Source organism: Mesorhizobium sp. P2_D1 (genome assembly GCF_056404455.1).
The window spans coordinates 1-56,429 of the sequence record NZ_JBFUDZ010000038.1 but is presented as its reverse complement, the minus strand read 5'-3'; the positions used below and the strand labels follow the sequence as shown (position 1 = coordinate 56,429).

At 62.0% G+C, this 56,429-nt stretch carries 54 protein-coding genes and 1 tRNA gene; 21 read left to right on the top strand and 34 right to left on the bottom strand.

Annotation, left to right across the window (positions count from 1 at the left end):
• Positions 1-778: 778 nt before the first annotated feature.
• Complete coding sequence (locus AC1D0I_RS23755; protein WP_477344503.1) at positions 779-1,081, top strand: hypothetical protein; 303 nt, start codon at positions 779-781, stop codon at positions 1,079-1,081.
• Positions 1,082-1,378: 297 nt separating this feature from the next.
• Here the strand turns inward: AC1D0I_RS23755 and AC1D0I_RS23750 are convergent, their stop codons facing one another.
• On the bottom strand, positions 1,379-1,513 hold the full coding sequence (locus tag AC1D0I_RS23750; protein WP_477344501.1) for a hypothetical protein: 135 nt from the start codon (positions 1,511-1,513) through the stop codon (positions 1,379-1,381).
• 62 nt (positions 1,514-1,575) lie between these two features.
• Positions 1,576-2,538, bottom strand: coding sequence for a LysR substrate-binding domain-containing protein (locus AC1D0I_RS23745; RefSeq protein ID WP_477398132.1), 963 nt, complete (start codon positions 2,536-2,538; stop codon positions 1,576-1,578).
• A 163-nt stretch (positions 2,539-2,701) separates the two neighbouring features.
• On the opposite strand from AC1D0I_RS23745, the gene AC1D0I_RS23740 reads away from it, so the two are divergent.
• Together AC1D0I_RS23740 and AC1D0I_RS23735 are read left to right on the top strand one after the other, a co-directional pair.
• Positions 2,702-3,070 (top strand): nuclear transport factor 2 family protein, encoded by a 369-nt coding sequence (locus AC1D0I_RS23740; RefSeq protein ID WP_477304106.1) that lies wholly within the window; start codon positions 2,702-2,704, stop codon positions 3,068-3,070.
• 55 nt (positions 3,071-3,125) lie between these two features.
• Positions 3,126-3,935: an MBL fold metallo-hydrolase gene (locus tag AC1D0I_RS23735; RefSeq protein ID WP_477398130.1), complete on the top strand. Its 810-nt coding sequence runs from the start codon at positions 3,126-3,128 to the stop codon at positions 3,933-3,935.
• A 91-nt stretch (positions 3,936-4,026) separates the two neighbouring features.
• On the opposite strand, the gene AC1D0I_RS23730 is transcribed toward AC1D0I_RS23735, so the two are convergent.
• Positions 4,027-4,103 (bottom strand) — tRNA-Ala (locus AC1D0I_RS23730).
• Between the two features lie 82 nt (positions 4,104-4,185).
• Here AC1D0I_RS23730 and AC1D0I_RS23725 point away from each other — a divergent pair.
• Positions 4,186-4,545 carry a YybH family protein gene (locus AC1D0I_RS23725; protein ID WP_477398128.1) on the top strand — a complete coding sequence of 120 codons (360 nt, stop codon included), beginning with the start codon at positions 4,186-4,188 and terminating at the stop codon, positions 4,543-4,545.
• A gap of 124 nt (positions 4,546-4,669) precedes the next feature.
• Here the strand turns inward: AC1D0I_RS23725 and AC1D0I_RS23720 are convergent, their stop codons facing one another.
• Positions 4,670-4,972 (bottom strand): DUF982 domain-containing protein, encoded by a 303-nt coding sequence (locus AC1D0I_RS23720; RefSeq protein ID WP_477288674.1) that lies wholly within the window; start codon positions 4,970-4,972, stop codon positions 4,670-4,672.
• A 292-nt stretch (positions 4,973-5,264) separates the two neighbouring features.
• Between AC1D0I_RS23720 and AC1D0I_RS23715 the strand changes: the two genes are divergently transcribed.
• Positions 5,265-6,722: an NCS1 family nucleobase:cation symporter-1 gene (locus AC1D0I_RS23715; protein WP_477398126.1), complete on the top strand. Its 1,458-nt coding sequence runs from the start codon at positions 5,265-5,267 to the stop codon at positions 6,720-6,722.
• 38 nt (positions 6,723-6,760) lie between these two features.
• Here the strand turns inward: AC1D0I_RS23715 and AC1D0I_RS23710 are convergent, their stop codons facing one another.
• The 5 genes from AC1D0I_RS23710 to tpiA all read right to left on the bottom strand — a co-directional run bounded on the left by AC1D0I_RS23710 (position 6,761) and on the right by tpiA (position 12,035).
• Positions 6,761-7,300, bottom strand: coding sequence for a DUF1697 domain-containing protein (locus tag AC1D0I_RS23710; protein ID WP_477398124.1), 540 nt, complete (start codon positions 7,298-7,300; stop codon positions 6,761-6,763).
• A 134-nt stretch (positions 7,301-7,434) separates the two neighbouring features.
• Complete coding sequence (locus tag AC1D0I_RS23705) at positions 7,435-9,072, bottom strand: CTP synthase (protein WP_111546553.1); 1,638 nt, start codon at positions 9,070-9,072, stop codon at positions 7,435-7,437.
• A gap of 240 nt (positions 9,073-9,312) precedes the next feature.
• Positions 9,313-10,431 carry a L,D-transpeptidase gene (locus AC1D0I_RS23700; RefSeq protein ID WP_095081393.1) on the bottom strand — a complete coding sequence of 373 codons (1,119 nt, stop codon included), beginning with the start codon at positions 10,429-10,431 and terminating at the stop codon, positions 9,313-9,315.
• A gap of 211 nt (positions 10,432-10,642) precedes the next feature.
• On the bottom strand, positions 10,643-11,119 hold the full coding sequence (secG, locus tag AC1D0I_RS23695) for a preprotein translocase subunit SecG (protein ID WP_457152008.1): 477 nt from the start codon (positions 11,117-11,119) through the stop codon (positions 10,643-10,645).
• Positions 11,120-11,267: 148 nt separating this feature from the next.
• Complete coding sequence (gene tpiA, locus AC1D0I_RS23690; RefSeq protein WP_457152009.1) at positions 11,268-12,035, bottom strand: triose-phosphate isomerase; 768 nt, start codon at positions 12,033-12,035, stop codon at positions 11,268-11,270.
• A gap of 143 nt (positions 12,036-12,178) precedes the next feature.
• On the opposite strand from tpiA, the gene AC1D0I_RS23685 reads away from it, so the two are divergent.
• Genes AC1D0I_RS23685 through AC1D0I_RS23665 form a run of 5 tightly spaced genes read left to right on the top strand, consistent with a single transcriptional unit; the run spans position 12,179 to position 17,584 of the window.
• Positions 12,179-14,071 carry a SurA N-terminal domain-containing protein gene (locus tag AC1D0I_RS23685; protein WP_477398122.1) on the top strand — a complete coding sequence of 631 codons (1,893 nt, stop codon included), beginning with the start codon at positions 12,179-12,181 and terminating at the stop codon, positions 14,069-14,071.
• The gene (trpD, locus tag AC1D0I_RS23680; RefSeq protein ID WP_457152011.1) at positions 14,068-15,078 is read left to right on the top strand and encodes an anthranilate phosphoribosyltransferase; all 1,011 of its coding nucleotides are present in this window, start codon (positions 14,068-14,070) and stop codon (positions 15,076-15,078) included. Before AC1D0I_RS23685 ends, trpD begins: the two co-directional genes overlap by 4 nt.
• A 3-nt stretch (positions 15,079-15,081) precedes the next feature.
• On the top strand, positions 15,082-15,894 hold the full coding sequence (trpC, locus tag AC1D0I_RS23675) for an indole-3-glycerol phosphate synthase TrpC (RefSeq protein ID WP_477398120.1): 813 nt from the start codon (positions 15,082-15,084) through the stop codon (positions 15,892-15,894).
• A gap of 2 nt (positions 15,895-15,896) precedes the next feature.
• On the top strand, positions 15,897-16,379 hold the full coding sequence (gene moaC, locus AC1D0I_RS23670) for a cyclic pyranopterin monophosphate synthase MoaC (protein ID WP_477398118.1): 483 nt from the start codon (positions 15,897-15,899) through the stop codon (positions 16,377-16,379).
• Entirely contained in the window at positions 16,379-17,584 is a 1,206-nt protein-coding gene (locus tag AC1D0I_RS23665) for a molybdopterin molybdotransferase MoeA (protein WP_477398117.1), read from the top strand. The genes moaC and AC1D0I_RS23665 overlap by 1 nt, the downstream gene beginning before the upstream one ends.
• 48 nt (positions 17,585-17,632) lie before the next feature.
• Here AC1D0I_RS23665 and AC1D0I_RS23660 read toward each other — a convergent pair whose 3' ends face one another.
• Positions 17,633-18,463, bottom strand: a complete 831-nt coding sequence (locus tag AC1D0I_RS23660) for an alpha/beta hydrolase (RefSeq protein WP_477398115.1) — start codon at positions 18,461-18,463, stop codon at positions 17,633-17,635.
• Positions 18,464-18,775: 312 nt separating this feature from the next.
• On the opposite strand from AC1D0I_RS23660, the gene AC1D0I_RS23655 reads away from it, so the two are divergent.
• Together AC1D0I_RS23655 and kynA are read left to right on the top strand one after the other, a co-directional pair.
• Positions 18,776-20,401 (top strand): AMP-binding protein, encoded by a 1,626-nt coding sequence (locus AC1D0I_RS23655; protein ID WP_477398113.1) that lies wholly within the window; start codon positions 18,776-18,778, stop codon positions 20,399-20,401.
• Entirely contained in the window at positions 20,398-21,234 is an 837-nt protein-coding gene (gene kynA, locus AC1D0I_RS23650; RefSeq protein ID WP_477398111.1) for a tryptophan 2,3-dioxygenase, read from the top strand. The genes AC1D0I_RS23655 and kynA overlap by 4 nt, the downstream gene beginning before the upstream one ends.
• Before the next feature lie 4 nt (positions 21,235-21,238).
• On the opposite strand, the gene kynU is transcribed toward kynA, so the two are convergent.
• Positions 21,239-22,486, bottom strand: a complete 1,248-nt coding sequence (kynU, locus tag AC1D0I_RS23645) for a kynureninase (RefSeq protein ID WP_477398109.1) — start codon at positions 22,484-22,486, stop codon at positions 21,239-21,241.
• Positions 22,487-22,648: 162 nt separating this feature from the next.
• Between kynU and AC1D0I_RS23640 the strand changes: the two genes are divergently transcribed.
• Positions 22,649-23,386 (top strand): GntR family transcriptional regulator, encoded by a 738-nt coding sequence (locus AC1D0I_RS23640; protein ID WP_477398107.1) that lies wholly within the window; start codon positions 22,649-22,651, stop codon positions 23,384-23,386.
• Between the two features lie 360 nt (positions 23,387-23,746).
• On the top strand, positions 23,747-24,484 hold the full coding sequence (gene lexA / locus AC1D0I_RS23635) for a transcriptional repressor LexA (RefSeq protein WP_095081425.1): 738 nt from the start codon (positions 23,747-23,749) through the stop codon (positions 24,482-24,484).
• Here the strand turns inward: lexA and AC1D0I_RS23630 are convergent.
• Complete coding sequence (locus AC1D0I_RS23630) at positions 24,478-26,940, bottom strand: ComEC/Rec2 family competence protein (RefSeq protein WP_477398105.1); 2,463 nt, start codon at positions 26,938-26,940, stop codon at positions 24,478-24,480. The genes lexA and AC1D0I_RS23630 overlap by 7 nt on opposite strands.
• A gap of 102 nt (positions 26,941-27,042) precedes the next feature.
• On the opposite strand from AC1D0I_RS23630, the gene gltX reads away from it, so the two are divergent.
• Positions 27,043-28,467, top strand: coding sequence for a glutamate--tRNA ligase (gene gltX / locus AC1D0I_RS23625; protein WP_477398104.1), 1,425 nt, complete (start codon positions 27,043-27,045; stop codon positions 28,465-28,467).
• A gap of 184 nt (positions 28,468-28,651) precedes the next feature.
• Positions 28,652-29,980 carry a citrate synthase gene (gene gltA, locus AC1D0I_RS23620; protein ID WP_095081430.1) on the top strand — a complete coding sequence of 443 codons (1,329 nt, stop codon included), beginning with the start codon at positions 28,652-28,654 and terminating at the stop codon, positions 29,978-29,980.
• A 31-nt stretch (positions 29,981-30,011) separates the two neighbouring features.
• On the opposite strand, the gene lpxB is transcribed toward gltA, so the two are convergent.
• The 13 genes from lpxB to AC1D0I_RS23555 all read right to left on the bottom strand — a co-directional run bounded on the left by lpxB (position 30,012) and on the right by AC1D0I_RS23555 (position 43,136).
• Positions 30,012-31,187 (bottom strand): lipid-A-disaccharide synthase, encoded by a 1,176-nt coding sequence (lpxB, locus tag AC1D0I_RS23615; RefSeq protein WP_477398102.1) that lies wholly within the window; start codon positions 31,185-31,187, stop codon positions 30,012-30,014.
• The gene (locus AC1D0I_RS23610; protein ID WP_477398100.1) at positions 31,180-32,082 is read right to left on the bottom strand and encodes an LpxI family protein; all 903 of its coding nucleotides are present in this window, start codon (positions 32,080-32,082) and stop codon (positions 31,180-31,182) included. Before AC1D0I_RS23610 ends, lpxB begins: the two co-directional genes overlap by 8 nt.
• Complete coding sequence (lpxA, locus tag AC1D0I_RS23605) at positions 32,069-32,902, bottom strand: acyl-ACP--UDP-N-acetylglucosamine O-acyltransferase (RefSeq protein WP_477398098.1); 834 nt, start codon at positions 32,900-32,902, stop codon at positions 32,069-32,071. Before lpxA ends, AC1D0I_RS23610 begins: the two co-directional genes overlap by 14 nt.
• A 13-nt stretch (positions 32,903-32,915) precedes the next feature.
• Positions 32,916-33,383, bottom strand: coding sequence for a 3-hydroxyacyl-ACP dehydratase FabZ (gene fabZ / locus AC1D0I_RS23600; protein WP_095081436.1), 468 nt, complete (start codon positions 33,381-33,383; stop codon positions 32,916-32,918).
• Entirely contained in the window at positions 33,376-34,434 is a 1,059-nt protein-coding gene (gene lpxD / locus AC1D0I_RS23595; RefSeq protein WP_184874162.1) for a UDP-3-O-(3-hydroxymyristoyl)glucosamine N-acyltransferase, read from the bottom strand. Before lpxD ends, fabZ begins: the two co-directional genes overlap by 8 nt.
• Before the next feature lie 75 nt (positions 34,435-34,509).
• Entirely contained in the window at positions 34,510-36,879 is a 2,370-nt protein-coding gene (gene bamA / locus AC1D0I_RS23590) for an outer membrane protein assembly factor BamA (RefSeq protein WP_477304147.1), read from the bottom strand.
• Positions 36,880-37,096: 217 nt separating this feature from the next.
• Complete coding sequence (gene rseP, locus AC1D0I_RS23585; RefSeq protein WP_477227264.1) at positions 37,097-38,239, bottom strand: RIP metalloprotease RseP; 1,143 nt, start codon at positions 38,237-38,239, stop codon at positions 37,097-37,099.
• 104 nt (positions 38,240-38,343) lie between these two features.
• Entirely contained in the window at positions 38,344-39,159 is an 816-nt protein-coding gene (locus AC1D0I_RS23580) for a phosphatidate cytidylyltransferase (protein WP_477398096.1), read from the bottom strand.
• The gene (locus tag AC1D0I_RS23575; protein ID WP_477398094.1) at positions 39,156-39,890 is read right to left on the bottom strand and encodes an isoprenyl transferase; all 735 of its coding nucleotides are present in this window, start codon (positions 39,888-39,890) and stop codon (positions 39,156-39,158) included. The genes AC1D0I_RS23580 and AC1D0I_RS23575 overlap by 4 nt, the downstream gene beginning before the upstream one ends.
• A 33-nt stretch (positions 39,891-39,923) precedes the next feature.
• Positions 39,924-40,478: a ribosome recycling factor gene (gene frr, locus AC1D0I_RS23570; protein ID WP_477398092.1), complete on the bottom strand. Its 555-nt coding sequence runs from the start codon at positions 40,476-40,478 to the stop codon at positions 39,924-39,926.
• A 110-nt stretch (positions 40,479-40,588) separates the two neighbouring features.
• On the bottom strand, positions 40,589-41,311 hold the full coding sequence (pyrH, locus tag AC1D0I_RS23565; RefSeq protein ID WP_013895365.1) for a UMP kinase: 723 nt from the start codon (positions 41,309-41,311) through the stop codon (positions 40,589-40,591).
• 161 nt (positions 41,312-41,472) lie between these two features.
• Positions 41,473-42,579 carry an aldo/keto reductase gene (locus AC1D0I_RS23560; RefSeq protein WP_477398090.1) on the bottom strand — a complete coding sequence of 369 codons (1,107 nt, stop codon included), beginning with the start codon at positions 42,577-42,579 and terminating at the stop codon, positions 41,473-41,475.
• Positions 42,580-42,647: 68 nt separating this feature from the next.
• Positions 42,648-43,136 carry a nuclear transport factor 2 family protein gene (locus AC1D0I_RS23555; protein WP_477398089.1) on the bottom strand — a complete coding sequence of 163 codons (489 nt, stop codon included), beginning with the start codon at positions 43,134-43,136 and terminating at the stop codon, positions 42,648-42,650.
• Positions 43,137-43,251: 115 nt separating this feature from the next.
• Between AC1D0I_RS23555 and AC1D0I_RS23550 the strand changes: the two genes are divergently transcribed.
• Positions 43,252-44,172, top strand: a complete 921-nt coding sequence (locus tag AC1D0I_RS23550; RefSeq protein ID WP_477398087.1) for a LysR family transcriptional regulator — start codon at positions 43,252-43,254, stop codon at positions 44,170-44,172.
• Positions 44,173-44,203: 31 nt separating this feature from the next.
• Here the strand turns inward: AC1D0I_RS23550 and tsf are convergent, their stop codons facing one another.
• The 6 genes from tsf to AC1D0I_RS23520 form a co-directional block, all read right to left on the bottom strand.
• A complete protein-coding gene (gene tsf / locus AC1D0I_RS23545; RefSeq protein WP_457152196.1) occupies positions 44,204-45,127 on the bottom strand; it encodes a translation elongation factor Ts in 924 nt (307 codons plus the stop codon).
• Positions 45,128-45,238: 111 nt separating this feature from the next.
• Positions 45,239-46,021, bottom strand: coding sequence for a 30S ribosomal protein S2 (gene rpsB, locus AC1D0I_RS23540; RefSeq protein WP_477398086.1), 783 nt, complete (start codon positions 46,019-46,021; stop codon positions 45,239-45,241).
• 176 nt (positions 46,022-46,197) lie between these two features.
• Positions 46,198-46,809, bottom strand: a complete 612-nt coding sequence (locus tag AC1D0I_RS23535; RefSeq protein WP_477398084.1) for a LysE family translocator — start codon at positions 46,807-46,809, stop codon at positions 46,198-46,200.
• Positions 46,806-47,084: a DUF4031 domain-containing protein gene (locus AC1D0I_RS23530; RefSeq protein WP_095081470.1), complete on the bottom strand. Its 279-nt coding sequence runs from the start codon at positions 47,082-47,084 to the stop codon at positions 46,806-46,808. Before AC1D0I_RS23530 ends, AC1D0I_RS23535 begins: the two co-directional genes overlap by 4 nt.
• 66 nt (positions 47,085-47,150) lie before the next feature.
• On the bottom strand, positions 47,151-48,467 hold the full coding sequence (locus AC1D0I_RS23525; RefSeq protein WP_477398082.1) for a lysophospholipid acyltransferase family protein: 1,317 nt from the start codon (positions 48,465-48,467) through the stop codon (positions 47,151-47,153).
• A 117-nt stretch (positions 48,468-48,584) separates the two neighbouring features.
• Complete coding sequence (locus AC1D0I_RS23520) at positions 48,585-49,412, bottom strand: cell envelope integrity EipB family protein (RefSeq protein WP_477398080.1); 828 nt, start codon at positions 49,410-49,412, stop codon at positions 48,585-48,587.
• A 139-nt stretch (positions 49,413-49,551) separates the two neighbouring features.
• Here AC1D0I_RS23520 and AC1D0I_RS23515 point away from each other — a divergent pair, with 139 nt between their 5' ends.
• The 4 genes from AC1D0I_RS23515 to AC1D0I_RS23500 all read left to right on the top strand — a co-directional run bounded on the left by AC1D0I_RS23515 (position 49,552) and on the right by AC1D0I_RS23500 (position 52,559).
• The gene (locus AC1D0I_RS23515; protein ID WP_477227270.1) at positions 49,552-50,016 is read left to right on the top strand and encodes a RidA family protein; all 465 of its coding nucleotides are present in this window, start codon (positions 49,552-49,554) and stop codon (positions 50,014-50,016) included.
• 14 nt (positions 50,017-50,030) lie between these two features.
• Positions 50,031-50,759, top strand: coding sequence for a glycerophosphodiester phosphodiesterase (locus tag AC1D0I_RS23510; protein WP_477398078.1), 729 nt, complete (start codon positions 50,031-50,033; stop codon positions 50,757-50,759).
• Positions 50,760-50,814: 55 nt separating this feature from the next.
• Positions 50,815-52,029 (top strand): GNAT family N-acetyltransferase, encoded by a 1,215-nt coding sequence (locus AC1D0I_RS23505; protein ID WP_477398076.1) that lies wholly within the window; start codon positions 50,815-50,817, stop codon positions 52,027-52,029.
• Between the two features lie 98 nt (positions 52,030-52,127).
• A complete protein-coding gene (locus AC1D0I_RS23500) occupies positions 52,128-52,559 on the top strand; it encodes an HIT family protein (RefSeq protein WP_477398074.1) in 432 nt (143 codons plus the stop codon).
• A gap of 30 nt (positions 52,560-52,589) precedes the next feature.
• Here AC1D0I_RS23500 and AC1D0I_RS23495 read toward each other — a convergent pair whose 3' ends face one another.
• From AC1D0I_RS23495 to clpS, 3 genes are all read right to left on the bottom strand, one after another.
• On the bottom strand, positions 52,590-53,216 hold the full coding sequence (locus tag AC1D0I_RS23495) for a chloramphenicol phosphotransferase CPT family protein (protein WP_477398072.1): 627 nt from the start codon (positions 53,214-53,216) through the stop codon (positions 52,590-52,592).
• Between the two features lie 165 nt (positions 53,217-53,381).
• A complete protein-coding gene (gene clpA, locus AC1D0I_RS23490) occupies positions 53,382-55,850 on the bottom strand; it encodes an ATP-dependent Clp protease ATP-binding subunit ClpA (protein ID WP_095091822.1) in 2,469 nt (822 codons plus the stop codon).
• A 6-nt stretch (positions 55,851-55,856) separates the two neighbouring features.
• Positions 55,857-56,186: an ATP-dependent Clp protease adapter ClpS gene (gene clpS, locus AC1D0I_RS23485; protein WP_010909565.1), complete on the bottom strand. Its 330-nt coding sequence runs from the start codon at positions 56,184-56,186 to the stop codon at positions 55,857-55,859.
• Positions 56,187-56,429: the final 243 nt, after the last annotated feature.

Genomic DNA, 56,429 nt, shown 5'->3' with positions numbered 1-56,429 from the left:
GCTCGCGGGCTTGCGTTTCCGTAATGCCAGTTTCATTGACCAGGCGACGCACGACATCGTCCGGCTTGCTAGGCGCTTTGCCCTTAGTCAGTCATCATCGTGTCCCTTGACGACCCAACGACAGGGCAGAGGCAAATGGTTCCTTCGCCGGAATGACTCGCTAATCCTGTCCGGAAGCGTATACTTCACAAGTCGCCCACACCTTGCTCGGCAAACGGGCGCTTGGAAGTCAACTCAGGTGCTCCCGCCTCAACAGATTGACGCGGGAGGCTCCTGTGGCCCAAGCCTTAATCAATTCCGATTCCAATCCCATATCCGCCTTTGATTGCGATGTAATTCGCGAGGCGTTCCGAAAATCGATAGTGGAAGAGAACGTACCGGAAGATCGGCAGCGCGATCACGCCGCGGCTTTCGTGCGTGCATGGACTGGGACAGAGGTCACAGACCAGAGCATTTTGGATTGGATTGTGCGCAAATAGGCAGCGCTACCCGGCCGCAGAATCTCCGCGTGATCGCGAAATGGCGACCGAGGCGGTATATTATTCCCGCAAGTTCGGCCTCACCAAAGAGGAAGCCTTGCGAATGCTCAAGGACGCCCGAACCCTGATACCTCTCGCTGATATGGCAGACGCGACCAAGCGCTAGGGCCTACCCATGTTCCGTACGCACCGTGTCCATGTTCCGTAAGGAACACTCACATCCTGCGGACCCTGCTAGCCTTTGCAAACCACCGCCGGCCGTAAGCTATCGGTCCGCCATGAGTGGGAAGGAGAGCGTCATGCCCTTCACAAAATTCAGCAGCATATTCGCGCCTGCCGATTTGGAAATTATCCAGCGGGTATTCAACCAACTGTGCCAAGAGCGCTGTTTGGCCCTGAAGGATGGGGAGCAGAGAAGTCTGCTTGCCGCCGAAGTCATTGATGCCTTCGAGAGTGGGTTCATCGAGGAAGCGAACCTGTGGCAGTCGCTCTCGAAGCGACGCATGGCCAAGGCTCGAAGCTTATTCCGGGGAGCCAGGCTCGTACTGTACGATGGCATCGAGGATCGCTGTCGACTTCCCCGTCGATCTCTTCCCGCCTGATCCCGATCACCTTGGCGTCAGCAATCAGCTTGTGGACATTGGCCTTCGTCATCTCAGGGACATTGTTGCTCAGCCATTGGTCTAGGAAGTAGACGCCGCGTGTGCTCATCCTCAAAGAAGCTGCTTACCGATATTAGGTTCCCCTAACCTTTAAGAACCCGCCGCACGGCAGCGGCGGGCCGTCCCTAGGGATCACAGGGACTTGCCGGGGAAATGTTGGCTGCCCCTGCTGACTAAACAACTATTAGAATGCTCTAAACGTTCCCTTCCTCTCTGCCATAGGTAGGAGCTAAGCAGTTAGCGCAACCCTTGCATGATGAATTCGTAGATCGTGCGAATCTCTTCATCGATCTCTCGGCCGGGAATGCCTTGGGTTTCGGCCGCCCGTTTCGCGTCGACAGTCATATCGATCACCAGCAGAACCGGGTGCATAATCGGATGATCCGGTAAATGCTCCGATATCCAATGGTAGAGAAAATCACTTCCGCGCTTGCTTATTCTTCCCGGAAATCCTGCAAAGAGGCGTGCCGCATGCCCGGCTTGACCCATAGCGTCGCCGGACGCTTCATCCCCTTCGGCGCCATGCCGGCGTGCTGCTGAACGCGCTCCCAAAGGCGTTCGCGCATCTCGCGGTTGGGGTAGTACATGAAGAAGCCGGGAATGGGGGGCGTCCAGTTCTCAAGCACTCGAATGAGGCGGTGCTCAGCAACATGCCCCGCAACCTGCTCTTCATAAGCGAGCCCAAGGCCGGCTCCGGTGAGCGCCGCCTGAATCACCAGGTTGGTATCGTCGATTACGAGCGGGCCGTTCACACCGATTGTGATCGCCTTGCGTCCCTGCTCGAACTGCCACCGATACGGACCGTTCGGAAGACGCAGGTTTAGACATCGATGATCATTTAGATCCTTGGGCTTCCGAGGAATGCTTCGTGACGCAAAATAGCCGGGCGATCCCACTACCGCCAAACGCAACTCCTGCGAGACGCGCACCGCGATCATGTCCTTTTGAATATACTCGCCGAGTTGAATACCGGCATCGAACTCGCCCGCGACGATGTCGACGGGACCAGTGACAGTGACAACGTCAAGAACGACGTCAGGGTAAGCCTCGGCGAATGCTGTGAGCCTCGGCAACAACACCATCGTCGCAGCCGACCGTGACATCACAATTCTAAGACGTCCCGCAGGTCGGTGGCGAACGCTTCGGGCTTTGTCTAGCGCACGAGTAATTTGCTCAAGCGCCGGAGACAGCTCCTTCAAAAGAGCTGCGCCCGCAGCGGTTGGCGCTACACTCTTGGTGGTCCGAGCAAGAAGCTGGAGCTCCAGCCGCTGCTCAAGTCTCCGGATGGTGTGGCTCAGGGCGGACTGGGAGACGCCCAGCTTCGCGGCAGCATGTGTAAAGCTTCGCTCGCTGGCGACGATTGCAAACGCGGCGAGTTCATTCAGCTCATTTCCCATGATTTATGAATCTCACTCATGACACCATCCTGTGCAGCATATCTAGTCTCATAAGTGCCCTTGTCCTAGGTTTGACCGACAGAAAGTCGACTCCGGCTTGCCTGATGCTCGTCACGCGATTGCCGCGTGTATGGAATGGTTGGACGTAACAACGAGGTGACCCATGGATACCGATGTTCGCGCTTTGCGCACCCTGGCACAGACCTATTTTGACGCCGCCTATGAAATGGATGCTGGGAAATTTGCATCCGTATTTCATCCCTCGAGCTCCGTGACGAAGGTCGCCGACGACGGCGACGTGGGCGTGACGCCGGTTGCGATATGGCTTGCAGTTGTCCGCAACACAAAAGCTCCAAAACAACAAGGCGTGGAGCGTGACGACGAGATCCTATCAATTGACGTCGAGAGAGACCTCGCGCTTCTGAAGGTAAGATTGCGGGTACCGCCACACCACTTCACGGACCTCCTGTCATGCTTGAAGGTCAACGGAACCTGGAAGATCGTTCAGAAGGTGGTGACCTCGAAAACGTAACGGCTTCAAGTCCCGTACTAGAAGATTAAATTCCCCCCGCATGACAGGTTGCCCCGTGAAATTGCTGTCTCAAAGCGCCAACACCATGGCCTGTGCTTCGGGATCATCGAAGGTTTGGTCGCTCTCCGACGGATATGTCGACCTGCCGGCCCAATTGCTCAGAGATCCGAACGACAAGATATATACGCAGACAGCATCGCCTCAACGGGAAGAGGGGCTCGTTCGACTTTCGGTCAACTGCTTCTTGCTCGATCGCTCCGGCATCGACCGCATCTTGATAGATTGTGGGGCGGGGGGAAGTTGGGAGCCGTCCATGGGCCACCTCGAGGAGGCCATGTTCGAGGCAGGCATCGACACATCATCCATCACGATGGTCRCCCTCACCCATGCCCATGGCGACCACATCAACGGTCTTCTTGCGCCTGACGGGCGGCGAGCATTCAGAAACTTGAGCAAGATCGTGATTGGGGAGGACGCCGTTGAGGATTTCCTCGCCGAGCCACGACTAGCGGATTTTCGGCCACTCCTGGCCCCAATCAGTGGAGGAGACCGGCTGGACGAGCATTTGCTGGCGGTGACGATACCCGGACATGCTCCGGGCCATATGGGTTATCTCCTCAGCACTGGCGAGGACGATATCTTATTCTGCGGCGACCTGATCCACGTTCCTGCTGCACAGTTTGCTCGTCCCGAGCTTACTTGGGCCTATGACGCTGACGAGTCCATGGCGAGGGCTAGCCGGATCGAGCTGCTCCAAGACGCAGCGGGGGCAAATACTTGGCTAGCCGGCGCCCACCTAGGACGACCAGGCATCGGCAGAATAGTCAAAGAGGGGCACGGATATGCATTTGTTTCGGCCGTGTAGCCGCCAGTTGCAGAACGAAGATGGAAAGTACTGGCGAGACCATTTGCATGCGCTCGCGCAACGCGTCGAGGTTCCCAGTTTTATACCGAAGTGGCGCACCCGACACGATTCGAACGTTTGGCCTCCACCTTGCAAGGGCAGCGCTTTGTCCAACTGAGCTACGGGTGCAACCTGCTTACTCTAGTCCCTGGTCCGACACGCCTAGAGCTTTTGCGATAAGGTTCCGACTGGATGACGTGCGGAGGCCAGAGTGGACGACACAGCCGACAGAAAGCCTGTCTACGATCCCCAGCAACTGGAGCCCCTGTTGGTTTCGCGGCAGCATGCGGGCGATGTCGACGGCATGACGGCCTTATTCGAACCCGATGCGGTGATCGACTGCGGCGGCGGAAATTTGCTGCGCGGCAAGGACGCCATTCGCAGCTATTATGCGGAGATCGTCGCGTCCGGACGGAAATTTGCCGTGGGCGAGCAGCGGCCGGCGCTCGTTTGCGGCGACCTTGCCCTGACCTCGACCCGACTTCCCGACGGCGACGTGACCAGCGAGGTTGCCCGGAGGCAAGGCGATGGCAGCTGGTTATGGGTGATCGACCGTTATTCCGTCACCTGAGCCACCTGAGGCAAGCGCCTGATCCGGAGGAGCTTTCGACCAGTGATTTTCGGAGCACATCTCAAACCAAAACCCGCGCCGTCACGGCGCGAGACCCTCGCATGACCGTCAAGACAACAGGCCCTTACCGCCGCAGCGCGTACACCTTTGCCATGCTTTCGCTGGCTGCGGGCAACGCCATGTCATCGTCGAGAAGGCGCGTGATGCGGGCAAAGCCTGTGAACGCTTTCCTTGCTTCCTCGGGCGACATCTGGCCCGACAGGGCGGCCGAGCAGCAATTGAGCGCGCACTGATAGACTGGACCGCGCCGTCCTGTCGGCCATTTCCTCAAGAACACCATGGCCTCGGCAACACTATCGATTTCCTCAGCAGGATACCCCTGCCCGCGCGAAATCCGCACAGGCGAAAAGAAGTGCAGATAATCCATTATTTCCTCCCGGTTGACCGCGATGCACGCGATCGAACCTTACGAAACGTACCATCCACGGTTTGGTTCCGTGTAAAGAAGCGGAATCATAAAAAATCGCCATATGCCGAATTTCGAATCATTCGACCGGCAAACGCGGCCCACCATTGCGCCCCGTCGATAATCGCAGTTCTCATTGAATATCTTTAAGGCCAAAGCCGGCAAATAGGTTGCTTGTCCGTTCCCCAGCGTCAAGCTTACCCTGCGTGCGGCCAACGCGTGAGGGCGCGTGCTGCAAAAGGGGAACTTTGCAATGACAATACAGGGTGCTTCACCTGATCTGTACAACGAGGATCTGGCTCCGGCCAAAATTCGAAACTGGGGACCATTCTCGATCTTCAACGTCTGGACGTCGGACGTTCACAGCCTCTGGGGCTACTACCTGGCTGCCAGCCTGTTCCTGTTCTGTGGTGGCTTCGTCAACTTCATAATCGCCATCGGCATCGGTTCGCTGATCATCTACGCGCTGATGAACATGGTCGGTTATGCCGGCGTGAAGACTGGCGTGCCCTATCCCGTGCTCGCCCGCGCCTCATTCGGCATCTGGGGCGCCAACATACCGGCGCTGGTGCGCGCCATCGTCGCCTGCTTCTGGTACGGCGCGCAGACGTCGGCAGCCTCCGGCGCCATCGTGGCACTCTTGATTCGCTCGCAATGGTTCGCCGATCTCAACGCCAACTCGCATTTCCTCGGTCATTCCGGCCTGCAAGTGATCTGCTTCGTCGTTATCTGGGCGCTGCAGCTTCTGATCATCCAGCGCGGCATGGAGACGGTGCGCCGCTTCCAGGATTGGGCGGGTCCGGCGGTCTGGGTGATGATGCTGATCCTGGCGGTTTACCTGTGCGTCAAATCCGGAACCTTCGCCTTCACCAGCGACATCCCGATGGACGTGTTGTTGGAGAAGACCAAGGATGCGGGCGTGCCGGGCACGCCGGGCTCGTGGACCGCGCTGTTTGCGGTGGCCGCGATCTGGGTGACCTATTTTTCGGCGCTCTATCTCAACTTCTGCGATTTCGCCCGCTATGCGCCCGATCAGGCGTCGCTGCGCAAGGGCAACATCTGGGGCCTGCCGGTCAACCTCATCCTGTTCTCGCTTGTCGCCGGCGTCACCACCATTGCCGCCTACGACGTCTATCACGAAGTGCTGCTGCACCCCGACCAGATCTCGGCGAAATTCGACAGCTGGTACCTGGCAGCCCTTGCGGCCCTGACCTTCGCCGTGGCGACGCTTGGCATCAACGTCGTCGCCAACTTCGTGTCGCCGGCCTTCGACTTCTCAAACGTCTTTCCCAGGCAGATCGACTTCAAGAAGGGCGGCTATATCGCGGCGCTGATCGCGCTGGTGCTCTATCCCTTCGCGCCGTGGGAAGGCAGTGCCGCCTCCTTCGTCAACATCATCGGCGCGACGATGGGACCGATCTTCGGGGTGATGATGGTCGACTACTATCTGATCCGCAAAGGTGAGGTCGACGTCGAAGCACTCTATCGCGAGGACGGCGAGTTCCGCTTCCAGGGCGGCTGGCACGTCAATGCCTTCATCGCCGCCGGCATCGGCGCCATCTTCTCGTCGATCCTGCCCAACTTCACCAACTGGCTGCCGTCCTGGTGGGGTGTCTATGGCTGGTTCTTCGGCGTTGGGATCGCCGGCACCATCTACTACGTGCTGCGCACTGCGGCTTTGGGCGCTGGCGCCAAGACCGCGAAGGCCTGACAGGCATCGTCCGGGGCGGTGCAAGGCCGCCCCGGATCCTATGCGCCAACCATCTCGGCCAGTTTGCGCACCGTGTTCCAGTTGCGCGACGTGCCGATGCCCAGACGCTTGTGGTTGGTCGCCGAAAGCAGTCGCGAACTCGGCCTCTCGCGCGAGAAGACGACCCAGATATCGCCACCGACCGACAGCACCTTCTCGTCCGCGGCGGCATAGGCCTGGAGCGCTGCTACAGCATCGACTGGCGCTGGTTTGCGCATCACGCGCACCGCCACCTGGTCGCCGGCTTCGGTGGACTCACGCGGGAACGGATTGCCGGCGGCAAGCGTCCGCCAGTCCTCAGCACCGCGCACGATGATATCGACATGCCTGCCGAAGGTTTTTTCGAAGGCTGCTTCCAGCCGTTGCTCCAGATCAGCGACTGCCGTTGCCGGCGTCTCGAAGACCAGGTTGCCGGTCGCAACCAAGGTGCGAGCCTTCTTAAGGCCGAGCTCTTCCGCCATCGCCTTCAGGTCGGCCATGACGAGCCGCCGTCCCTCGCCCAGGATGATGCTGTAGAGGAGCGCGACGTAAGTCTGCATCGCTAGAGCCGGACGATTTCAGGTCGAATCGACCTGAAATTTGAATCCGCATCTAAATCAAAGAGATAGGGCATGATGTCGTCCGAAAACCGCTTCACACTTTTCGGCATCATGTTCTAGCCAGCCAGAAGTCGTTATACCAGCCGGCTCTGTTCCACTGCCGCCTCGATGAAGCTGGCGAACAGCGGATGCGGGTCTAGCGGCCGGCTTTTCAGTTCCGGATGATACTGAACGCCGATGAACCAGGGATGGTCGGGGTATTCGACCGTCTCCGGCAACACGCCATCGGGCGACATGCCGGCAAACACCAGGCCGCAATCCTCAAGCCGCTCCTTGTAATCGACATTGACTTCGTAACGGTGGCGATGGCGCTCGGAAATCTGTGTATCGCCGTAGATCTCGGCGATCTTGGAGCCCTTGGCGAGATCGGCCTGATAGGCGCCGAGCCGCATCGTGCCGCCGAGATCACCGGTTTCCCGGCGCTTTTCCAGCATGTTGCCTTTCAGCCATTCGGTCATCAACCCGACCACCGGTTCGTCGGTTGGGCCGAATTCGGTCGATGAGGCATGCTCGACACCGGCCAGCGACCGCGCGGCCTCGATACAAGCCATCTGCATGCCGAAACAGATGCCGAAATACGGCACCTTGCGTTCACGCGCGAACTTCGCCGCCAGGATCTTGCCTTCGGAGCCACGCTCGCCAAAGCCGCCGGGAACCAGGATGCCGTGCACCTTTTCCAGCCAGGGCGTCGGATCTTCCTTTTCGAAGATCTCCGATTCGATCCAGTCGAGCTTGACCTTGACGTGGTTGGCCAGGCCGCCATGCGAAAGCGCCTCGATCAACGATTTGTAGGCATCCTTGAGGCCGGTGTATTTGCCGACCACGGCGATGGTGACCTCGCCTTCCGGATTGTGGATGCGGTTGGATACTGCCTGCCAGGGCTCCATGCGCGGCTTCGGCGCCGGATCGATGCCGAACGCGGCCAGCACTTCCGAATCAAGCCCTTCCTTGTGATAGGCCATCGGCACATCGTAGATATGCGGCACGTCGAGCGCCTGGATCACAGCACTTTCGCGCACATTGCAGAACAGCGACAGTTTTCTGCGTTCTTCCTTCGGAATGGCGCGGTCGGCGCGAACCAGCAGAATGTCGGGCGCGATGCCGATGCCGCGCAGTTCCTTGACCGAATGCTGGGTCGGTTTGGTTTTCAGCTCACCCGCCGTCGGAATGTAGGGCATCAGCGTCAGATGCACGTAGACGGCGTTGTTGCGCGGCAGGTCGTTGCCAAGCTGACGGATCGCCTCGAGGAACGGCATCGCCTCGATGTCGCCGACCGTGCCACCGATCTCGCACAGCACGAAATCATAGTCGTCATTGCCGTTGAGGACGAAATTCTTGATCTCGTCGGTAACGTGCGGAATGACCTGCACGGTGGCACCGAGATAGTCGCCGCGCCGTTCGCGCTCGATGATGTTCTTGTAGATGCGGCCGGTTGTGATGTTGTCCTGCTGGTTGGCCGAGCGGCCGGTGAAGCGCTCATAGTGGCCAAGATCGAGATCGGTCTCCGCACCGTCATCGGTGACGAAAACCTCGCCATGCTGGTACGGCGACATCGTGCCTGGATCGACATTGAGGTAGGGGTCGAGTTTTTTGATGCGTGCGCGATAGCCTCGCGCCTGCAAGAGAGCCCCAAGGGCCGCTGCGGCAATGCCTTTTCCAAGTGAGGAAACCACGCCGCCTGTGATGAATACATATCGCGCCATGGGAGTCATCGCTTAACGCGGCCGGATTGATTCCGCCAGAGAAAAAACCGCCGCGAAGGTTTTTTCCCAAGAAGGCGCGATACCCCTATGCATGTCGCCCAAAGCGCGAAGCAGTTTTTGGGACAACGACATGCACAAAACAAAGAACTAAAGCGCGTCGATTGAATCCGTTTCAACGCAACGCGCTTGGGGCAAGTCAAAACAAAAGGGCCGGCAAAGGCCGGCCCTTCGGCATGATGGATGCTGGCGTCAGATGATGACGACCTTGGTGCCTACCCTGACGCGGCTGTAAAGGTCCATGACGTGCTCGTTGATCATGCGGAAGCAGCCGTTGGAGGCGCTCGTTCCGATCGACTGCGGCGCGATGGTGCCGTGGATTCGCAGATGCGTGTCTTTCTTGCCGTCATAGAGATAGATGGCGCGGGCGCCCAGCGGGTTCTGGCCACCGCCGGGCATGCCGTCCTTGTACTGCCCATAGTGCTTCGGCTCGCGCTTCTGCATGTCCAGCGTCGGGATCCAGCGCGGCCATTCCTGCTTGTCGCCGACCGCGACCGTGCCCTTGAACTGCAAGCCTTCGCGGCCGACCGCAATGGCGTAGCGGCGAGCGGTGGAAGACGATTCGACGAGGTAGAGGCGGCGAGCGCTGGTGTCGATGACAATGGTGCCGGCGTCGTAGCCGGTGAATTCCACGTCCTGCGGCACAAACTCCGGCTTCACCTTGAACTGCTTCTTGGCTTCCTTCTTGGCGAGAGCCTGGTCCAGCGCACGTGTCTCGGGGAGATATGAGACCGAAGACGAGGAGCTGCCGCCGAAGAGGCCGGCGAACAGGCCGCCGCTCGACTGCTTCTTGCCGATGACTTCGCTGCGCAGCTCGCCATTGTTTCCGGTCAAAGCGACGTTCATCGCTTCGGCGGGGAGTGGCTCAGCCGACTGGATCGGTTCGATCGGCGCAATCGGCTCGATGATGTTGACGGTCTTCTTGGCAGGCTTGGCGTCGGCCACTTCGGTTGCCGAAGCGGTCTTGCCCCTCTTGGCGAGGAACGCTTGCCGTTCCGCCTCGGCCTTGGCCTTGGCCGCTTCGCGCATCGCCAGCTTCCTGGCTTCCAGCGCCTTGGCCTTGGCCGCTTCCTTGTCGGCAACGATCTTGGCCTCGATCTTCTTGATCTGGGCGAGATCGTCCGGTGTCGGGCTTTTCTTCTTCTTGAGAAGCTTCAATTGCGCCGCATCACTCTTGACGGCGACGTTGATGGCACTGGTTGTTTCAGCCGATTGATTTGCGGCCATATTGGCCGGCATGCCGGCGAAAGCCGGGGAACTCATGCCGAGTACGGCGCAGAGTCCCATGAAAATGAAGCTGCGAAGCTGCATGGCGAAGATCCGATCGTTCTATGCTTGTTGCCCACGGCGTCGCTCAGCGCCCCCCAAGGGCGCCGGAAATGCCGCGCGCAATCTATAGTCGAATAAGCGCGGACGCCTCAAGGGTAACGCCACATTGCAAGCACTCGATTCTTCGTGATCGTGCTGCATTTGCCGCGACTGTGTTCAAACGACAACAGATCGCGGCTTCAGGCGCTGGAGACTACTGGTTCGGGACCTGCGGGGTGGCCGGTGCAGCGGGCGTGGTGCCGTTGGTCGCGGGCTGAGTCGAGCCGGCGGCGGGCGCCATGGCCGGGGCAGTCGCCGGAGGCGTTGCCGCGGCATCGTTGCCGGACGGCGGCTTCGGCGCGGTGTTGCCGGCGGGCGCCGGAGTGGTCGTGCCGGGCAATTGGTTGAGCACACCCTTGCCGGCGCCGTCAGATGTCGCGGGCACGCGGTCGAGGATGTCGATCGGCTTCTCGCCGTAGCGGGCGACGATCGACAGTGTCAGCGACGTGGCGAAGAAGGCGGCGGCCAGGATCGCCGTCGCACGCGTCAGCGCGTTGGCCGCACCGCGCGCGGTCATGAAGCCGGACCCGCCGCCGATGCCAAGACCGCCGCCTTCGGAGCGCTGCAGCAGCACCACGCCGACAAGGGCGAGCACGACCATGAGATGGATGACGATCAGTACGGTTTCCATAGTTTATCCTGGCAAGGCCTTGCCCGGTCGCGGACCGACCGGTGAATTGGAGGCGGCTCAATACAATGCTTTGATGGCATTTCCAAGCCCGTGGCCGGAATATGGGAAGCAACGCTCCCTTTGCAACGATTTCCGGCGCTGTCCACCCCTAGGCGATGCTGCGATAAGCCTCGGCGATGGCAAGGAAGTCCGCCGCTTTCAGGCTGGCGCCACCGACCAGCGCGCCGTCGACATTCCTGACGCCGAGCAGTTCGACCGCGTTGGAAGGCTTGACCGAGCCGCCATAGAGAATGCGCATCTTGGCCGCGACGCTGTCGAGTTTTTCCGACAGCTTTTCGCGGATATGTGCATGTGCTTCGGCCACGTCGGCGGCGGTCGGCGTCAGGCCGGTGCCGATCGCCCACACTGGCTCATAGGCAATGATGGTGTTGGACGGGGTGGCGCTTGGCGGTACCGAGCCGGCGACCTGCCGCGACAGCACATCGAGCGTGGCGCCCGCTTCACGCTGCTGCTGCGTTTCGCCAATGCAAATGATGGCCACAAGCCCGGCGCGCCAGGCGGCTGAAGCCTTGGCCTGGACCGTCGCGTCATCCTCACCGCGTTGCTCGCGGCACTCGGAATGGCCGACGATGACATGGCTCGCGCCGGCATCCTTCAGCATTTCCGCCGAGATGCAGCCGGTGTAGGCGCCGCTTTCCTTGGTGTGGCAATCCTCGCCGCCGGCGTGGACCGGCGTGCGTGACAGAATCTCGGCTGCGTGGGCAAGCAGGGTTGCGGGAACGCAAACCAGCGCTTCGGTCTCCGCATCGAGCCCACTCATGAAACCGTTGCCGATCATCCTGAGCTCGTTGAGCGAGGCAGTGGTGCCGTTCATTTTCCAGTTGCCGGCGACGAGCGGGCGAATTCCTGGCGTCATGGGTTGCTTCTCCGGGCGATATCAGGCTCTGGCCCTCACTACCAAAATCAGGCCACAAAGCAATCGACAGTGGACCGGAAGGGCGCTATTGCGCTTGTTTCAGACTCGGCGCATGCGAAAATGCGCATAAATCGGAAGTAACGATGCTTGGTGTATTGAGAAGCGCGGCGGGTACCTGGGTCGCGAAGGGTCTACTAGTGTTGCTGGTGCTCAGCTTTTTGGTCTGGGGCATTTCCGGACGGCTGATGGGCGGTTTCGCCGGCCACGATTCGGTTATTTTCGCCGGCGGCACCAAGGTGTCGATCAACGAATACCGTCTCACCTATGACCGCCAGCTCGCCGTCATGTCGCAGCAATTCGGCCAGCGTCTCACCCACGAACAGGCAAAGGCGCTCGGTATCGACAACCAGGTACTGGCGCAGCTCGTCTCGGGAGCCGTTCTCGACGAACAGGCCCGCAAGCTGGGCCTCGGCCTCTCCAAGGACCGGCTGGCCGAGCTGACACGCGAAGATCCGGCCTTCAAGGGTCCTGGCGGCCAGTTCGACAGGCGAACCTTCGAATATATGTTGCAGCAGATTGGCATGCGGCCTGCCGATTATCTGAAGAACCGTGCCCAGGTGGCGGTGCGCCAGCAGATCGTCGAGGCGGTCTCGGATGGCCTCAAGGCGCCGGATACTTTCTTCAAGGCGGTCGCGCTCTATCGCGGCGAAGACCGCACCATCGACTATTTGACGCTGCCCAAGGCCTTGGTCGAGCCGATCCGGGCGCCGTCCGACAGCGTGCTCTCGGCCTATTTCGACGCCAACAAGAAGACGTACGCGGCACCAGAATACCGCAAATTCTCGTATGTCCGCCTCGAACCGGTCGACATCATGGATACGACCGCCGTCACCGACCAACAGGTCAGCGACGACTACAACAAGAACAAGGCGCGCTACACGACGCCGGAGCTGCGCACCATCGAGCAGCTTGTGTTCAAGACGCCTGACGCGGCCAAGGCCGCGCTCGATTCGCTCAAGGCCGGCGCCACCTTCGACAAGCTTGTCACGGCGGAAGGCAAGACCCCGGCCGATACGTTGCTCGGCACGCTGGCCAAGGACAAGATCGCCGACAAGGCGGTCGCCGACGCGGCCTTCGCACTCAATGCGAATGAAGTCAGCCCGGTCGTGCAGGGCGCCTTCGGTCCGGTGCTGCTGCGCGTCACCGAAATCAAGCCCCAGGTGGTGAAGCCGCTGACCGAAGTGTCCGACCAGATCCGCAAGGATCTGGCGCTGGGCGAGGCAAGTCGCATCCTTCTGGACGTGCGCGACAATTACGAAGACACCCGGGCCGCTGGCGGCTCGCTGGCCGACGCCGCCACCAAGTTGAAGCTGAAGATCGTCACCATCGACGCCATCGATCGCAGTGGCCTGAGACCTGACGCAAGCATCGTCAAGGACCTGCCGCAATCGCCGGAATTGATCAAGGCTGTCTTCGACGCTGAACCCAACACGGAAAACGACGCTTTGACCACGGCGGACAACGGTTTCGTTTTCTACGAAGTGGCTTCCATAACACCGGCTCGCGACCGCACACTGGACGAGGCTCGCCAGAAAGTCGTCGCCGACTGGACCGCCGCCGAAACAACCAAGCGCCTCACCGCCAAGGCAGGCGAACTCGAAAAGCGGCTCAAGGCCGGCGCAACGCTCGACGTTATCGCCGGCGAACTGAAGCTGGAAAAGCAGACCAAACGCGGCGTCAAGCGCGAGGCCGACGATGTCGACTTCGGCAAGGAGGGCGCCGCAGCGATGTTCGGCGTCGGCGAAGGCGGCACCGGGCTGATCCCCTCGCCCACCGGAGACGGACAGATCCTGTACAAGGTCGCCGAAGTGTTCGAGCCTGCCGGAGCTGACGCCAGCTCCGTGCCGGAAGACGCACAGAAATCCTTCACCTCCGGCATGTCGGACGATCTGCTCGACCAGTTGGTGGCGCAGTTGCAGACGCAATTCGACGTTCGCATCGACCAGGCCGCCGTCGCCCAAGCCTCGACAAGATGAGCGCGCTGAAAACCCATATCGCCAAGGTCGCGACCGGAAGCGCGCTTTCCTTCGAGGAAGCGCGCGAGGCCTTCGACATCATCATGTCGGGCGACGCAACGCCCGGCCAGATCGGTGGCTTCCTGATGGCGCTGCGCGTGCGCGGCGAGACAGTGAGCGAGATTTCCGGCGCCGTCGCCACCATGCGCGCCAAGATGCTGCGCGTCGAGGCGCCCGCCGGCGCCATCGATATCGTCGGCACCGGCGGTGACAATTCCCACAGCGTGAACATCTCGACGGGATCGGCGTTTGTTATCGCCGGCAGCGGCGTGCCGGTTGCCAAGCACGGCAATCGCGGGCTGTCGTCGCTGACAGGGGCCGCCGACGTGCTGGTCGCGCTCGGGGTCAAGATCGATATCTCGCCCGAATTCATCGGCCGCTGCATCCACGAGGCGGGCGTCGGCTTCATGTTTGCGCCCGCACACCATCCGGCGATGAAGCATGTCGGTCCGACCCGCGTCGAACTCGGCACCCGCACCATCTTCAACCTGCTTGGGCCCCTCTCCAACCCGGCTGGCGTCAAGCGGCAGATGGTCGGTGTGTTCCTGCCGGAATGGATCCTGCCGGTGGCCGAGACGCTGAAAGCGCTGGGTGCCGAGCATGCCTGGGTTGCCCATGGCGATGGCTATGACGAGATCACCACCACCGGCGAGACCCATGTCGCCGAACTGATCGGCGGTGAGATCCGCAGCTTCACGTTGACCCCCGAAGCTGTCGGGCTGGAGCGCCACACCAAGGATGAATTGCGTGGCGGCGACGCAGCCTACAACGCCGACGCATTGCGCGATATGCTGAGCGGCGCTGCCGGCGCCTATCGCGACACCGTGCTGATGAATGCCGGCGCCGGGCTTGTGGTTGCCGGCAAGGCGACGACACTTGGCGACGGCATCGCGCTCGCCGCGCAAGCCATCGACAGTGGCCGCGCGCTGCAGGTGCTTGACCGGCTGATCGAGATTTCGAACGGGTAGAGCGTGTCTGACATTCTTCGCAAGATCGAGGCCTACAAGCGCGACGAGATCGCGGCGGCAAAGGCACGTGTACCGCTGGCCGAGATCAAGGCGCGGGCTAAAGATGCCGAGGCGCCGCGCGGCTTTCTTGCCGCGCTCGAGACCAAGCGCAAATCCGGCGCCTTCGCGCTGATCGCCGAGATCAAGAAGGCAAGCCCCTCCAAGGGCCTGATCCGCGCCGATTTCGACCCGCCGGCATTGGCGCAGGCCTATGCGAAAGGCGACGCCGCCTGTCTTTCGGTGCTGACCGACACGCCGTCATTCCAGGGCGCGCCTGAATTTCTCACCAGGGCGCGAGCCGCCGTCGCCCTGCCCGCTTTGCGCAAGGATTTTCTGTTCGACCCATACCAGGTCTACGAAGCCCGCGCCTGGGGCGCGGACGCCATCCTGATCATCATGGCCAGCGTCGACGATGCTTTGGCCCGCGACCTTGAATCGACGGCGTTTGAACTCGGCATGGATGCGCTGATCGAAGTGCACGACGAAGCCGAGACGCAGCGCGCGCTAAAACTGTCGTCGCGGCTGATCGGCATCAACAACCGCAATCTCAGGACATTCGAGACCAGTCTCGAAACCTCCGAGCGGCTGGCGTCGATGGTACCGGCCGACCGCCTGCTGGTCAGCGAAAGCGGTATTTTCTCGCATGACGATTGCCTCAGAATGCAAAAGAGCGGCATCGGCACCTTCCTTGTCGGCGAAAGCCTGATGCGGCAACAGGACGTCACCACGGCGACGCGCCTGCTTCTGACGGGCAAGGCGCCGGCCGAGGCCATCTGACGATGGCGGCCGCCCTCACCCATCTCGGCGCGCAGGGCGAGGCCAACATGGTCGATGTCGGCGACAAGGCAGAGACGACGCGTACCGCAATCGCCGAGGGTTTTGTCGCGATGCAGCCCGAGACGCTGACCATGATTCTCGAAGGCAACGCCAAGAAGGGCGATGTGCTTGGCACTGCGCGCATCGCCGGCATCATGGCGGCGAAGAAAGCGCATGAGCTGATCCCGCTCTGCCATCCGCTGCTCCTGACGAAGGTTTCCGTCGACATCGAGCCCGACCATGCTTTGCCCGGCCTGAAGGTCACTGCACTCGCGCGTGTCACCGGCAAGACGGGCGTCGAGATGGAAGCGTTGACCGCCGCTTCGGTAGCCTGCCTCACCATCTACGACATGGCCAAGGCGGTGGATCGCGCCATGATCATCTCCGGCATCCGATTGGTCGAAAAGACCGGCGGCAAGTCGGGCGACTACAAAGTGGACGCCTGATGGCGCTGGTTCCGGTCGCCGAGGCGCTCGAACGCCTGCTTGAGGGTGCAGCACCTTTAGCGGGCGAAAGCGTTCCGTTGTTCGAGGCTGTTGATCGCGTGCTGGCCGAACCGGTCGCAGCGCTGCGCACCCAGCCGCCATTCAACGCTTCCGCCATGGACGGCTACGCGGCGCGTGCCGTCGACGTGGCATCGGTGCCGTCGAGACTTTCCGTGATCGGCATGGCACCTGCCGGGCGCGGCTTTGATGGCACGGTCGGCAAGGCACAGGCTGTGCGCATCTTCACCGGTGCGCCGCTGCCCGAAGGCGCCGACACTATCGTTATCCAGGAGAATGTCCGCGACCTCGGTGGTGGTGACGTCGAAGTCATCGAACGGACGGCGGAGTGGCGCAACATCCGCCGCGTCGGCCTCGATTTCTCGAAAGGCGACGTCGTGCTGGAAAAAGGCCGCGTGCTCGATCCGGCGGCATTGTCGCTGGCGGCGTCGGCCAACCATCCACGGGTCAACGTGGTGAAACGGCCGCTGGTCGCCATCATCGCCACCGGCGACGAATTGTTGCCGCCCGGCAGCGAACTCGGGCCGGACCAGATCATCTCGTCCAATGCCTATGGTGTCGCCGCGGCGGCGCAGTCGGTCGGCGCTCGTGCGCTCGATCTCGGCATTGCCGCCGACCGCAAGGAGGCCATCGCCGCGCTGGTGCGGAAAGCGGTCGCGGCCGGCGCGGACGTCATTGTCACGCTGGGTGGCGCCTCGGTCGGCGACCATGATCTGATCCACGACGTGCTGACCGGCGAAGGCATGACGCTCGGCTTCTGGAAGATCGCCATGCGCCCCGGCAAGCCGCTGATGTTCGGCCGCCTCGGCGACATCAGATGCATCGGCCTGCCCGGCAATCCGGTAGCAAGCCTGGTCTGCTCGCAGCTGTTCCTGAAGCCACTGCTGGCGCGACTTGGCGGCCGCGAACACCGCCAGGACATTCGTCCGGCGCGACTGGGCGCCGCAATGCCGGCCAATGATTTGCGCCAGGACTATGTGCGGGCGGTGGTCCGGGACGATGACGGCGGGCCGGTGGCGACGCCGTTCGGCATCCAGGATTCTTCGATGCTAAGAATGCTGGCTGATGCCAACGGGCTGATCGTGCGGGCACCGTTTGCCCCCGCGGCGGACGCTGGCGAAGCCTGCAGCGTGCTGATGTTACGCTGAAGATTCGCCAAACAAGCCATTGACGACAAGCCGAAAATGGACTCGGCGTTATTCCGAGATCAAGGTCCGGGTCAGTGTATGGGCCGGATCGGCAAGGCCGTCGACGATGCTGTAATGGTGCCGGTCGGGCTCGACCACGGTAGAGGTCGTGGCATCGAGGCCGGTCCAGATATTGGCAAGCAAGGCGTTCTGGCGAAGGAACTCCGCGCGTTCACCACCACCGGCCCAACAGGTGATGCGGGCACCATCCATGGGACGCAACAGCGCCGGGCTTTCGGCCAGCGCCTCTTGCTCGTCGATTGCCAGTGTCGCGTTCATCTCGGTGCGCATGATCGGGCGCAGGTCGTGGAGGCCTGAAATCGAAACGACGTGGCGTATGCGCCGCGCCACATCGGCCGCCAGCGGCGTTGTCGCCGTGACCATGCGGCTGGCGAGATGTCCGCCGGCCGAATGRCCGGTCAACATCAGCGGCCCGTCGACCAGTCCTGCCGCCTTGCCGATCGCCTCGCCGATCTCCTGGACGATGCCGGCGATGCGGATTTCGGGGCAGAGCGTGTAGGAGGGCATCGCCACGGCAAAGCCGCTGCTGACGGCACCGTTGGCGAGATGCGACCAGAAACTCTTGTCGAACGCCATCCAGTAACCGCCATGGATGAACACCACCAATCCCTTGGGCGTCGCACTGGGTAGGAAAAGATCAAGCCGATTGCGCCGTCCGCCGCCATAGGTGATGTCGAGCCGTGCCCGGCCCTCTGACGAAAGCGCGTCACGAAACGCTTGCGCCGGCTCCACCCACGCGGTCGGCCAGCGGTCGCTGCCGGCGATGTTCGCGCTGTTGGCATAGGCATTGTCCCAATCGGCAATGCGATGTCCAGGCATCGGCATCCTCCCCCAAAACGGCATCGTTTCTGCGCCAGCAATGGCCACCGCCAGGCCATCCGTCAATGCTCCATGGCAAAAACATTTTAGGCTTGAAACAAATTTCGACTGGTGCGATCCTGCCGTCACGAACAGCCGACAATGGGAGGTCCGCTGTGCTGCCCAAACTTGGCGATGTCGGCCCTTTTGGGTCGTGTCAAGCAAGGTGCGACTGGCAACACAAAGACCTCCTCAAAAGCAGGACCTTGAGATCCACCCCAATAAGCCAGGCGCCTCGCGCACTGGCCAGGCAGCAGACAGGATAGCGGCGACATGCTTGGGCCTTCAGCGCATATCGACACGTTCACGCGCGATCACCTGCCGCCGCCGGAGCAATGTCCGGACTTCCTGCTAGACGGTTTCGACTATCCCGAACATCTCAACGCCGGCGTCGAACTCACCGACAGACTGGTCGAGAAGGGCCTGGGTGACCACACCGCGCTGATCGGCAATGGCCGCCGCCGCACCTACAAGGAACTGTCCGACTGGACGAACAGGCTGGCCCACGCGCTGGTCGAGAACTACGGCGTCAAGCCGGGCAACCGGGTGCTGATCCGCTCGGCCAACAACCCCGCCATGGTCGCCTGCTGGCTGGCCGCCACCAAGGTCGGCGCCGTGGTCGTCAACACCATGCCGATGCTGCGCGCCGGCGAGCTCGCCAAGATCGTCGACAAGGCGGAAATCACGATCGCGCTTTGCGACACCAGGCTGATGGACGAGATGACCGCTTGCGCTAAGGACAGCGCGTTCCTCAAGCAGGTCATCGGCTTCGACGGCACCGCCAACCATGATGCCGAACTTGATCGCGCCGCCCTCGACAAGTCGGTCGTTTTCAGCGCCGTCAACACTGGCCGCGACGACGTTGCGCTGCTTGGCTTCACCTCGGGCACGACAGGCGTGCCGAAGGCAACGATGCATTTCCACCGCGACCTCCTGATCATCGCCGACGCCTATGCCCGCGAAATCCTCCAGGTGACGCCGGACGATATTTTTGTCGGCTCGCCGCCGCTGGCTTTCACCTTTGGCCTTGGCGGCCTCGCCATCTTTCCGCTGCGCTTCGGGGCGGCGGCGACGCTGCTCGAACAGGCGACGCCCCCCAACATGATCAACATCATCGAGACCTACAAAGCGACCATCTCCTTCACCGCGCCGACCGCCTATCGCGCCATGCTGAAGGCCATGGATGAGGGTGCCGACCTGTCATCGCTGYGAGTCGCCGTTTCGGCCGGCGAGACCTTGCCCGCTCCGGTCTTCGAGGAGTGGACGCAAAAGACCGGCAAGCCGATCCTCGACGGCATCGGCGCCACTGAAATGCTGCACATCTTCATCTCCAACCGCTTCGACGATATGAAGCCTGCGTCGACCGGCAAGCCGGTGGGAGGCTACGAGGCTCGCATTGTCGATGACGAGATGCACGAGGTGCCGCGCGGCGCGACCGGCAGGCTGGCGGTGCGCGGCCCGACCGGCTGCCGCTACATGGCCGACGACAGGCAGAAGGAGTACGTTCGCGACGGCTGGAACCTCACCGGCGACACCTTCACCCAGGACGAAAACGGCTTCTTCCATTTCGCCGCCCGCTCCGACGACATGATCGTCAGCGCCGGCTATAACATCGCCGGCCCCGAGGTCGAGGCAGCGCTGCTGGCGCACCCGGACGTCGCCGAATGCGCTGTCATCGGCGCTGAGGATGCCGAACGCGGCCAGATCGTCGAGGCGCATGTTGTGCTGGTGCAAGGTGTGGCACCTGACGCGATGACCATCAAGCGCCTGCAGGACCATGTCAAAGCGACGATCGCGCCCTACAAATATCCGCGATCTGTGAAGTTCATTGCTGCGTTGCCCAAGACGCAGACCGGTAAAATCCAGCGCTTCCGGCTGCGCACGGAGAAAATCAGTTGAGCGAGCCATACGATCCGGCCTCCGAAGGCGCACAGATGTCGTTCAAGGAGCGCATGTCCTACAGCGACTATCTGCACCTGGAGAAAGTGCTGGAAGCCCAGACGCCGCTGTCGTCGGCGCATGACGAGATGCTGTTCATCATCCAGCATCAGACCTCTGAGCTGTGGATGAAGCTTGCCTTGCACGAGATCGGTGCCGCGATACGCTCGATCCGCGCCGACCGCCTCGAGCCGAGTTTCAAGATGCTATCGCGCGTCGCCCGCATTTTCGAGCAGTTGAACAATGCCTGGGACGTGTTGCGGACAATGACACCCAGCGAATACACCGAATTCCGCGACGCGCTCGGCCAATCCTCGGGTTTCCAGTCCTGGCAGTATCGCGCCATCGAGTTCATGGCCGGCAACCGCAACCTCGCCATGCTCGGCCCGCACAAGCACCGGCCGGACCTCACCGGGAAGCTTGAGGCGATCCTGGCCGAACCGTCGCTCTACGACGAAGCGCTGCTGCTGCTCGCCCGCAACGGATTCGACATCGGTGCTGACGCCAACCGTACCGACTGGCGTGAGACGCGCACCGAGAATGAAGCGGTCCTGGTCGCCTGGCAGACAGTCTACCGCGACCCGCAGCGCTACTGGATGTTCTACGAGCTGGCTGAAAAACTGGTCGACTTCGAGGATTATTTCCGCCGCTGGCGCTTCAATCACGTGACCACGGTCGAACGCATCATCGGCCTGAAGCGCGGCACCGGTGGCACGTCGGGTGCGTCCTACCTGAAGAAGATGCTCGAGGTCGTCCTGTTTCCGGAACTCTGGACAGTTCGCACCCGGCTCTAGCTTCTCAGGTCACCGCGGTTTTGACCGCGAAACGCGCGTCTTGCCAGACGCCAGTGCGCAGGATGTCTTCCAGCATGTCGACCGCCTGCCAGACATCCTTGTAGCCGATATAGAGCGGCGTGAAGCCGAAGCGGATGGTCGAAGGCGCCCGGAAATCGCCGATCACGCCGCGCTCGATCAAGGCCCGCATCACCTGGTAGCCGCTGGGGTGGATGAATGACACCTGGCTGCCGCGCTCGTTGCCGTTACGCGGGCTTTCAAGCTCGAGCCCGTACGCCCCGCACCTTGCTTCGACCAGCTGGATGAACAGATCGGTCAGCCCGATGCTCTTTTGGCGCACCGCCACCATGTCGACATCGTTCCAGAGGTCCAGGGCGCCCTTGAGCGCCCGCATCGACAACACCGGCTGCGTGCCACACAGGAACCGGCGAATGCCGGTGCCTGCGGCATAGCCTTGTTCGAAGGCGAACGGCCGCGCATGCCCCCACCAGCCGCTGAGCGGCTGATAGACATCACCGTGGTGCCGCTGTGCGGCATAGATGAAGGCTGGCGAACCCGGGCCGCCATTGAGGTACTTGTAGGTGCAGCCGATGGCGAAATCGGCATTGGCAGCGTCGAGTTCGACCGGCAGCGCGCCGGCGGTGTGACAGAGATCCCAGACGATCAGCGCACCAGCCTGATGGGCCTTGCGCGTCAGCGCCGCCATGTCGCGCAACTGGCCGGATTTGTAGTTGACGTGGTTGACCAGGATAACGGCGACGCGCTCGTCGATCAGTTCCTCGATATCAGGCGCGTCGACGCCCTCGAGCCGCAGGACCGTACCCGGCCGCGTCGAAGCAACGCCCTCGGCCATATAGAGATCGGTCGGGAAGCTGTCGCCCTCGGCGACGATGACCGACCGGTCCGGACGCATCGCGAGCGCCGCATGCAGCACCTTGTAGATATTGATCGACGTCGTATCGCAGACCACAGTCTGACCGGCCGCGGCGCCGATCAGGCGTCCGAGCTGGTCGCCGAGCTCGACCGGCATGTCGAACCAGCCGGCGGTGTTCCAGGCACGGATGAGGTCCTGCGCCCATTCCTGTGTGGCGGCCTTGTTCAGTTCGTCGAAGACGGCGGGAGAAGCCGCGCCAAGCGAATTGCCGTCGAGGTAGATCACCCCTTGCGGCAAGACGAAACGATCGCGCATGGAACGCAGCGGGTCCGCGGCATCCATCGCCTCGATTGCAGCGAGATCGGGAGTTGCATTCATGGTCGACTATCCCCGCGCATGGGCGTGCTCAGATGAACATATCAGGCGAAACCGTAGGCGATCATGGGCAGTCCCTTGGGTCTTGTCAAACATTATATATAATTTACGAAATGGAAGGCTTTCATATATAATCACCCGACCAATTGGTACGGATGGTCGGCAATGCTGGACGACGAGCACTTCTCGAAGACAGAGGCAGCCTACAGGTTGCTGCGCCGCGATATCCTCACCACCCGTCTGAAGCCCGGCGCGCCGCTCAAGCTCAGCGCGTTGCGCAACAGCTACGGCATCGGCTGGACACCGCTGCGCGAGGCACTCTCGCGGTTAGAGGCCGAGCGCCTGGTGACCGCCATCAGCAATCGCGGCTTTGCCGTCGCCGCGGTCTCGCGCAACGAGTTGGAAGATCTGTCACGCGCCAGATTGGTGGTTGAACTGCCTCTGCTCCAGGAATCGATTGAGAAAGGCGGCCGTGAATGGGAGGACGCCGTCGTCGCTGCCCACTACCGGCTGTCGCGCAGCAGGACCGCGGTCGACGACCCGTCCGACGAAGTGGTCGACGAATGGGATGAAAAGCACGAGGCTTTCCACGCGGCACTGCTCAGCGCGGCGGCGTCCCCCTGGCTGCTGACCTTCCACTCCACGATCGCGGATCAGTTGCGTCGCCATCACCGCTTTCTTGGCCTGGCGCCAACCTTGCGGGCGGCCGCCGGTCTCCTGTACGGCCACGAAGAGGCCATGGAGGCGTTGCGCCAGGCCGTCGCGATCGAACATCATACCGCGCTCATGGAAGCGGCGCTGGATCGCGACATCGAGCGCGCGAAAACCCTGATGGTTGCCCACATCGGCTACACGCTGCATGTCTATGTCCATGCCGGCGACGGCAGCACAAACAAGCGGTAATGCGGCGAGGAACGATATGGGCAATTCCTCCGCCAAAGTTGGCATTTTGGCTCCCTTTCGTTCACGGGAGCCACGACCGGTGAAGTGAACCGAGCCCCCTTGTCGAGCTCCAGCATTAGCCGAGGCCAAGCCCGACACAGGGTGGGCAGCAGGCCATTAACCATAGCAATTTCAATCCAACCAAGCGCCCGGCGGTGGCAGGCAAGCGTCGATAGCGACCCACTGCCGGGGCGCCGAATAATTTCAGCCGCCTTAACAAGTTCATTAAACTTTAAACGGTTGCGGAACACAACTGGAACAGATAGTGTTTGTTCTGGGTTTGTTTTTCCGATTCTGGTTTTGGGTAACCTGGGGGCTGCCATGCTGACGCGCAAACAACATGAACTGCTGATGTTCATCCACGAACGGCTCAAGGAAAGCGGCATTCCGCCATCCTTCGACGAGATGAAGGAAGCGCTCGACCTTGCCTCCAAATCCGGCATACACCGGCTGATCACGGCGCTGGAGGAGCGCGGCTTCATTCGCCGCCTGCCCAATCGGGCGCGCGCGTTGGAAGTGCTGCGGCTGCCGGATTCGATCGCGCCAGGCCTCAACGCGGCAAAGAAGTTCTCGCCAAGCGTCATCCAGGGCAGCCTCGGTCAAGGCGGCCTTGGCCGGCAACTCAAGCCTGCGTCTTCGCGGATGCCTTCGGCCGGCAATGACGACGACGTGGTTTCCGCCGTGTCGATCCCGGTCATGGGACGCATCGCGGCCGGTGTGCCGATCGACGCCATCCAGCACCAGACGCATTCGATCTCGGTGCCGCCGGACATGATCATGGGCGGCGAACACTATGCCCTGGAGGTCAAGGGCGACTCGATGATCGAGGCCGGCATCTTCGACGGCGATACCGTCATCATCCGCAACGCCGATACAGCCAGCCCTGGTGAGATCATCGTGGCGCTGGTGGATGAAGAGGAAGCGACGCTGAAGCGGTTCCGCCGCAAGGGTGCCTCGATTGCTCTCGAAGCCGCCAACCCGGCCTATGAAACCCGCATTTTCGGACCGGACAGGGTCAAGGTGCAAGGCAAGCTCGTCGGGCTGATCAGGCGCTACTGAGCAGGGCTTGCGACCGGCTTTTCGGGTTTGCGGTAGGGTGGCAGGCCCCTCGCCTCGCGCGAAAACTTGCGCTGCGTGTGCCAGGGCCGGTATGGGCTGTCCACCGCGAAGCTGATCGTCGCAGGCGCGGTGGCCGATTGGCGATCGAAGAAGACGGCCGCGCTACCCTTGCGGGCCAGTTGTCGCTTGGTGATGACGAGCACTAGCGGATTGTGACAGGGGTCATAGGCCGTGGCGTCATTGATGACGATCAGGTCGGCGAAGCCGCAGGCCATCCAGGCCTCCTTTCGGTCTTCGACATGCGCGATGATCGCACCGGATGGATGCTTGGCGAGACAAATGCCCGATGTGCAATAGAAAGGCGCTCCCGACGGCAGCTCGGCGGCATCGGCTATCTCGAATTGCCCGTCTCCTTTGCTGAACACCTCCGGTATGACGATGGTCTCGGATGTCAGCGCGCGTTTCCAGTTGTCGACCGTGAATTCGTTCGGGCGTGCCCGGCTGACGGCGAGTTCGCCACCCCCGATCGGCAGCGCAACCAGCCGGGCGTCCTCCGAGATCAGCACGTCCGGTGCGCGCGTGTCCGAGACGGTCAACAGGCCGGCAAGCGCGAACGGAAGGGCTGCGAGCCGCAGCCATGTCGTGGCCATCGTCGCGATGACCAAGGCAATCGCAACCAGCAGGACGGACTGCTGCGAAATCAACCCGACCGCGTCGACCGGCGAGCGCTGGGAAATCCATCCGGACATGGCGATCATCACCGTCAGGCCTTTGCCCATCACGTAAAGAAAGGGGCCATCGGCGCCAAAGGGCATCGCAAGCGCACTGAGGACGGCGAAAGGCATCACAACCAGCGAGACGTTTGGCATGATGGCCAGATTGGCGAACAGGCTGAGCGGCGACACCCGCTGAAAATGCCAGATGGCAAACAGCGCCGTGGCAGAACCGGCGATGATGGAGGTCATGGCAAGGCCGCCCATCGCCAACAGGAATTTTCTGGTGAGAAAGCCAGGCAGAGATCGCCGTGGCGGCGGCGGTTTCGTTTTCGCCGCACGATGATCAGACCAGCCGGCATAGGCACCGACCAGAGCCGCGGTCGCCGCGAACGACATCTGGAAACTTGGGCCGACCACTTCATGCGGCGACACCAAAATGACCGCGATCGCCGAGATCGCCAGGTTGCGCATGGTCAGCGCCGCCCGATCGAACAGCACGGCAATCAGCATCACCGCCAGCATGATGAAGCTGCGCTCTGCGGCAACGACGACGCCTGAGATGACGAGATAGGCGGCGATCGAGAAAAGCGCGGCGGCCGCGGCGTATTTCTTGACTGGCCGGCGCGCGGAAAAGTCCGGAAACAGGGCGAAGGCGCTGCGCATCAGCATCATGATTGTGCCGGCCACCAGCGCCATGTGCAGCCCTGAAATGGAGATGACGTGGTAGATGCCGGTGCGCCGCATCGCTTCGTTGATCTCATCGGGAATGCCGGCGCGTACGCCGACGATCAGCGCCGCGGCGATCTCGCCTTCGGCGCCACCGATACTGCCCCTGATATGGTCGGCGATGGCTTCACGGGCATTTTCTATCCCCGAGGCAAGGCGGGCTGACAGCGGAATGTCGTCGTCATTGCCGGCGACAAGCTTTGGATTGCCGAGGAAAAACCCGCTGCCGCCAATGCCGGCGAAATAGCTGTCGAAGGAGAAGTCGTAGCTGTCCGGCCGCACCGGGCCGGTGGGCGGCAACAGCTTGGCGTAGCCGGTGACCAGCGAGCCTGGGGTTATCTCTGCCGGGATCTTTCGTGCCGAAAGCCGAATCCGCTCCGGCGCATAGCGCAATTTCGGCCTGGCTGTCGACGTCACGTCGATGGTCAGCCGGATGCGGCCGGACTCCATTCGGTCAAGCGAGACGACGCGGCCGGTCACTTGAGTCGAGATTTCCGAACCGAGCAACTGCGTTCCCGCCCGCCATGTCTCGACCTTGCCGGCGAGCAGGCCGAGCGTGCACAGCACCGCAGCCATGAAACAAAGATGGGCTTTCGGCCTGGAACGCGAGACGAACGCGCAGAGCCCCGTCAGAACGACGACCGCGACAGGCTTCGCAAAATCAGGTTCCACCGTCAGCGAAAAATAGCCGATCGCTCCGATCGCCAGACAGACCGGCACCAGCAGGAAGGCTACGCCTCGATCAAGCTCCAGGCCCGCTGCCGTGGCCACGCTGTGGCGCAGCCGAGGCAGCGATATCCGGCCGATTTGCCGGCGCACGCGCACGATCCTGCCAACTTTGGCAACAGGAGCGGGGGCGGAGACATCCGCTTGCAACGGCGGGTTGCCGGGGGCCGGCACGAGAGGTGATGGCAGCGGTAACGCAGCCGGCAGCGGCGTCGCAAACAGGGACCGTTCGCTGACGCCAATAGCGGCGTCCTCGCCCTGATCCGAGCCCCGGCCCCGTCCAGCCATCGGGTCTGCCCCTTGCGCCCTCGACACCCTATGCTACATGAACGCGCAACGCGCGAAAGTCCGCGCAACCACACCCCGCTTCAGATGGTTTCCGAGAGTTTCATGTCCGACAAGGTCGTCACCCGTTTTGCCCCCTCGCCCACCGGTTACCTGCACATAGGCGGCGCGCGCACGGCGCTGTTCAACTGGCTGTACGCAAAGCACACTGACGGCACCATGCTGCTGCGCATCGAAGACACCGATCGCGAGCGCTCCAACGATGCCGCGACCGCAGCCATTCTCGACGGGCTTTCCTGGCTCGGCCTCTCCTGGGATGGCGAGGCCGTCTCGCAGTTCGAGCGCGCGCCGCGTCATCGCGAGGTGGCCGAGGAGCTCGTGCGCATGGGCAAGGCCTATTACAGCTACGAGACGCCTGCCGAGCTCGAGGCAATGCGCGAGGCAGCACGCGCCAAGGGCCTGCCGCCCCGCTATGACGGCCGGTGGCGTGACCGGGACCCCTCCGAGGCGCCCGCAGGCGCCAAGGGCGCCATCCGCATCAAGGCGCCGACCACGGGCGAGACGGTGGTGCACGACCGTGTCCAGGGCGAGGTGCGCTTCCCCAACAAGGATCTCGACGACTTCATCATCCTGCGTTCGGACGGCAACCCGACCTATATGCATGCCGTCGTCGTCGACGACCACGACATGGGCGTCACCCACATCATCCGAGGCGACGACCATTTGACCAATGCCGCCCGCCAGACGGTGATCTACGACGCCATGGGCTGGGACGTGCCGTCCATGTCGCATATCCCGCTGATCCACGGCGCCGATGGCGCCAAGCTGTCGAAGCGGCACGGTGCGCTCGGCGTCGAGGCCTATCGCGCCATGGGCTACCTGCCGGAGGCGTTGCTGAACTACCTGGCGCGCCTCGGCTGGAGCCATGGCGACGACGAGATCATGTCGATCAAGGACATGATCTCCTGGTTCGACATCAGCGATGTGAACAAGGGCGCCGCCCGCTTCGACTTCGCCAAGCTCGAGGCGCTGAACGGCGTCCATATGCGCCGCATGAGCGATGCTGAGCTGTTCGACATCTTCATCGCCACCCTGCCCTATCTCGAGGGGGGGCCGGCGATGGCCGCGCGCCTCGACGACAGGAACAAGGCGCAACTGCTGGCAGCGCTGCCCGGCCTGAAGGAGCGCGCCAAGACACTGGTCGAACTTGTCGACGGCGCCGCCTTCCTGTTTGCCACCCGGCCGCTGCCGATCGACGACAAGGCGGCACTGCTGCTCAATGAAGACGCGCGCAAGATCCTGCGCGGCGCTCACGAAGCTTTGACGACCCTGTCAGGTGACTGGACGGCCACTGCGGCTGAAGCCGCCGTGCGCGACTATGCGCAGGCCGGCGGCCACAAGCTTGGCGCCGTGGCCCAGCCTTTGCGCGCCGCCCTGACTGGCAAAAGCACCTCGCCGGGTGTGTTCGACGTGCTTGCCGTGCTCGGCCGCGAGGAAAGCCTGGCGCGCATAGCGGATCAAATCGATTAGGAGCGAACTGGCCCAAGAAGATTGGCATTGAAAGGCGCGTTTCGCAGTGCAACATTAGGCCCTGGCCCAATCTGGCACGCACCTCCTAGAATGCGGTGGCGAATACGCGCATTGCGGTGATTTCGACGTGTCGCTCTGCGGAATTTTGCCTTTGCCGGCATGAGGAAACAAGAAGGAGTTTGCAATGACCGAAGCTGCGAAAAAACTGGATTTGGGCGGCAACACCCACGAGGCCACGGCAACGCTTGAATTCGCCGGCAAGACGCACGAGTTCAAGGTGCGAAGCGGCTCGGTCGGGCCTGATGTCATCGACATCGCCTCGCTCTACAGCACCACCGGCGCCTTCACCTACGATCCCGGCTTCACCTCGACCGCAAGCTGCGAGTCCGAAATCACCTTCATCGACGGCGACGCCGGCATCCTCTTGCACCGCGGCTATCCGATCGACCAGTTGGCCGAACACGGCGACTTCCTCGAGGTCTGCTATCTCCTGCTCTATGGCGAATTGCCGACCAAGGCGCAGAAGGACGATTTCGATTACCGCGTGACGCGCCACACCATGGTGCACGAGCAGATGTCGCGCTTCTTCACCGGCTTCCGCCGCGACGCGCACCCGATGGCGGTGATGTGCGGCGTCGTTGGCGCGCTGTCGGCCTTCTACCACGACTCCACCGACATCTCCGACCCCTACCAGCGCATGGTTGCCTCCATGCGGCTGATCGCCAAGATGCCGACGATCGCGGCGATGGCCTACAAATACCATATCGGCCAGCCCTTCATTTACCCGAAGAACGAGCTGAACTTCGCCGCCAACTTCCTGCATATGTGCTTCGCCGTGCCGTGCGAGGAGTACAAGATCAATCCGGTGCTGGCGCGCGCCATGGAGCGCATCTTCATCCTGCATGCCGATCACGAGCAGAACGCCTCGACCTCGACCGTGCGTCTTGCCGGCTCATCGGGTGCCAACCCGTTCGCCTGCATCGCCGCCGGCATCGCTTGCCTGTGGGGCCCGGCCCATGGCGGCGCCAATGAAGCGGCGCTCAACATGCTGGGCGAAATCGGCCATGTCGACCACATCCCGGAATTCATCGCTCGCGCCAAGGACAAGAACGACCCGTTCCGGCTGATGGGCTTTGGCCACCGCGTCTACAAGAACTACGATCCGCGCGCCAAGATCATGCAGAAGACGGCGCATGAGGTGCTGGGCGAGCTCGGCATCAAGGACGATCCGCTGCTCGATATCGCCATGGAGCTGGAAAAGATCGCGCTGACCGATCCCTATTTCATTGAGAAGAAACTCTACCCGAATGTCGACTTCTATTCCGGCATCACGCTTAAGGCGCTGGGCTTCCCCACCACRATGTTCACCGTCTTGTTCGCGGTCGCCCGCACCGTCGGCTGGATCGCGCAGTGGAAGGAGATGATCGAGGACCCGCGCCAGAAGATCGGCCGCCCGCGCCAGCTCTATACCGGTGCGCCGGAGCGTGACTACGTGCCGATCGCCAAGCGGTGATCGAGGCTTTCCGGATTGAGAAAGGCGCCCGTCAGGGCGCTTTTCTTATGTGGCGAAGCACGACGCCCGCCGCGATCTCGCCGGACGGCTTGTCGGTCGCCATGCGCCGGGTAATCTCGGCAAAACCTTGCTTCTGCCAGGCGCGCATCCCGCTGTCGGCGAACAGCGCTTCCAGTTGCCGGGTCAGATTGTTCGGCTTGACGTACTCATTATAGAATTCCGGGACCAGCGCCCGATCCGCGATCAGGTTGGGCAACAGCGCCGACCAGACGGACAACAGGTAAGGCGCCACGACGCGCGCGACGGGATCGAGCCTGTAGCAGGAGACCATCGGCACACCGGCCAGCGCCAGCTCCAGCGATACCGTCCCCGACGCGATCAGCGCCGCATCGGCCTTGCCGAAGGCCTGCCATTTGCGTTGGGTATCAAGGATAATCTCGGGTTTCTCATCCCACCGTGTGACCGAGGCCCTGACGAGGTCGGCGACATGCGGGACGGTCGGCAGCAGCAGCCGCAGGCGATGCCCGCGCGCATGCAGCATCGACACCGTCTCGCCGAACGGCTCGAGCAGCCGTCGCACCTCGCCGCGCCTCGAACCAGGCAGGACGAGCAGTGTCTTGACGCGATCCGGAGACGCAAGATCGCGCGGCAGATCCTGCGCCTTGGCAGCACCGAGCACGCCTGCATCATGGGTGAGGCGATGCCCGACATAGGTTCCGGGCGGGCCGCCCAGTCGTTCGAGTTCCTTCACCTCGAACGGCAGGATGCAGAGTACATGGTCGACATAGGGCTTCATGGCCACCGCCCTGCCCGGCCGCCATGCCCACACGCTTGGGCAGACATAGTGGATGATCGGGATCGACGGATTGGCCCCACGCACCTTCCTGGCGACGCGCAACGAGAAGTCAGGACTGTCGATGGTGACGAGGCAATCGGGCTTCTCGTCCGCAACGGTTTTGGCCAGCTGGTTGATCCGCCGCATCAGGCGTGGCAGGTCGCGTAGGATGGCGCTGAAACCCATCAGGGCGATCTCGCCGGCATCGAATGGCGACGTCAGTCCCAGCGCCTGCAAATGGCGGCCGCCGAGGCCGACGAGCTCCACCTCGCGCCTGGTAGCCTGCTTGAGCGAACGCACGATGTCGGCGCCAAGCAGATCGCCCGACTCTTCGCCGGCAACAATCGCAATCTTCAATGCCCTGTCAGGCATGATGCGGCTCCGTAGCGGCAGGCAGACCGATGACGAACAGGCCGAGGGCGTTGGCGCGCGCGACGGTTTCAGGGCCTTCGAGAACCAGCGAACGTCCCGCCTCGACGGCAATGCCGGCAAGCCCGGCCGCATGTACCGCCTCGATCGTCTGCGGACCGATGGAAGGAAGATCCGCACGCAGTTCCTGGCCAGGCTTGGCGCATTTGACCAGCACGCCGCGGGTCTTGCCCGCGATACGGCCGTGGCCACGCAACAGCTTCGCGCGATCAAGCAGTCCGGCTGTTCCCTCGATGCCTTCGAGCGCAATGGTGCGGCCACCGACTGCGATCGCCGCCTGGCCAATATCCAGCGCCCCAATCGCCTTTGCCGCTGCAAGGCCTGCCTCGATGTCGAGCCAGTCCGATTTGCGTGGCGAGGCCTTGGTCAGGACACCCTCGGYGGCGACGAGGTCTGGCACGATCTCGTGGGCGCCGACGATCTTTATGCCTCGTGCTTCGAGACCTCGTGCCACCACCTTCAGCAAGCCATCGTCGCCACGCGCCAGCGCCATGACCACCAGGGGAATCACCGCGAGCAGGCTGAGACTGGGCCGCAGCGCAAGCAATCGTGGCCTGCGCTTGATCTCGCCCGCAAGCACCAGGTGGGTAATCCGGTGCCGCCTCAACAAGGGTATCAGCGAGCCGATACCTTCCAGAGCGAGGCTTTCATGCTCATACCGGGAGAGCTCCGCCATGCGGTCCACCTCGCCTTCCATCAGGATGACAAAGGGAGGATGGCCTCGTTGCGCCGCGCCGGCCGCGACTTCGACCGGCAGGCTGCCGCCGCCGGCGATGATGCCGACCCTGGCGCCCGATGGGAGATCAAGACCGGCTGCCGCGGTCTCAGCCTTCGTCATCGACATCGTCGCCATCGCCGCCCTTGAGCGACGGCACCGCATAATGCCGCTTGCCGCGACTGGTGATGAAATCGACGATCTTCATGGCGGTCGGCGACGACGCGAATTCGGCCTTGGCGAATTCGATGTTCTCGCCAACGGTGCGAGAGCGATCGAAGATCATCTTGTAAGCCTTCCGCAGCACATGGATTTCGGACCTCGGCAGGCCAGAACGCTTCAGGCCAATGATGTTGAGGCCGCGCAGACTGGCGCGATTGCCAACCGCGATGGCATAGGGAATGACATCGCCCACGATCGCTGAGCAGCCGCCCAGAAAGGCATTGTCGCCGACACGGACAAACTGATGAACCGCCGTCAGTCCGCMAATATAGACGTTGTTGCCGACCTCGCAGTGGCCGCCCAGCGTCGCTCCGTTGGCGAACGTCGCATTGTCGCCGACGACGCAATCATGGGCGATGTGGGCGTAGGCAAGGAAATTGCCATTGTCGCCGATCGTCGTCTCCCCGCGGCTGGAATCGGTGCCGAGATGCATGGTCACGCCTTCGCGGATCGTGCAGTTCGTGCCGATGACCAAAGTGGTGCGGCCGCCCTTGTGCTTGGTGTTCTGCGGCGGCCCGCCCAGTATTGCCATCGGGTAGACCTTGGTCGAGGCACCGATGGTGGTCGCGCCCATCACCGAGACATGGCTGACCAGTTCGACGCCGTCGCCGATCACCGCATCGGCGCCGACATGACAAAACGGCCCAATGCGCACGCCTTGACCGATTTGGGCGCCCTCCTCCACGACAGCGGAAGCATGAATGGATGTCTTGATTTTCATAAGCATTCGATCGTCAGTCGCTGGTGACCATCATGGCTGAAATCTCGGCCTCGGCCGCCTTGGCGCCGTCGACCATGGCTTCACAAGCGAATTTCAGCAGGTTGCCGCGTTTCTTGATTTTCTTGACATGGATCCTCAACTGGTCGCCGGGAACGACCGGTTTGCGGAATTTGGCATTGTCGATGGTCAGGAAATAGACCAATGACGGCTTTTCAGTGCGCAGGCTGCGGATGCAGATGGCGCCGGCCGTCTGCGCCATCGCCTCGACGATGAGCACTCCCGGCATCACCGGCTGCTCGGGGAAATGGCCCTGAAAATGCGGCTCGTTTATGGTCACGTTCTTGATGCCGACGGCGGACTCGTCGCCATCGATGTCGACGATGCGATCGATCATCAGGAACGGATAGCGGTGCGGCAGGAGCTTCATGAGCCCCATAATGTCGACCGCTTCCAGCGTCGTCGAAGCGATCATGTCAGCCATTGCCTCCCTCGCCCTGTTTGCGGGTCCTGGCGAGCTTGCGCAGCATGGCTATCTCCCGCATGGCTTCCGCCATCGGCTGTGCCGGATAACCACCCCAGATCTCGCCTGCAGGGACATTGCTCATAAACCCACTTCTGGCGGCGAGCTTGGCCCCAGACCCGATGGTCAGGTGATCCGCAAGCCCGACGCCGCCGCCCATGGTGACATTGTCACCAACGATCACGGAACCCGAAATACCCGAAAGCCCGGCTATTATGCAATTGCGGCCGATGCGGACGTTATGGGCGATCTGTACGAGATTGTCGATCTTGGTGCCCTGGCCAATGATCGTATCAGACATGGCGCCCCGATCGACGGTGGTGTTGGAGCCGATCTCGACATCGTCCTGGATAACGACACGGCCGACCTGCGGCACGCGTTCRGGTCCCTTGGCGCCGCCGACGAAGCCAAAACCATCTTGGCCGATCCTGGCGCCGCCATGGATGATGACGCGGTTGCCGATCAAGGCATACTGGATGCTGGCGCCTGGACCGACATAGCCGTCGCGGCCGATCTGGCAGGATTGTCCGATGACCGCGTTGGGCGCAATGACCGTACCGCCGCCGATCGAAGCACCCGGCCCGATGACGGCACCTGCCTCGATGACAGCTCCTGCCTCGACATGCGCGGTCGGATCGATATGAGCATGCGGCGAGACACCGGTTTCACTGGTCATTGGTCCCGGTGTCGCGGCCGTCGGGAAGAGCAGACGGCCGACCAGCGCGAAGGCCTGTTGCGGACGCGGATGAACGAGAACCGCAATGCCCGCCGGCGCCTTGCTCGCGAATTCCGCCGGACACAGGACCGCGGCCGCTCGCAGCGACAGCATCAGCGCGGAATTGCGTTTGCCATCGACGAAAACAAGCGCATTCTCGCCGCCTTCATTGGCCGGCGCGAGCGCCTCGATCGAGATATGGGATTGGCCGGAATCGACAAGCACCGAGCCGGTCAGATTCGCGACTTCGCCCGCCGTATACCGGCGTGATGGCGCGAAGAACACCGGATCGGTCATTCCAGAAGCTATATCCAGCTAGGTCGGAACATCTCTCCCGGACCTGAAAAATCCGGGAGCATCGTTGGCCGTCGATCAGAAGCGGGTCGATATGCCGAAATTGAACTCCTGCACGTTGTCGGTCGCTTCCTTCTTGACCGGGATCGCATAGTCGATACGGATCGGACCGAACGGCGATGCCCACATCAAGCCGAGGCCGACCGAGGCGCGCAGCTTCAGGTCAGTCGACGTCTGGGTGACAGCCGCATTCTCGATCTTGGTGCCATAGAGCGTTGCTGCGTCCGCGAACACCGCGCCGCGCAGCCCGAAGCTCTCCGGAATGACTGGCAGTGGGAACTGGGCTTCGGCCGAGGCATTGAAATAAGTTGTGCCGCCGAGATGGTCACCCGTAACACTGTCCACCGGGCCAATGCCGCCATATTCGAAACCACGGATCATGCGGTCGGTGCTCTGGAACTGATCGAAGATACGCAAACCGCCATCGCCGCCGTAGCCCTCGACATGACCTGCGCCAGCCGAGAGGAGGCCAACCAGATCGAACTGCTCTGAAAGCGTCTGATAGATGCTGCCGCGCCCAGTCAGCTTCACATACTTGGCATCGCCACCGAGGCCGGCAAATTCGGCCGTCGTTGTGGCATAGATGCCTTCGTGCGGGTTCTTCATGTCGTCGATGGTGTTGTAGACCAGCCCCAGGCTGACCGACGACTTGATCCAGGGGCTTTCCTCGATACCTTGAACGATCGCCTGCGAAACATCGCAGTCGCCCAGCACGCCGTCTCCATTGTCATCGCAACCAGAGTCGTACTCGTACTTTTCCCGTGCGATGTTGTACGCCAACTGCGTCGAGATACTGTTGGTGATCGGCAGACCGAAGCGTACCGTCGCACCCGTGGTCTCGCTATCGTAGTGATCGTAGTTCCGGGTCTGTTGGTAGATATCAAAGCCGGCTGCGATGCGCCGTCCGAGGAAATAGGGTTCGGTGAAGGACAGGCTGTAGTCGCGCGAATTCTTGCCGCCGCCTGCTGACAGCTTGATGAACTGGCCGCGGCCGAGGAAGTTGCGCTCGGTGATCGATCCTTCGATGGACGGACCCGCCGTGTCTCCACCGGTCGAGTAGCCGGCGCCGACCGAGAATTCGCCGGTCGATTTTTCGACAACGTCGACCACCAGCACGACTTGGTCAGGCTGCGAACCTGGAACAGTCGAGATATCGACTTTTTCAAAGTAATTCAGGTTTTCCAGGCGCTTCTTCGCGCGCTGGATGAGAACTTGATTGAAGGCGTCACCTTCGCTGACGTCGAACTCGCGGCGAATGACATAATCACGCGTGCGGTCGTTGCCGCGGATCTCGATGCGTTCGATATAGGCTTTGGTGCCCTGGTCGATGGTGTAGACCACCGAAATGGTGTGGTTCTCGAAATTGCGGTCGCCGCGCGGCGTCACCTGCGCGAAGGCATAGCCGGAACCGGCCACCTTCTCGGTCAGCGCGATGATGGTGTCCTCGACGTCCTTGGCATTGTAGACGTCGCCCTTGCGGGTCTCGACCACCGATTCCAGCGACTTCGAGTCGACTTCCGGGATCGTGCTTTCGACGCTGACATCGCCGAACGTGTAGCGGTCGCCTTCCTGGACGGTGATGGTGACCGTGTACTTGTTCGTCGCACTGTCGAGTTCGCCGACGGCGGACACGACCTGGAAATCGGCATAGCCGTGATTGTAATAGAAGCGGCGCAGCAGCTCCTGGTCGGCGCGCAGCTTGTCGTCGTCATAGACGTCGTCGCGCAGAATGAAGGAAACCCAGGACGAACGCTTGGTATTGATCACATCCGACAGGCGGCGGCTGGAATAGGCGCTGTTGCCGACGAAATTGATCGCCGCGATCTGAGTGCGGTCGCCTTCACTGATGTTGAAGACGACGTTCACGCGGTTGTCGCCAAGCTGCATGACCTGCGTGGTCACAGTCACATCGTCACGACCGATGCGCCTGTAGGCAGCTTTGACCGCTTCGACGTCGGAGTCGAGTGTCGCCTGCGAAAATGTTCCGCGCGGCTTCAACTGCACCGCCATCTCAAGCGCGTTGTCCTTGAGTTTCTTGTTGTTCTGGAACAGCACCTGGTTCACGACCTGGTATTCGGCAACCTTGACCACCAGCGTCGAGCCGACCTGATTGATCTGCACATCCGAGAACAGGCCGGTGCCGAACAGCGCCTTGACCGCGCTGTCGATATCGGAGCTGGAGAAGGCTTTGCCCGGCTTGATGGTGATGTAATTGCGGATGGTTTCAGCGTCGATACGCTGGTTGCCGCTCACTTCTACTCTGCTGACGACAGCGGCTTCGGCCGCCGATGTGGCAACGAACTGCACTGCGAGCGCGCCTGGCACCACAAGGGCCGCAGACAGGGTCACCGCGGACGCGGCGCTCAGAAACTTGGATGCTGCCTTCATCGGGCTTAATAACCTTTTCTCGTAGTCCCCACGGCGAGAAAACCGGACGTGCGGTAATTTCTCCTACCGTATTAACCGGATTTTCCCTACACGCAAGGCTTCTGGTTAATTTGAATTTACTTAACCTTGCGGCGTGGCTTTCGCGTCACTCATATTCCCGGGCATGGTAAACGGCGTCTCAACAACGTCCATGCCAAAGCCAAATTTCTTCATGATTTCAGCATCCAAACAGATCGTTCCAGAAAACGAAACCCATGAAGCACAGCACCAGAAGCAACCCGGCCCGATAGGCCATTTCCATCATCCGATCCGACACCGGACGGCGAATGACGGCCTCCACCCCGTAGAACAAGAGATGGCCGCCGTCGAGGGGGGGAATCGGCAAAAGGTTCAGAAACCCGATGCCGACAGACAGCAGTGCAATCAGTTGCACGAGCCATTCGAACCCAAGTTTCGCTGCCTTGCCGGCCATGTCGGCGATCTTCACCGGGCCGCCCAGCTGACATTTATCCTCACGCCCGACAACGAAACGCTGCAGGAACTGACCAGTGCGCTGAATGACATGCCCAGTCTCCTCGACTGCCGCTGCAACCGCCCCGACGGGCGTGTAGGTGACGAGGCGGGGCTGGCCGAGTTCCTTGTTGTTGACGACGCCGATCACGGCAACCTTCACCTTGTTGCCGAGCGCGTCTTCCTGTTCCATCAGCCGCGGCGCCGCGGTCACCGTGACCTCCTTGCCGTCGCGCAGCATGACGAAGGTGATGGCGTCGCCGGCACGGCCGGAAACCAGGCGCTGGACGTCACCAAAGGTTTCGACCTTGCTGCCGTCGACGCTGACGAATCGGTCACCGGGCAGGATGCCGGCTTTCGCCGCCGGGCTGTCAGCCGTCACCTCGGCGACCATCGGCTCGGCGACATAGCGGCCATAGGCGGAAAACAACACGGTAAAGACGACGATCGTCAGCAGGAAATTGAACAGCGGCCCGGCGACGACCGTCGCCGCGCGCTTCCAGATCGGCTGCGTGTGAAAAGCGACCTTGCGTTCCTCCTCGGTCAGCGTCTCGATCTCTTCCGAAGTCGGCTGACTCGATGTGGCGTTCATGTCGCCGACGAATTTGACATAGCCGCCAAGCGGTATCGCGCACAGTTTCCAGCGCGTGCCGTGGCTGTCGCTGAAGCCGAAAAGCTCCGGGCCGAAGCCGATCGAGAAGGCCTTGACCCCGATGCCACACCAGCGCCCGATCAGGTAATGGCCCATTTCATGGACGAACACGACCACGGTCAGCACAAAGAGGAACGGCACGAGCGTGCCAAGGACGAAGCCTTGTGTGCTGAAAAGCGCGTGAAGAATCTCGTTCAAGACAAACCCTCAAATTCTTCCGCGGCGCGGATAGCGCCGTGACTGTGGCATCAATCCAGGCGAATCCAAGGCGCGGCGCGCATCGGGCCCTGAAATGACGCCTCTCAAACCGGAAACACCCCCTGCGCCGGATGATCGGCGGTCGCCGAAATCCAGCCGATGACGTATAGGGCGAAAGCCGCCGCGACAAGCCCGTCGACACGGTCCATGACGCCGCCGTGACCGGGGATGAGCGCACCCGAATCCTTGCGACCGTGGCGGCGCTTGATCCAGGATTCAAACAGGTCGCCAGCCTGGGCGACAATCGACAGCACGAGCGCCACAAGGCCGAGCAACGCCAGATTGCCGACGCCGGCAACCGCGGCCAGGATGAGTCCGGCCACAACTCCGCCGACAGCGCCGCCGAGCGCGCCGCTGCGCGTCTTGCCGGGAGAGATCGACGGCGCCAGTTTTGGGCCGCCGACCGTACGGCCAACGAAATAGGCAAAGATATCGGTGGCCCAGACGACCGCGAACAGGAACAGGATGGCGACGAGGCCTGAACGATCACCGTCGCGCAACAGGGCAAGCGACAGGCCGGAAACACTGGCGTAGGCAAGACCGGCCGCGTCCCATTGTCCGGTCTTGCGAACCGAGGCGGCAATCGCCACTGCGGCAACCGCCACCACGACAAGCGGCAGCAGCCACGATGCGGCAAGGCCGGCAATCAAGGCGCCGATGAAAACAACCAGCAGCGCTTCCGGCAGGAACCCCAGGCCCGTGGCCTCGGCTGGGCGCGACATGCGTGTCCATTCATAGAAGATCACCGCCGTCATCACGGCACACAGCAACCGGAACGGCAGCCCCCCAAACCAGGTCAAGCTGAGGGTAATGATGGCAAGCACGACTGCCGAAATGACGCGAAGCTGGAGATTGCTCATCCTGCGGCCGGTCGCGAGGTAACGTCCTGCGAGCCAAGTCCGCCGAATCGGCGTTCGCGGCTGGCAAATTCGCGCAGGGCCTCGGCAAGATGCTCGCGGCTGAAGTCGGGCCAGTAGCAAGGCAGGAAGACAAGCTCGCTATAGGCAGCCTGCCACAGGAGGAAGTTCGACAGCCGCAGCTCACCACTGGTGCGGATGACCAGTTCCGGGTCGGGGATGCCTTGCGTGTCGAGTGCGCCGGCAAAGCTTTCGGCGGATATCGCCTCGCTGTCGAGTTCGCCACGGGCCACGGCCGCGGCAAGCTTGCGCGCCGTGCGCACAATCTCGTCRCGTCCGCCATAGTTGAAGGCGATCACCAGCGTCAGCGCTTCATTTGCGGCGGTCAGCGATTCGGCCTCGTCGAGCAGCCCCCTGATGTCGGATTGCAGCCCTGCCCTGTCGCCGATGATTCTGACCCGCACACCGCTCTGGTGCAAATCGGCGAGATCACGGCGGATGAACAGTTTCAGCAGGCCCATCAGGTCGCTGACCTCGGACTTCGGCCGCGACCAGTTCTCCGACGAGAAGGCATAGACAGTCAGGAAGGAGATGCCGAGCCCAGGTGCGGCGCGCACCGTCTTGCGTAGCGCTTCGACACCGGCCCGATGGCCAGCAAGACGAGGCATGCCGCGCGCCTTGGCCCAGCGTCCGTTTCCGTCCATGATGATCGCGACATGCGCGGGCGTTGCCATGTTCTCGCTTTCGGGTCAGCCGATGGCCAAACCCTAAACCTGCATGATTTCAGCTTCCTTATCGGAAAGCAGGTGGTCGATGGTGCTGATCGTTTCGTCGGTAAGTTTCTGGACCTGTTCGGAACGCTTGCGCTGATCGTCCTCGCTGATGTCGCCGTCCTTTTCCGCCTTCTTCAGGAAGTCCATGCCATCGCGGCGCACGTGGCGCGCGGCGACGCGGGCGTTCTCGGCGTAGCCGTGCGAGATCTTGACCAGTTCCTTGCGGCGCTGTTCGTTGAGCTCGGGTAGCGGAATCCTGAGATTGGTGCCGTCGACGATCGGGTTGAAGCCCAGATTGGATTCGCGAATGGCGCGGTCGACCGCGCCGACCATCGACTTGTCCCAGACCGACACCGAAATCATGCGCGGTTCCGGCACCGAAACGTTGGCGACCTGGTTGATCGGCATGGTGGTGCCATAGGCCTGCACCTGGATCGCGTCGAGCAGATTGCTGGAGGCGCGACCGGTCCGCAGCGAAGCCAGATCATGTTTGAACGCGGCGATTGCCCCGTCCATGCGCCGCTTGAGATCGTCGTACTCACCACTCATCTTAATCTCCTCGACCCGTCTAGCACGGGTTCACTGCTTCGGGGCAAGGCCCCGTGTTCGAGCCTGATTTTCGAAAACCGGCATCCCTTTTTCGGGACCAGGCCCCAGGATCAATCGTCCGCGACGACCGTGCAGCGGCCGCCGCCCCTTAGAATATCGCCAAACCCACCTTTTTCGTGGATCGAATAGACGATTATCGGAATGTTGTTTTCGCGCGCAAGTGCAATCGCAGCCGTATCCATGATGGAGAGGCCGCGTTTTATGACTTCGCCATGGCTGATGCGCTCGAAACGCGTCGCATCCGGGTCCTTCTTCGGGTCGGCCGAGTAGACACCGTCGACCTGAGTGCCCTTGAACAGCGCGTCGGCGCCGATTTCGGCCGCACGAAGTGCAGCCGCCGAATCAGTGGTGAAGAACGGATTGCCGGTGCCGCCGGCAAAGATCACTACCTTGCCCTGGTTCATGTAGGCGGTTGCCTGGCGCTGTGAGAAACTCTCGCAGAGTTCGGGCATGGCAATCGCAGAGAGCACCACGGCGTCGACGCCGATCTTGTTCAATGACGTGCGCAGCGCCAGCGAATTGATGACCGTGGCAAGCATGCCCATGTGGTCGCCGGTGACGCGGTCACCGCCCTTGGAGGCCACGGCCACGCCGCGAAAGATGTTGCCGCCGCCGATGACGACGCCGACCTCGATGCCCAGTGCGCGGGCTTCGGCGATATCGGCGGCGATGCGATCCACCACCGAAACGTCGATGCCGAAATGCTGTTCGCCCATCAACGCTTCGCCCGACGCTTTCAACAAGACACGTCGGTAGAGGGGCTTCACCGTCATCTGGTCCTCGTCATTTTGCATGTGACGCGTTCCGGGTGGCTACCCTCGCGCAGGCGCCGCTCCGAAACATGGCGCGATGCCGTGTTCCGATACACGAAGGGCGCCGCGATGTCACGCGGCGCCCGAGCCGGAAATTCGAGATCGAGACGCTCAGCCAATCATTAGCTGACGCCGGCAAAAGCGCCCTCTATCAGCAGGTCCGGGAAGTAGCCCATCGGCTTGCCGCCGACCGCCTGGCCCCCGGTCAGGCCGCCCTGGATTTCCGGTCCGAAGAACGAATATGGAAACGGCGTGACTGGCTGGCTGACTGCGTCGAGCCGTGCCAGAAGCTCTCGCGGAATCTCGAAATCGAGCGCGCCGAGATTGTCCTTGAGCTGATCCAGCCTGGTCGCACCGATGATCACCGAGGCGACACCTGGCCTTGTCGCCGCCCAGTTCAAGGCGATCTGGGCCATGCCGCGGCCAAGCTCGCCGGCAACCTTTTCCAGTTCGGCAACGATTGCCCAGTTGCGGTCGCTGAATTTCTGAAAGCCCGGATTGCTCGAGCCGCGCATCGTCTCCAGTCTGCCACCGGCGTTATTAATTGTATCCGAACGATATTTGCCACTCAGAAGGCCGCTTGCCAGCGGGCTCCAGACCATAATGCCGGCGCCGTAGCGCGTACCGAACGGCACGAATTCATGCTCGATGTTGCGCTCGGCCAGCGAATATTCGAGCTGCAGCGCCGAAACCGGTTCATAGCCGCGTTGCTCGGCGACGGATTGCGCCCTGCTCGCGTACCAGGCGGGGACGTCGGAGAGGCCGACATGGCGGATCTTTCCGGCGCGCACCAGATCGTCAAGCGTCCGCATCACCTCTTCCGGCGACGTCAGCCTGTCCCAGGCATGCAGGATATAGAGATCGATATAGTCGGTACCGAGCCGCTTCAGCGAGCTTTCGACGGCGCGGATGATGTTCTTGCGGCCATTGCCGCCGGCATTCGGATTGCCCTGCTCCAGATTCATGCTGAACTTGGTGCTGATCACCGCCTTGTCGCGCAGGCCGCGCTCGGCGATGAACTCGCCAAGCCAGGTCTCGGAGGTGCCGCCGGTATAGGCGTCGGCGGTGTCGAAGAAATTCCCGCCTGCCTCGACATAGGCCTCGACCAGAGCGCGCGCCGTCTCCTTCTCGGCACCCCAGCCCCATTCGGTGCCGAAGGTCATGGTCCCGAGTGCCAGGCGGGTGACTCGTAGCCCGCTGTTGCCAAGGGTGTAGTAGGACATGGTCATGATGTCGTTCCGATCCTGTTCAATGCCGATCCTGTCCGGGGGTCGCCTTGACCCACGGATTGCCGCGCTCATGCGTCATGCGGAATGTGAAGCCGTCCAACCATCCAACCCGCGCCCGAACGGGTCAGGTGGTGTTCGTAAGTGCCCCAGACTTCCCAGAGCGGGTCGCCATTGCCTTCCATCCGGTTCCAGGCATAGCCGTTGGAGGAGACGGTCGCGGCGTCGCCGTCGATAGCGACCTGGTGGTTGGTGCGCAGATGCAGGCTGGTCTTGCTGCCCCTGAGATTCGCTGCCCAGGTCCCGATCAGATCGTCCGAGGCGATGGTGGCCGAGGGCTGTCCACTCAGGCTGCTGAAGTCGACGGTGACACGGTCGGCGAAGTAGCTGCGGGCCAGCCGCCAATCCTGGGCATCGACGGCGTGATCGATGGCATCGGCGATACGGATGACCGCGCGCTCATCGGCGGGCGTCATTTCGCGGGATGGCTCGGCTCCGCCGGCATCGACCGGCGCCAGCGCAATACCCGCCGCGAAGGTCGCGTACTTCAATGCATTCATGTCTCTTCTCCTTTGCGCATCAGCCAGTCGCCGATCTGTTGGCGACAATGTGGGCCAGCGCGCCGGCGTCGAGAAGATTGCATTATCTGTATAGACTATGCGATATCATGCATGAATGGATCGCGACCTGCTCAGCCATCTTCCCGTCATCGTCGCCGTGGCGCGGCGCGGCGGCTTTGCGTCGGCCGCCGCGGAACTTGGCATGAGCCCTTCGGCGGTCAGCCACGCGGTGCGCCTTGTCGAAGAGAGGATCGGCCAGCCGCTGTTTGCCCGCACCACGCGAAGCGTTGCTTTGACCGAGGCCGGTGAGGCGCTCGTTGCGGCGGCGGGACCGGCATTGGAAGACATTACCGACAGGATCGAGCGGATTCGCTCGGTCAAAGGCAGGGCGAGCGGTCTGCTCAAGATCAATGTGCCGCGCCTGGCGCTGCCGCTCACCTTGATGCCCATCCTGTCGGCAATGGCCGAGCGCTATCCCGAAGTGACGGTGGAGGTGTTCACCGACGAGCGCCTGAGCGACATTGTCGGCGAAGGCTTCGACGCCGGCATAAGGCTGGGCGAGATGATTGCCGAGGATATGGTGACGGTACGGCTGACCGCGCCGTTCCGAACGATCATCGTCGCCTCCCCCGCCTATGTTGGCCGCCACGGAAAGCCGCGAACGCCGGCTGATCTCTCCAGCCACAACTGCATCGGCTATCGTCTGTTGCGATCGCGCGCGCTCTATCGCTGGGATCTGTCCGACCAGGGCAATGATATCGGCGTCGAAACGCGTGGCAGCGTCGTCGTCACCGATCCGCTGTCGGCGCGCGACATGGCGCTGGCCGGCATCGGGCTGGCCTACCTGTTCGAGCCGCTGGTGCGAGCCGACATCCAGGCCGGCCGGCTGGTCGAGGTGCTGCGCGAAGCCGCGATCGACGAGCCCGGGCTGTTCCTCTATTTTCCCCGCCGGGCGTCGATGGCGCCGAAGCTCAGGGCCTTCATCGACACCGCACAAGAAATCGGCCGGGCATCCCTGCGGACACCCGGCCGATAAAATTCGTCAGAAGGATAGCTGTCGCGACAGCTTACTTCTTGACCGCCGCCGCGACTTCCGCCGCGAAATCGGTCTCTTCCTTCTCGATGCCTTCGCCCAGCGCAAAGCGCAGATAGGCGGTGATCTTGGCCGGAGCGCCGATGTCCTTCTCGGCATCCTTCAGCGCCTTCTCGACAGTGATGTCGGGATTGAGCACGAAGGCCTGCTTCAGAAGGACGACTTCCTCGTAGAACTTGCGCAGACGGCCTTCGACCATCTTCTCGATGATCGCTTCCGGCTTGCCGGACTGGCGCGCCTGATCGGAGAAGATCGCCTTCTCGCGCTCGATTGCCGCCGGATCGAGTTCTTCGGTGGTCAGCGCCATCGGGCTGGTGGCAGCGACATGCATCGCGACCTGACGCGCAAACGCGTTGGCCGCATGCTCGTTGCCCGTGGTCTCGATCGCAACCAGCACGCCGAGCTTGCCAAGGCCATCGGCAACCGCGTTGTGGACGTAGGTGGCGACGGCGCCATGCGGAACGGTCAGCTTGGCCGAACGGCGGAAGCCCAGGTTCTCGCCAATGGTGCCGACGGCGTCCTTGATGGTGTCGGTGACCGACTTGTCCGAACCTGGATACTTGGCCGCTGCAACCGCGTCGGTCTTGCCGCCGTAGGCGAGCGCGACCTTGGCCACATTGGCAACGATCTCCTGGAACGCAGCGTTGCGAGCAACAAAGTCGGTCTCGGAATTGACTTCGACGACGGCCGCTTCGCGCGGGCCGGAATCGACGCCGATCAGGCCCTCAGCCGCGGTGCGGCCGGCCTTCTTGTCGGCCTTGGAAATGCCCTTCTTGCGCAGCCAGTCGATGGCCTCTTCCATGTTGCCGTTGGTTTCGTTCAACGCCGCCTTGCAATCCATCATGCCCGCGCCGGTCAAGTCGCGGAGTTCTTTGACCTGTGCAGCCGAAATGCTCATTGTCGCCCTCTTTGTTTTTAAATGCACCGACGCACCATCGAACCTCGATGATGCGTCTGTTTAGCGTGCCAAAATATGAGAAAGATGAAGGCCGCAACCGGCCTTCGATTGTTATGCTTCGGGGGCTTCCGATGCCGGAGCCGAATCGAGAGCCGGTTCGACCGGAGCTTCGACCGAAGCGCCGATGTCGACGCCGAGCGCGCCCTGCTGGCGGGCGATACCGTCGATCGCAGCCTTGGCGATCAGGTCGCAATAGAGCTGGATGGCGCGGGCAGCGTCGTCATTGCCGGGGATCGGGAAGTCGATCTTGTCCGGGTCGCAGTTCGAATCGATGATGGCGACGACCGGGATGCCGAGGCGCTTGGCCTCGAGGATTGCGATCGCTTCCTTGTTGGTGTCAATGACGAACATCAGGTCGGGCGTCGAGCCCATGTCCTTGATGCCGCCCAACGCCTTGTCGAGCTTCTCGCGCTCGCGGTCGAGATTGAGGCGCTCCTTCTTGGTGAGGCCCTGGGCCTCGCCGGCCAGCATCTCGTCGAGCTTGCGCAGGCGCTGGATCGAGTTCGAGATCGTCTTCCAGTTGGTCAGCATGCCGCCGAGCCAACGCGAATTGACGTAGTACTGGGCCGAACGCTGTGCCGCATCGGCGACGATGTCGGACGCCTGGCGTTTGGTGCCGACGAACAGCACGCGGCCGCCCTTGGCGACAGTGTCGGAAACCTGCTTCAGCGCCTGGTGCAGCAAGGGCACCGTCTGCGAGAGGTCGATGATGTGGATGTTGTTACGGGCGCCATAGATGTAGGGCGCCATTTTCGGGTTCCAGCGGTGGGTCTGGTGGCCGAAGTGAATGCCAGCTTCCAAAAGCTGGCGCATGCTGAAATCAGGCAGAGCCATTCTTAGTTCCTTTCCGGTTAGCCTCCACGGACACAGGCATTTTTGGACTTTGTCCTCGAACGCCACCGGAGGTTTCAGCCGGATTTCTCCCGGGCAGACACCAAAGTCCGTGTGTGGAATGAGCGCGCATATAGAGGGGATGCGCGACAAACGCAAGCCGTGTGGCGTTTCACCACTCAGCGTGCGGCAATCAGCGCTCCTGTGCCGATCATCGCGCCGCCGGCAAACCTGTTCATCAGTCGCATGCGTCTCGGCGTCCTGAACCAGCCCGAAGCCCGCCCGGCAAGTGCAGCATAAATACCCATGGTGAGGATGTTGACGCTGATTACGACCGCGACAACCAGCAGTCCGTCGGCAAGGGTCATGGTGTTGAGGTTCAGGATCAGCGGCATGATCGAAGCGTGGAACAGAATCGCCTTCGGATTGCCCAGCGCGATGGATGCGCCGAGGAAGAACGACCGTGACAATCGCGCCTGCGACGCCCGCGGTTCATCCGATTGCGTGGCCGCGGCTCGCCACATCCTGATGCCGAGAAAAACCAGATAGGTAGCGCCCGCGTATTTCAGCAGGAGGAAAACCCATTCGAAAGTCTGGGCCAACGCCACCAGTCCGAGCAACGCCAGGGTGACCAGCACGGCATCGCCGGCGGCGACGCCGACCCCGGCCACGAACGCACGAAGAAACCCGCGCGACACACCATTGGTTATGACCGCGAACATCGCCGGTCCCGGTGTTGCGGCTGCAAGCGTGATCGCGGCGCAATAAGCCAGAAATGCCGTTGGTGTCATCGCCGAGCCTTTCCATTGGGCACCCGCACCCGCCGGAAGATCGCGACGATCTCCTCGCGGCTGCATTCGAAAGCGCCGAGCCGCACCGCCCGGTCGCGCTCGAAGCCGGTTATGTCATAGTGCGGCGCCGAAGTCTTGGGCGGCCCCTGATAGGATGAGCGCTTGAGGCCGAGTTGCGCGGCGAAGCGATGCAACTCGTCGGTGTCGTCAGCCATCAGATGGCACCAGCGATGGCCAGCCCAGTTCCAGATCGCCGCGTCGACATAGACTGCCATGAAGCTTGCTGTCTGCCTTTCATTCTTTGCAATCCGCCATTCTTCGCAAGCGAATGACGATCGGCCTCATGGCCCGTGTGAATGACAGTGACGATAGAATGGATTCGGATAGAAAATGAAGCTGCCACCGGCCGTAAGCTCAGCCACCGTGCTGGCGACTGTGGCCTGCATGCGACGGTGCAACTCGGCAACCGCATCGTCGACCGAGCCGGCATGCTCATGCAAGCCAAGTGGATCGGGTACCCGGATGTAGGCGCAGCGCGGTCCGGCCGGCTGCGGAATGAGCCGGTTCATCGTGTCGCGCAATCCGCTCCAGCAATAGTCGTTGCGGATCCGCTTCAGGTGCTCGGCGATCTCTTCCTGCGTGATACGCGGATTGGCCGAGGCCCAGGACCCGACGCGTTGCAGCCTCTGAATCGTGTCGGCGAGCGCGCGGACCTTCTTTTGCTCGTCCGCATCGCCGGTGTTTTCGCGCTGCCAACGACGCGCCAGCCTCAGAAGCTCGGTGGTGTCGGGGACGGCGGTGTCTGGAGAAATGGCCTGGCCAAGCCGACGGCTGAGTTCGGCGACCAAAGCCTTCTGGCGCCCGGCATAGCTCGCGCCCTCTTCGGATGACAGGCTCCACGCGGCTTCGTCGCGGGCCAGCAGCGTCGAATAGATATGGTGGATGCGCTGTGGCAGCGTGTCGGTCGCTTGGCGTTCTATTTTCAGGTTTTTCTCGACAAAGGTGCATTCCTTCGCCAGCGCCGCTTCGACATTCCTGGTGAAGACCAGTTTCCAGACGACCGGCGCGATCCAGACCTTGAAATCTGGATCCGTGGCCCGACCTCGCTTGAGCGCCTCAAGCCCCATCTCGACGGCGCCCGGCAGCAACGGCGCCACGATGTTGGCATGCCAGCCGACGCCGCCTTCTGGATGCAGCAGCACGCCATGGCCTTTCAATGCCCAGGCGACGGAGTGTTCCTTGGCTGCCCCGCTGTTGCCGGGAATCTGGGCGATCAGGTTGTTGGCCAGCCAGAATTTCTGCATCAGCCGGCCAAGCCCGTTGACGACGCCATTCGTTGCCCAGGAAGCGGCAAGCGGGCTGACCTGCGACACGATCTCCTTGTCGATCATCCAGTCGGTGAAGAACTCTGGATGATTGGGCGTGACGAAGGTCGCCTTCCCCGCCCCGCAACTGGCCTTCAGCCGCTCGAGGTCGGCATGCGGAAAGTCGATATGGTGGACATTGGCGACGCCACGAAGCCCGGCCAGGCGGTTGAACGGCAAGATATCGCGAAAACCCGGTATCCCCCGCAGCATGACGATCCGGTTGACTGATGTCATGGCCCTGATCAGCGCCGGATTTGGCCTCGGCGCCACGAAGACATCGATCCTGCTCAAGCTGCTCCCCCCTTTTGCGTCTCGACGCTGGAGGAAGTTGGGGAGCAATTACGGCGCGTTCAAGTCGTTTGCCACGACAACGCCGTGTCGTCGTGAATCAACTGGCCAGCTGAAGCACTATTTGGTCGGGCAGGTTTTCGCCTGGTCGAACAGCGAAAGATTGACCAGCTTGCCGGTCATCGAGAAGTCGCCATAGTCCATGACGAGGTCGCGGGTGATGCCATTCTCGTGCAGCTTGAAGCTGATCCGGTATTCCGGGACCTCTTCGCCTGTCTTGTCGGTGTCGTCGAAATAGGCGATGTCGACCGGCCAGTATTTGTCGGTGGCGAGCTTCGCCAATGCCGGGGCCTCCGGGTCGGCTTTGTCGGCATCGGTTCTCTTGCCGACGACGACCGTGGTCGTCATCACCTTGTTGGCGTCTTCGGAACCGTCGAAAAGGTTGGTTTCGTAAAAATTCTCGCCCTTTTCGGCTTTGCCGATCAGTTCGACCAGATGCTGAGTCGGAAATTGGGTCATAGCCAGTTCGAGGCTGTTCTTTTCGGGCTTGTCGATATCGACCTTCAACCCCTTGGTCTCTTTCGTGGCGATGCCCTTGACCTCCTTGTCGAGGTTCTGGTCGACGAAGGACTTCGTCACGAATGAAAAGGTCTTGCCTTCGGCGTCCTCGAAAGTGGTCGTCTGCTGGTCGGTCAGCTTCGTGTTCTCGTTGGTGACGATCTGGGTGACGAAACGGAATTTCACCGTATAGCCTTCACAGGCCGAGCCGTTGAACTCGTAGACCATGCGGCCGGATATGCCCGTGATGCCGGATTGATCGGATGCCTTGTTGAGGGTGAGATCGTAAACAGCGCGGTGGGCTTGCAGCGCCGGCACGGCGAAAGCAGGGCCTACCGAGAACACCGCCGACAACAGGACGGCATTGAATGCGAGGCGCGTTGCGCGCATGAGGTACTCCGATCGTCGCGGCTGATGGCAGGCCGCAGGGAAAGATGGTCCAGCTTAAAAAAAGTCGTGGCGGAAGCGAGGCAAAAATAGCAATTTCAGCCCGGCCAGCGCGGCGTCACCCAAGCAATAGGGAAATACCATGAGTGAAACAATCGAAAAGCGGCTAAGCGATCTGGGCGTGACGCTTCCTGTCGCCGCCGCGCCCGCCGCCAACTATGTGCCCTATTGCAGGACCGGCAACCTCTTGTTCACCGCCGGGCAGTTGCCGCTCAAGGACGGCAAGCTGCAGGCGAGCGGCCTGCTCGGCCGTGACGTCGAAACCGCGGCCGGCAAGGACGCGGCAAAATACTGCGCGATCAACATCCTGGCGCAGGCCAAGGCCGCACTCGGCGACCTCGAGAAAATCCGCCGCCTGGTGAAGATCACGGTCTTCGTCGCCTCGACGCCGGATTTTGTCGAACAGCATCTGGTTGCCAACGGTGGCTCCGATTTCCTGGTTGCGGCACTTGGCGAGCGCGGCAAGCATGCCCGCTCCGCTGTCGGCACCACCTCGCTGCCACTTAATGCCGCAGTCGAAATCGAAGCGATCTTCGAAGTCGAGTGAGCCAGGAGACGACCATGACCGACCTATCCTGGCTGACCGCCCGGCCTGTCGCCCATCGCGGGTTCCACGACATGAACAAGACGCGCTGGGAAAACACGCTTTCCGCCTTCGCGGCCGCGGCCGAGCGCGGCTACGCCATCGAATGCGACGTGCATCTGTCGCTGGACGGCGTTCCCGTCATCATTCATGACGACGATCTGCAGAGGCTGACCGGTCAGGACGGTTTCGTCTGGCAGCGTACCGCGGCGGAGCTCACGGCGCTCAAGGTCGGCGGCACGTCGGATCATCTACCGACGCTGCAGGAAGCGCTCGACCTGGTCGATGGCCGTGTGCCGATGGTCGTTGAGCTGAAAGGCATCCCGGGCCGCGACGAGGGTCTCGTGGCGATCGTCGGCAAGATGCTCAAGCGCTACAAGGGCAAGTCGGCGATCATGTCGTTCGACCACTGGCTCATCCGCGATTTTCCGAAACACGCGCCGGGCATTCCGGCCGGACTGACCGCCTACGGCAAGGACGTCAAGCTGATCGAGGCGCATTTCGCCATGCTGGCGCATGAGATCGCCTTCACCTCCTATGCCGCCGGCGACCTGCCCAACCGGTTCGTCAGCTTCGTCCGCGAGAAGCTGAAGATGCCGGTCATCACCTGGACGGTACATGACCAGCCGGCGGTCGACCTGACCTATAGATATGCCGACCAGATGACGTTCGAGGGATTCGAACCCGACCTGGTCAAAGTCGCCTGAAGTCGGTGTCTGAAACGTGACTTGTACCCGGCCGGACGGAGCTTAAATAAGCCCCATGGATCAAGGCGACGATGGCGATGACCAGATGGCGAATGCGGACTATTTGATCCGCATCGCCGCTGGCATCGGCGCTTTCACCCCGGACGAGTGGAACAGCCTCAGCGGAACCACGCGAGGCAACGCAGAAAACGGCTACAACCCGCTCGTTTCATTCGCTTTTCTGAGTGCACTTGAAGACTCAGGCTGCGCCGTGCGGCGCACAGGATGGCAAGGTCATCATTTGCGATTGGAGACCGCGCAGGGCAAGCTGCTCGGGGCGGTCCCGTGCTATCTCAAATCGCACAGCCAGGGCGAATATGTGTTCGATCATGGCTGGTCGGATGCCTTCGAACGCGCCGGCGGTCGCTACTATCCAAAACTGCAATGCGCGGTGCCGTTCACACCGGTCACCGGCCCTCGCCTGCTGGTCACCAAGGGCGAGGATGTCGGCGCCGTCAAAGCGGGACTGGCAGCGGGCCTGAAGGCGGTCACGCAAAAACTCGGCGTCTCTTCAGCGCATGTGACCTTCGCCCAGGAATGCGACGTCGAGGTGCTGGAAGCGGCAGGGTTCCTGCATCGCACCGACCAGCAGTTCCATTTCTTCAACGAAGGCTTTTCAACCTATGACGACTTCCTCGCCACCCTTGCCTCGCGCAAGCGCAAGGCGATGAAGAAGGAGAGGCGCGAGGCGCTGGCCAACGGCATCTCGATCGAATGGCTGACCGGCAAGGATCTCACCGAAAAGGCCTGGGACGACTTCTTCGCCTTCTACATGGACACCGGCAGCCGCAAATGGGGCCGGCCCTATCTCAGCCGCCAGTTCTTCTCGCTGATCGGCGAACGCATGGCCGACGACATCCTGCTGGTGATGGCCAAGCGCAACGGGCGCTACATTGCCGGCGCCATCAATTTCATCGGCTCCGACGCACTCTACGGCCGCAACTGGGGCTGCATCGAGGACCATCCCTTCCTGCATTTCGAGGTCTGCTACCATCAGGCGATCGACTTCGCCATCGAGCGCAAGCTCAGGGTTGTCGAGGCCGGCGCTCAAGGAGAGCACAAACTGGCGCGCGGCTACCGCCCGGTGACCATGCATTCCGCGCACTACATCGCGCACCCCGGCCTGCGCAACGCCGTTGCCGACTATCTCAGGCGCGAACGGCATGAGGTGGAGCGGATGAGCGAATATCTGGAAGAGCACACCCCATTCCGCAGGGATCTCGAGGAGTAGCGACCGGTCTGCGCCGATCGGCGGGGCGACTTTACCCGATCGTCTTGCCGACTTTCGACGGCTTCGCTACACGAAAGGCACAATCCGGAGCGTTCGCCATGGCTGAGGCCGCCTATGACACCGACAACATCTTCGCAAAGATCCTGCGCGGTGAAATTCCCTCGCACCGCGTCTACGAGGACGAAGCGGTCGTCGCCTTCATGGATGTGATGCCGCAGGGGCCGGGCCATACGCTGGTGGTGCCGAAGGCGCCGTCGCGCAACCTGCTCGACGCCGATCCGTCAACGTTCGGACCGCTTTTCACGGTCGTCCGGAAAGTGGCGCGGGCCGTCAAACAAGGGTTTGGCGCCGACGGCGTCACCGTCATGCAGTTCAACGAGCCTGCCTCGGGGCAGACCGTCTATCATCTGCATGTGCATGTCATCCCACGCTTTGACGGCATTCCCCTGAAGCCGCACACGGGCGGGATGGAGAAGCCGGAAGTGCTGGCTGAGAGCGCCGAAAAGATACGAGCGGCGCTGCGAAGCTGACGCCGCATCTCGCTTTGCGACGAAGCAATTTCACCTGGCGGTGGTTTGAGCCAGTTGCTCGATCGCGCTCGGCCGAGCGATCGCTTGCTCCAGCCGCCGGCGGATCGCATCGGCACATTGCGTGGGGCTCAGCAGGGAGGTGTCGACGTCCAGGTCGTACACGCCTGGCCGGTGCACCTCCTCCTGCCACAGACGCACGGGTATCGGCACGGGATCGCCGGGCGAGCCGGTCACATATCCCCGTGCCGCCTCACTGGCGGCGCGTCGTTGCATGATGATTGCTGTCGGGCAGCGGACGCCGACGAACAGCACCGGCAGGCCGGCGAGACGGCGCGCGCAATCGGCGAGGCAATCGAGGGGTTTTGAATAGGCATCGTGGTGGCCGACATCCGCCACGACGTTCAGCCCCAGCCGGCTGTGGGCGGCGATCGATTCGTAGAGCGCGGCGTAGAAATCGGCCACCAGGCCTTCAAGGTCCGGACGCTCGCCGCCCGGCCGCAAGCCTATTCCAGGCCGATAGCGTGGTGGCGTGGCCTGTTCGTAAACGTCGACACCGAGATTGATCCAGACACCATCAAGATTCTCCTGGATGGCCTGGACGATGCTTGATTTTCCCGATCTCGGCGCACCGTTCAGGATGACGATCTGCCCGGCCATGCGTCCCTCATTGCTCCAATGAAAAAAGCCCCGTCTCCGGGGCTTTTTCGACTTTCGCTAATGCATGTCGCCCAAAAGTGGCCCCGGTTTTGGGGCAGCGACATGCACAAAAAAGAAACTTAAAGCGCGTCGCCCGAATCCGTTTCGATGCGACGCGCTTTAAGGTCAGTTCTTTCTGGGCAATTGCGGCACGAGGCTGCGCTTGCCGCCGTCCTTGCCCTTGGCTTCGGGCTTCGGCGCCACCAGCTTCTTGGCCGCGGGCTTTTTCGCCACGGCCTTTGTCGGCTTCGGCGTTTCTTCCGGCTCTTCCTTCTTAGGCTTCACCGGCGCCTCGTCGGCGAGCGATTCGAGCTTCAGGCCGGTCTCGCCGGTTTCCTTCTTCTCGACGGTGACACGCACCGTGCCGCCCTTCTTGAGCTTGCCGAACAGCACCTCGTCGGCCAACGGCTTCTTGATGTGCTCCTGGATGACACGGCCGAGCGGCCGCGCACCCATGCGCTCGTCATAACCCTTGTCGGCGAGCCAGGCGATGGCATCGGGCGACAGATCGAAGGTGACGCCGCGCTCGGAAAGCTGGGCCTCGAGCTGCATGACGAACTTCTGCACCACCTGATGGATGACCGGCACCGGCAGCGAGCCGAACGGGATGATCGCATCGAGACGGTTGCGGAATTCCGGCGTGAACAGCCGGTTGATCGCCTCGACGTCGTCGCCTTCGCGCTTGGTCGAACCGAAGCCGATCGCCGCACGCTGCGCATCCGACGCGCCCGCATTGGTGGTCATGATCAGGATCACATTACGGAAATCGATCTGCTTGCCGTTGTGGTCCGTCAGCTTGCCATGGTCCATCACCTGCAACAGGATGTTGAACAGGTCCGGATGCGCCTTCTCGACTTCGTCCAGCAGAAGCACGCAGTGCGGATGCTGGTCGACGCCGTCGGTCAACAGACCGCCCTGGTCGAAGCCGACATAGCCGGGAGGCGCGCCGATCAGCCGCGATACGGTGTGGCGTTCCATATACTCCGACATGTCGAAGCGGATCAGCTCGACACCGAGCGATGCAGCCAATTGCTTGGCCACTTCGGTCTTGCCGACGCCGGTCGGGCCCGAGAACAGGTAGGAGCCGATCGGCTTCTCCGGTTCGCGCAGGCCGGCACGCGCCAGCTTGATCGCCGAGGTCAGCGCGGTTATCGCGGTATCCTGGCCATAGACGACGCGCTTCAACTCGATATCGAGACCCTGCAGCACCTTCTCGTCGTCGGCCGAAACCGTCTTTGGTGGGATGCGGGCCATGGTGGCGATCGTCGCTTCGATCTCCTTGATGCCGATCGTCTTCTTGCGCTTGGCTTCGGGCACCAGCATCTGCGAGGCACCGGTCTCGTCGATCACGTCGATCGCCTTGTCCGGCAGCTTGCGGTCGTTGATGTAGCGCGCCGACAGCTCCACCGAGGCCTTGATCGCCTCGTTGGTGAACTTCACCTTGTGGAACTCCTCATAATAGGGCTTGAGGCCCTTCATGATCTCTATGGCGTCCTCGATGGTCGGCTCGTTGACGTCGATCTTCTGGAAGCGCCGCACCAGGGCACGGTCCTTCTCGAAGAACTGGCGGAATTCCTTGTAGGTGGTCGAGCCGATGCAGCGGATCGCACCCGACGACAAGGCCGGCTTCAACAGGTTCGACGCGTCCATGGCGCCGCCTGATGTAGCCCCTGCCCCGATGACCGTGTGGATCTCGTCGATGAACAGCACCGCGCCGGGATAGTCCTCGAGTTCCTTGACGACCTGCTTCAGCCGCTCCTCGAAATCGCCGCGATAGCGCGTGCCGGCAAGCAGCGTGCCCATGTCGAGCGCGAAGATCGTGGCATTGTGCAGCACTTCGGGAACGTCGCCCTCGACGATGCGCTTGGCGAGGCCTTCGGCGATCGCCGTCTTGCCGACGCCGGGATCACCGACATAGAGCGGATTGTTCTTGGAGCGGCGGCACAGCACCTGGATGGTGCGGTTGATCTCGGACTCGCGGCCGATCAGCGGATCGATCTTGCCGGCCTTGGCCTTGTTGTTGAGGTTGACGCAATAAGCGGTCAGCGCGTCCTGCTGCTGCTTCTTCTTGCCGCCTTCCTCTTGCGGCTCGGCGCCGTTCTGGCCGCCCTGCTCGTCATCGGCGCCGCGCGGCGAACGCGTTTCCGACGCGCCCGGACGCTTGGCAATGCCGTGCGAAATATAGTTGACCGCGTCGTAGCGGGTCATCTGCTGTTCCTGCAGGAAATAAGCGGCATGACTCTCGCGCTCGGCGAAGATGGCGACGAGCACGTTGGCGCCCGACACTTCCTCTCGGCCAGACGACTGCACGTGGATGACCGCGCGCTGGATGACGCGCTGGAAACCGGCGGTCGGCTTGGAATCCTCGTCGTAGCCGGTGACCAGATTGTCGAGCTCGGTGTCGATATAGGTGAGAACCGTGTGCTTCAACTCGTCGAGATCGACATTGCAGGCGCGCATGACGGCGGCCGCCTCGGTGTCGTCGATGAGCGCGAGCAGCAGATGTTCAAGGGTTGCATATTCATGGTGCCGCTCATTGGCGAGCGTCAGCGCCTGGTGAAGCGCCTTTTCCAGGCCTTGGGAGAAAGCCGGCATGTTACCTCACTTCTTCTCCATCACGCATTGCAGCGGATGCTGATTCTGTCGGGCGAAATCCATGACCTGAGACACTTTGGTCTCGGCCACCTCGAATGTATAGACCCCGCACTCGCCCACTCCATGATTGTGAACATGAAGCATGATGCGTGTGGCGGCTTCGCGGTCCTTCTGGAAAAAACGCTCCAGCACGTGAACCACGAACTCCATGGGCGTGTAGTCGTCGTTGAGGATGAGGACCCGGTAAAGGCTGGGCTTCTTGGTCTTGGTTTTGGTGCGCGTGATAACGGCCGTCCCGCGGCCGGCCTCATTGCCGTCGCCGCCGCCGTTTTGCATCCGCGCCACTCGTCTCGTGGCAGTCAAATCGATCGTCACGTATTCCTGCCTCTTCGAATCCCCATGCGAGTTCGACATGTAGGTGTTCGATGGACGATTTTAAGCCCTTCTGTTTTGCTGACAATATGGCTAGGTGACCAAACTTGGCCGATTTTCGCAATCGTGAAGTGGCGCGAGCCCTTGGAGCGGAAATTGACATGAAAAAACCCGGCCACGCTTCCGCGACCGGGTTTTGTCCCGCAC

What these genes read in the sequence shown, in the direction of transcription:
- AC1D0I_RS23755 (WP_477344503.1), top strand. Translation starts at nt 779, where the DNA reads ATGCCCTTCACAAAATTCAGCAGCATATTCGCGCCTGCCGATTTGGAA.
- AC1D0I_RS23750 (WP_477344501.1), bottom strand. Translation starts at nt 1,513, where the DNA reads ATGCACCCGGTTCTGCTGGTGATCGATATGACTGTCGACGCGAAACGG.
- AC1D0I_RS23745 (WP_477398132.1), bottom strand. Translation starts at nt 2,538, where the DNA reads ATGGGAAATGAGCTGAATGAACTCGCCGCGTTTGCAATCGTCGCCAGC.
- AC1D0I_RS23740 (WP_477304106.1), top strand. Translation starts at nt 2,702, where the DNA reads ATGGATACCGATGTTCGCGCTTTGCGCACCCTGGCACAGACCTATTTT.
- AC1D0I_RS23720 (WP_477288674.1), bottom strand. Translation starts at nt 4,972, where the DNA reads ATGGATTATCTGCACTTCTTTTCGCCTGTGCGGATTTCGCGCGGGCAG.
- AC1D0I_RS23715 (WP_477398126.1), top strand. Translation starts at nt 5,265, where the DNA reads ATGACAATACAGGGTGCTTCACCTGATCTGTACAACGAGGATCTGGCT.
- AC1D0I_RS23710 (WP_477398124.1), bottom strand. Translation starts at nt 7,300, where the DNA reads ATGCAGACTTACGTCGCGCTCCTCTACAGCATCATCCTGGGCGAGGGA.
- AC1D0I_RS23705 (WP_111546553.1), bottom strand. Translation starts at nt 9,072, where the DNA reads ATGACTCCCATGGCGCGATATGTATTCATCACAGGCGGCGTGGTTTCC.
- AC1D0I_RS23700 (WP_095081393.1), bottom strand. Translation starts at nt 10,431, where the DNA reads ATGCAGCTTCGCAGCTTCATTTTCATGGGACTCTGCGCCGTACTCGGC.
- secG (WP_457152008.1), bottom strand. Translation starts at nt 11,119, where the DNA reads ATGGAAACCGTACTGATCGTCATCCATCTCATGGTCGTGCTCGCCCTT.
- tpiA (WP_457152009.1), bottom strand. Translation starts at nt 12,035, where the DNA reads ATGACGCCAGGAATTCGCCCGCTCGTCGCCGGCAACTGGAAAATGAAC.
- AC1D0I_RS23685 (WP_477398122.1), top strand. Translation starts at nt 12,179, where the DNA reads ATGCTTGGTGTATTGAGAAGCGCGGCGGGTACCTGGGTCGCGAAGGGT.
- trpD (WP_457152011.1), top strand. Translation starts at nt 14,068, where the DNA reads ATGAGCGCGCTGAAAACCCATATCGCCAAGGTCGCGACCGGAAGCGCG.
- moaC (WP_477398118.1), top strand. Translation starts at nt 15,897, where the DNA reads ATGGCGGCCGCCCTCACCCATCTCGGCGCGCAGGGCGAGGCCAACATG.
- AC1D0I_RS23665 (WP_477398117.1), top strand. Translation starts at nt 16,379, where the DNA reads ATGGCGCTGGTTCCGGTCGCCGAGGCGCTCGAACGCCTGCTTGAGGGT.
- kynU (WP_477398109.1), bottom strand. Translation starts at nt 22,486, where the DNA reads ATGAATGCAACTCCCGATCTCGCTGCAATCGAGGCGATGGATGCCGCG.
- AC1D0I_RS23640 (WP_477398107.1), top strand. Translation starts at nt 22,649, where the DNA reads ATGCTGGACGACGAGCACTTCTCGAAGACAGAGGCAGCCTACAGGTTG.
- lexA (WP_095081425.1), top strand. Translation starts at nt 23,747, where the DNA reads ATGCTGACGCGCAAACAACATGAACTGCTGATGTTCATCCACGAACGG.
- AC1D0I_RS23630 (WP_477398105.1), bottom strand. Translation starts at nt 26,940, where the DNA reads ATGGCTGGACGGGGCCGGGGCTCGGATCAGGGCGAGGACGCCGCTATT.
- gltX (WP_477398104.1), top strand. Translation starts at nt 27,043, where the DNA reads ATGTCCGACAAGGTCGTCACCCGTTTTGCCCCCTCGCCCACCGGTTAC.
- lpxB (WP_477398102.1), bottom strand. Translation starts at nt 31,187, where the DNA reads ATGCCTGACAGGGCATTGAAGATTGCGATTGTTGCCGGCGAAGAGTCG.
- fabZ (WP_095081436.1), bottom strand. Translation starts at nt 33,383, where the DNA reads ATGGCTGACATGATCGCTTCGACGACGCTGGAAGCGGTCGACATTATG.
- bamA (WP_477304147.1), bottom strand. Translation starts at nt 36,879, where the DNA reads ATGAAGGCAGCATCCAAGTTTCTGAGCGCCGCGTCCGCGGTGACCCTG.
- AC1D0I_RS23580 (WP_477398096.1), bottom strand. Translation starts at nt 39,159, where the DNA reads ATGAGCAATCTCCAGCTTCGCGTCATTTCGGCAGTCGTGCTTGCCATC.
- frr (WP_477398092.1), bottom strand. Translation starts at nt 40,478, where the DNA reads ATGAGTGGTGAGTACGACGATCTCAAGCGGCGCATGGACGGGGCAATC.
- pyrH (WP_013895365.1), bottom strand. Translation starts at nt 41,311, where the DNA reads ATGACGGTGAAGCCCCTCTACCGACGTGTCTTGTTGAAAGCGTCGGGC.
- AC1D0I_RS23560 (WP_477398090.1), bottom strand. Translation starts at nt 42,579, where the DNA reads ATGACCATGTCCTACTACACCCTTGGCAACAGCGGGCTACGAGTCACC.
- AC1D0I_RS23555 (WP_477398089.1), bottom strand. Translation starts at nt 43,136, where the DNA reads ATGAATGCATTGAAGTACGCGACCTTCGCGGCGGGTATTGCGCTGGCG.
- AC1D0I_RS23550 (WP_477398087.1), top strand. Translation starts at nt 43,252, where the DNA reads ATGGATCGCGACCTGCTCAGCCATCTTCCCGTCATCGTCGCCGTGGCG.
- tsf (WP_457152196.1), bottom strand. Translation starts at nt 45,127, where the DNA reads ATGAGCATTTCGGCTGCACAGGTCAAAGAACTCCGCGACTTGACCGGC.
- rpsB (WP_477398086.1), bottom strand. Translation starts at nt 46,021, where the DNA reads ATGGCTCTGCCTGATTTCAGCATGCGCCAGCTTTTGGAAGCTGGCATT.
- AC1D0I_RS23535 (WP_477398084.1), bottom strand. Translation starts at nt 46,809, where the DNA reads ATGACACCAACGGCATTTCTGGCTTATTGCGCCGCGATCACGCTTGCA.
- AC1D0I_RS23530 (WP_095081470.1), bottom strand. Translation starts at nt 47,084, where the DNA reads ATGGCAGTCTATGTCGACGCGGCGATCTGGAACTGGGCTGGCCATCGC.
- AC1D0I_RS23520 (WP_477398080.1), bottom strand. Translation starts at nt 49,412, where the DNA reads ATGCGCGCAACGCGCCTCGCATTCAATGCCGTCCTGTTGTCGGCGGTG.
- AC1D0I_RS23515 (WP_477227270.1), top strand. Translation starts at nt 49,552, where the DNA reads ATGAGTGAAACAATCGAAAAGCGGCTAAGCGATCTGGGCGTGACGCTT.
- AC1D0I_RS23510 (WP_477398078.1), top strand. Translation starts at nt 50,031, where the DNA reads ATGACCGACCTATCCTGGCTGACCGCCCGGCCTGTCGCCCATCGCGGG.
- AC1D0I_RS23505 (WP_477398076.1), top strand. Translation starts at nt 50,815, where the DNA reads ATGGATCAAGGCGACGATGGCGATGACCAGATGGCGAATGCGGACTAT.
- AC1D0I_RS23500 (WP_477398074.1), top strand. Translation starts at nt 52,128, where the DNA reads ATGGCTGAGGCCGCCTATGACACCGACAACATCTTCGCAAAGATCCTG.
- AC1D0I_RS23495 (WP_477398072.1), bottom strand. Translation starts at nt 53,216, where the DNA reads ATGGCCGGGCAGATCGTCATCCTGAACGGTGCGCCGAGATCGGGAAAA.
- clpA (WP_095091822.1), bottom strand. Translation starts at nt 55,850, where the DNA reads ATGCCGGCTTTCTCCCAAGGCCTGGAAAAGGCGCTTCACCAGGCGCTG.
- clpS (WP_010909565.1), bottom strand. Translation starts at nt 56,186, where the DNA reads ATGCAAAACGGCGGCGGCGACGGCAATGAGGCCGGCCGCGGGACGGCC.